This window comes from Halanaerobium saccharolyticum, from assembly GCF_003053565.1.
In the GTDB taxonomy this organism is placed as follows: Bacteria; Bacillota; Halanaerobiia; order Halanaerobiales; family Halanaerobiaceae; genus Halanaerobium; species Halanaerobium saccharolyticum_B.
Genome location: NZ_QAXS01000024.1, coordinates 1 through 52554 on the forward strand (window position 1 = coordinate 1; position 52554 = coordinate 52554).

Consider the following 52554-nt stretch of genomic DNA (forward strand, 5'->3'; position numbering starts at 1 on the left):
TTTATCCTAACAGGAAATATATGTTAAATAATCTTACTGTTGTAGATCATGTCCTAAAATATATGATCTACTGCTGAATTTTATGTCTTGTAACAAAATTTGTCTATATCAATGGTTCCAGCAAGCGGAAACAAGAACAAGTTAAAATTCTAGATGCATTATAAAAAATGTAATTATATTTATTTAGCCCAATTTTCAAGAGAAAGATCTGTAATTCTTTTAAATTCTTTTGTATTATTTGTAACTAAAATCAAGTTTTCTGCTATAGCATGAGCACCTATCATTAAATCATAAGCTCCTATAATCCTGCCTTGATTTTCTAGATCTGCTCTAATACTTCCATATTTTATAGCTGCATTCTGTTCAAAAGGTAATATTTCAATTGGACCAAGAAAACTTGCTAAAGCTGTTTGGTTTTTGTCTTTATATTGACTTTTTTCAACACCATATTGTAATTCAGCAAATGTAATCATAGAAATACAAATATCACCAATATTACAAGTTTGAAATTTATCAAGAACTTTTTTTGGTTTTTCTTTAATTATATAAATACATATATTAGTGTCAAGCATATATTTCATAATTATAGTTCCTCTCGATTTTGTAGTTCGGGTTGATTTCTATTTTCTAAAAAATCATCAGAAAAACTATCTAAGCTCTTAGTAAGAGTTTCCCATTTGCTGTCTTTTGGAATCAACATAACAAAATCACCAATTTTATTAACAAAAACTTCAGATTCATCATTAAAACGATATTTTTTAGGAAGACGAACCGCCTGGCTTCTACCATTTTTAAATATTTTTGCAACATCCATGATAACCATCTCCTTCCAGTTTGGTATATATTTAAGTATATATCATTGTGAAGCTATTTGTCAAGAAGACAATTATATTCCCCTTTAGAGTTTCTAAGAATCATAATATGTTATTTATTAAGACAGCATTTTTTATATTTTTTACCACTGCCGCAGGGACAGGGATCATTGCGACCCACCTTATTTTTGCTAACAATCTGCCCTGATGCCAGCTCTTTGTAATCAGAGTCCCTATTTACTTTTTTCTGCTTTTTAAATAGAGAAAGCTGCCTGTTGTTAAGCTGTTCACGACAGTTAGCAGCAATTTTATCCCATTCATTTTTAAAAGTATCATACATTCTGGGATACTGCTTTTGCAACCTTTTTACTGCCTGTAAATTTGCTGAATGTTCTTCTTTAAAGTTCTGCATGGCATATTTGTCTGGAAAATCTACAAAAGTTTCCGGATCCAGCTCTTCATAGGCCCAGTTAAAAAATAACCTGGTTCCCGTATAGAAAATATAGGGAGATAACTTAGGATCTGCAGTCATTCTATCAACTTCATTTAAAATCTTTTCTGTCAGCTGTAATTTCTTATATTCAAGCTCTAGATTGGGATCATCTTCAAATAACATAAGCAGTTCTGTAAAATATAATTGACCCTTAATATCACCATGTTCTTCTGCTTCAAAGTAATTTTCATCAAGAACATAAATAATATAATCTCTTAATTCCTGATCTGCATTTATCTTTTCTATAAAAGACTCTGTTAAAGCAATCAGGCTGTCTTTTTTCTCCCCTTTTTCGTATTTATTTATCAGAGCAATTGCTGTTAAAAAATGTCGGATATTATCTTCATCAGGCTCCGAAAAAGTTTTTAATTCATTTGATAAAATATTCCAGATTTTATTAAACTTTCTCTGCTGATCATAAACACCGAGATAGACATCTGTCATTTCTGATTTTTTATCTGGAAATTTTTTCTCCATTTCTTTTAGAACTCTATGAGCATATTTGGTGTATTGTTCTGATTCCAGAAGCAGAACAATTTTATTCAACAGCAGTAAATACTCCTGCTTTTTAGGAAAAAGTTCTTCCAGCTGTTCAAAAATATCATTAAAAAGATTTATATCTCCTTTTATTACAGCAAGTTCTGCCTTGAATCTTAAAATATATAAATTATCAGCAGCAAGTTCCGCTGCTTTGTTTAAAAGAAATTCTGCCTCTTCAATCTTCCCCCACTCCATATAATCTAATGCTTCCTGCAAAAATTTTGAGGCCTTACCCTGATATTTAGTTTCTAAATCATAGCCACTTCTTTTAAAAGGATCTTTTAGAGTATCATAGGCCTCTCTAATCACTTTAAACTCTTCCGGATTTTCTTCTGGTGGAAATTCTCGAACCTTTTCCAGATATCTCTGCTTAATTAATTTCTCCCCCGCATTAGAATTTGTACCCAGAATACGGTAGAGATTTGAACTCTTAAATACACTATTTTTTAATTTCATAAAAGATTATTCCTCCATTTCTAAATCCAGAATTTCTTCGAAAACTTCTTCCAGAACCTGCCGCAATTTATCCTCATCTCCGCTCTCAAGAGTCTGATCAAGTCTTTTAATCATAGACTTAAATTCTGAGCGGCTGATATTCTCATTTTCTACAAATAATTCTCCGACCCGCTCTTTTAAATTTTCTGCTTCTAAAGCCAGTCCTTTAAAATCCTCACCCTCTGCTGCAAAATCATCAAGTTCTGACTCTTCAATATCTTCAGACAGATCCGGGTTATATTCAATTTTTTGCAGGTTGTTTTCGACATTCCCTGCCATCCCTGCAATCTCTTTCTGAAAGTTTTCCAACCGCTCCAGGCTTTCCTGATATGATTCTTCTGATTTTCGGTCAACTGCATCCTGGACAGTAAGCTGCATTTCTTTGTCTGTAGAAACTGATCTGGCAGTTACATCAAGGATTCCGTTAATATTATAATTTAAACTAACTGTAATTTTTTCTTCGCCGGCTCTTTTAGCAGGAATTCCAGCCAGAATAAATTCTCCCAGATAATGATTTTCTTCTACCCAGTCACCTTCACCCTGGTAAATTTTAATTTTAACCTGTTCCTGATTATCAAAAGTTGTAGTAAATACTTTTGTTTTACTGGTTGGAATCGTTGTATTTCTTTCAATAATACTTTCAAAACCGCCCGGTTTAAAGCCCAGAACACCCTGGTCTTTAAGCACCTCTATCCCCAGAGAATAGGGAGCAACATCTGTAACTATCATCCCACTATCAGAAAACAGACCTGCTTTTATACCTGCCTGAACAGCTGCTCCTTTTGCCACCGCCTGATCGGGATCTATCTCACTATGGGGTTCCTGATCAAAAAAGTCGTGCAAAAGTTCTCTGACCCTCGGAATTCGGGTTGAACCACCAACTAAAATCACCTGCTCAATCTCATCCGGAAGCAGTTCCGCATCTTCCAGTACATTCTTAACACTATTTAAAGTCTCCATAAGTAAATTATCAATTAAGTCGATAAATTCTTTTCTGCTTATTTCCATCTCAAAGGCAACCGGCTGGTTATTTTCTACCATCAGCGCCGGTATAGAAACTTGAACCTGTTTTTGGTCTGATAATTTTATTTTTGTTTTTTCCGCTTCTTCTTTTAGACGTGCACAGGCGCTGAGATCTTCTCTTGGATCCAGACCGCTTTCTTCTATAATTTTTTCAGCAAAATAATCCAGAAGCAGTCTGTCGAAATCGGAGCCACCCAGTTCTTTATTACCTGCCGAGGCTTTAACTTCCAGGATTCCGCCCATTAATTCCAGAACAGAGACATCAAAGGTCCCTCCCCCCAGATCATAGACCAGAAACTGGTGATCATCATCAAGTTTGTCGAGACCATAGGCCATAGCAGCTGCTGTTGGTTCATTAATTATTCTTTCAACTACAAAACCTGCAAGTTCACCAGCTTTTTTGGTAGCCTGACGCTGCTGGTCGGTAAAATAGGCAGGGACTGTAATCACTGCTTCTTTTTCTACTTCATCACCATAAATTTGATCAACATATTTTTTTAGTTCCTTTAATATTAAGGCTGATATCTCCTCCGGCAGCAGCTTTTGATCTGCCAGCTCAATCATAACCTCTTCGCCCATTCTTCTTTTTACCTCTGCTGCTGTGCGCTCCGGCAGGGCCACCAGAGCTGATTTAGCATCATTACCTACAATAACCTCACCCTTCTGATCAATATAAACCACCGAAGGAAGCAGCGGACTGCTTTCTTTCATCAGAGTTATAACACTTGCTTCACCTTCAATAACAGCTGCCAGTGAAGAGTTAGTCGTACCCAGATCAATCCCTACCACCGGTCTAAAACGATCTTTAGTCATTATTTGGCCTCCTTATAGACAACTACCTGTGATTTGCGTAATATATTATCTTCCTGATCCTGATAACCTCGTTTGATAACTTCAACAATCTGATTATTATTATAATTTGAATCCTGCTGCTGCGAATATTCTGTTAGAGTTTCCGAATTTACAGTGGTTAAGGCTTCCGCCCGGCGGGGATCAAATTCTTTATCTATTAATTTCAACTGATAGATATCATTTTGCTCTAAAATCTTAAGCAGTCTCTGACTCCAGTTTTTCAGTAAATTACTCCAGCTGTTTTCATCACTATCCAGACCTCTTTTAAGCAGATCAAACTCATCAATGAGCTCAATTATTTTTTTGCTGCTGTTTTCGATATTTAAGCTGTAACTATCAACTCTACTTTTTAATTCAGAGATTAATTCCTGATCAAGGCTCTGTTGATTAACCAGCTGTGAAAGCTCATCAACTTTTTTGAAAAGATCCTGATTCTGTTTATACTGCAGGCGGTTCATTTTTTTCTCTGACTTATCTAAATCATTAATTTTTTCTTCCATGGAATTTACTTTTTCAGTTAATTTCTCTATTTTCTCTAAAAGTTTTTTTTGGTCATCATTCTGCCAGAATTTCCAATTCATATCTCAGCCTCCAAGACTCATAATTATAGTTCCTCTCGATTTTGTATTTTATATTTTTCTTTGAGCTCTTTTGGAATGGTAAAAACGTAGTTGTCACCAACTTTTCTTAGTTTTACAGTTTTCATAGTCGATCATCTCATCTATATTATAGCATTTATATTTTTTGAAAGCCAGGTAAAAAAGCTTAAATTTTGTCGTTGATTACACTTACGTGTCATGATATAATTATATACGTGAAGAGGTGATATTAATGAAAAAGAAACTCACTTTAAGTATTAATGACGATCTTATAGATTTTGCTCATGATTTTTCAAAAGAAACCAATCAGTCTATTTCCCATATTGTAGAAGAATATTTAGCTGAATTAAAAAAGCAGCAGGAAAAAGGGACTAAAGAACAGAAATTAAATAAAAGAATAGAAAAACTATATGGCGCTTTTGAAAACGAACCTATTCCGGATAAAAAGGATTTGAGGAGAGCTTTTCATGAAAAAAATTACAATTGATATTAATGTTCTCCTGGATTTTTTAAACAAAAGAAATAAACATCAACAGGCTGCTCAAATAATTGAATTATGCAGTGCAAATAAGATTCAGGGATATTTATTTGCCCATGAAATTACGACATTAGCTTATTTTTTAATGAAATATCATAATGACTCTCAAAAGGTAAGATTAGTATTGAATGAGTTTTTGGATATGTTTAATATAATCCCGATAACTGAAACAATATTAAGAAAAGCTTTCAATTCAAAAATAAGTGATTTTGAAGATGCGGTCATAGAAGTTAGCTCATTTGAAAATGAAATTGACTATATTGTTACCAGAAATTTAAATGATTTTAAGAAAAGCAGTGTAAAATCATTAAGCCCGACTGAGTTTTTAGCTATTCTTTCAAAGGAAAACTAGGGATTTCAGATATCTAAGGAGGACCTTAATTATGTTTGATACTATTGATCAGAAAAAGAGAAAAATGGATGAAAAGAGCCCACTACCAAAAAACACTTTAAAAAGCTTAAGAGAAAAACTCCTTTTGGAATGGACATATAATTCAAATGCAATTGAAGGTAACACTTTAACCTTATCAGAAACAAAAGTAGTGCTGGAGGATGGTATAACTATAGGTGGAAAAACATTAAAAGAACATTTGGAAGTTGTAAATCATAAAGAAGCTATTAATTATATGGAAGATATAATCAATAAAGAAGAGAAACTTTCAGAAAGACAAATAAAAAATATACACTATTTAATACTTAAAGGAATAGATGATGAAAACGCAGGGAAATATAGAAGTGATAAAGTAGTAATAAGTGGCGCTGAACATATACCTCCTGCACCTGTTTTATTCATGATCAAATGGAAGAACTAATTAACTGGTATTATGATAAAGGCTCAACTCTTCATACTATAGAAAGAGCTGCCAGATTACACACTGATTTTGTTAAAATACATCCATTTATTGATGGAAACGGTAGAACAGCCAGGATATTATTGAATTTTGAGTTAATAAAAGCTGGTTATCCAATTATCATTATCAGAAACGAAGATAGAGTTAAATATTATGAAAGCTTAGATAAAGCACATACTACTGATAACTATAGTGACTTTATTGACTTAGTATCTGCATCTTTAAATAGGAGTTTAGACATCTATTTAGATATAATTAATTAAATAAAGATATTTACCGGCTCCAGGTGCTCCACCTTTAAATCCGGATCCCAGTGCAGAAGCAGACTCTCCTCTTTATTAATCCTGGCCAGCTCTTCTTCTGCAGTAAATACTTCAAAATCCACATTATTTTCCCTTAAGACTAAAGAAACCAGATCAAGGATCTCATCTTCCTGTTCATCACTGTAGAGATAAAGATCTTTATCCTCTTTTTCAGCCCGAGCTGCCAATTTAAGCACCTCAGCCTCAATTTCTTTAATTGCCTGATAAGATTTTTTAACATATGTAATAGTCTTTTTAGTTTTTTCTTTAATACCAGCCGGGGTTAAGATGTATTTAATATTCCGGGAATTAAGCCTTTCAATTTTAATCAGACCCTTTTTAGCACACTTTTTAAGCAGGGTATTAACCAGACCTAAAGAAATACCGGCCTCTTTTGCTATTTCCCGCTGGGAAGGACTATCTTTGCTGTTTAATATATTTAAAATGTCTGTTATTTTTTCTTCCATATTAACGACTCCTGATCTCTAATAACTTCTTTTTTGAAATCTTCTTTTTTTGCAAATTTTTTTAACCCACTATAAGTGACAATATCAACTGACAAACCCAGAGCTTCTTCAATATCCAATTTTACAGCGGTCAGTTCAAATAAATTATTTTGAGAAAGTTCTACGATTAAATCAAGATCACTTTTACCATTAACAGCTTCACCGCGAGCATAGGAACCAAATATTCCAGCTCTTTTAATATTGTGTTTATTTAATATGTCTTTGAGCTTTTCTTTCTCATCCTGTGAAAGATTCATAATTGACATCTCCTTATAGTGAAAAATTAAATCTGATTATATTATATCACCTAAGTTTAAGATTATAAATATAAAAATTGAATTTAAACAAACTTGACCAATAATTATCATCAATATATGATAAACATAAAGATGTCTTAGATACTTTGGCTAATCAATAACTGGAGGTAAACCAATGCAGGATTTAGTAACTAGTCAGGCTCATTTTAAATCAATTATAGAAAGCAATTCTCTATATATAGACAAAACAGAATTCGTCTACAAAATCGCAAGCAGTAAAGAAAAGTTTTTTCTACTCAACCGTCCCCGGCGTTTTGGTAAGTCCTTATTTGTTAACACTCTAAAAAGTTTTTATCAGGGAGAAAAGGAGCTTTTTGCCGGCTTAGATGTCTATAATCAGGACTGGCAGTGGAAAGAATATCCGGTTATTCACCTTGATTATTGTGCGGTTGTTGCTGAAAGCACAGAAAGCCTTGATAAATCAATGGGCTATGCCCTGGAAAGTGTAGCAAGAGAATATGATCTGCAACTTGAAACCGATACAGCTCCCAGGATGTTAAAAAATTTAATCCTAAAATTATATCAAAAATTTGATAAAAAAGTTGTGATTCTAATTGATGAATATGATAAGCCCGTATTTGCAAGCCTTATCGACTCTTACAGTTATAAGTTTGATTTTGAAAAATATGAGAGGTTTCAAAAAGCACTTAAGTCATTTTATCAGATTTTAGAAGAGCTTGCAGATCATCTGGAAAAAGTCTATCTGACAGGTATTATTAAATTTGGCAGTAGTTCAATTTTCCCGGAGTCAATTAACTTAGTTGAACTGGATCAGGATCCTGAATTTGCAGAGCTGCCCGGATTTACGAAAGCAGAATTAGATGAGTATTTAACTCCTTATTTTTCCAAACTCAAAGCCAAATATGAACTTACAACAAGAGAAGCAAAAAAAGCTTTTAAAGAGCATTACCTTGGTTACCGCTTTACGGAAAAAGATATTAAGGTTTATAATCCTTTTGCAGCAGCAAGAGTTTTAGATTTTGGTTCTTTTGACAACCACTGGTTTAACAGCGGCTCACCTAGATTATTGTTCCATCTTATTCAGCGAGAAGATTTTAATATTACAAAATTCGAAGATTTAAAAGTGGAAAAAAGCAAACTGAATCCGACCAGCATCAAAGAGTTAACACTTATTCCTTTTATGTATCAGACCGGATATTTAACGATTAAGGAAATTTCAGCTGAGGGGTTAGTTAAATTGGATTTTCCCAACTTTGAGGTGGAAAGCAATTTTTTAATTAATCTGCTGGATTTTATGACAGACGACAAAATTAATCGTGTAGATATCTACTATTTAAGAAACTCTCTAGTTAAAAATGATGAGCAGCAGTTTAGAAAATATCTCAATTCAATAATTGATGATCTAAAAAAAGTAGCAATTAATCAGTCAGAGTCAGTTAAAGAATTCTACCAGCAAATTTTCTATTTAATTGCAAAAGCTCTAAGCAGTCTTTATCTAAAAATATCTTCTGAAGTATTAAATACTAAAGAAACAGTAGAATTCAAAGTGAAAACTGAGGATAATCATTTTCTGCTTTCCTTTCACTATGGGCAGAAGGAGGAAATATTTGGGCAGCTTAAAGCAGAATCTGAAACTGAAAAAGACTCTACTTATATTTCAATGAGTTTTGATCTTCAAAAAAGAGAATTGGTTGAGGTTGAGATTAAAAATTAATTCTTTAATTTCTCCCAGAAGCCGACTACTTTGTAGCCAAAAAATTCAGGGTAGATTCTTTCCTCAATCACAGCATCATTAATCTTTTTAATATCCTGATAGTCGTCTGCTTCCAGCAGCTCTTTGACCTCCGCTCTATAGTTGGAGAAAATATAAGCAAGAGCTGCCGAAGAATAGTTGGCCTCTAAAAAATCTTTAGTTGCTTCAGCCAGCAAAATGATCACTTCATCAGAAATTGTTTCGACAGTTTCTGCTTTAAAATATCTGTTAACCCTTTGTTCAGCTAAATCTTTATCTGAATCTAAAAATAAATTAACCAGAAGGCAGTATTTTGTCAGGTCATGCAGAACTTTATAGATCTCAGGGTATTTTCTGAGGATAAATCTATTATCCAATATCACATCTCCAATGTTAATATAGACTTTCTCATACAATTTTGTCAGCTCATAGTTTTGAACCTCCTGATTGTCCTGAGCAATCATTTGAGCTGCTGGAATATTTTTCTCACCTATAATTTCTATTTCTTTGTTCATCTCTTTTTCTAATTCTCGGCGCTCAAGATCAAAATCATCCCTATTATCAAAACTTTTAAAAAAGGCTTCATTGTTCTGATATCCGTAAATACATGGTGGATCATAAATTGTATCGTAAAAATCCTTAATCTGAAGTTCATTTTCTCTAACAAAATTAGCAGCATTTTTAATTAAAGCTATAAAGAAAAACTCAATGGTTTCAATCTCAAACTCTGATAATTCTGCTGGATTATCTTTAGTTTGATCATTAAAAAAATTGAAATTTAGACCACCTTTAACGTCATAAATTGAAAGCAGAAATACCTCATTTTTATATTCATCCACTTCTTTAGGCTTGAGTTCAAAATCAAAAATAAAACTATTTTTGTGATCACTACTTTTTTTTGCTGCTCCAAAAAAATATTCTAAGAATACCCTCATATCTGGCAGATCAACCAATCCATTTATTCTAAAATATTTATCAAAATCATGCATAGCAGTCCACTGACCAGAAACAGAATTAAAAAATTCTATATAATTACCATGACTGTATTTTGAACCTGCTCCTTCTCTCAATAATCTAAACTCATAGTTTCCCTGCCCATTTTTAATCTGAAAATTATCCTGCTGCTTAATAAAATCCTCTACTTCTGATTTTCTTAAATCCAGCAGACTGGAAATCTTATCGACTAACATTCCTTCCATAAAATAAAGTTTTTGGGATAGTGTTTTCTTTTCCATTTTGCCCCCCTTTAAGGTCTAAATAAAGACTATAGGTATTATTTGTTGTATATAAGTATTATATCATTTAAAATGAGATTAATAAATAAAAAACCGCCCCGGGAAAAGGGCGGTAAAAACAAGGAGAAAAGTATCTAGTACTTTAAATCTATGTTATAGCTGCTCTCTACAGCAGCTTCAAAAAGGGGATAAACTGTATTTCTTTTAGCTTAATTATATAATAGCAGCTCTGGATTAAAAATACTTTAAAAGAATATTAGAAGCAAATTAGAAATAACTTTTCCATGATCTCACCGCCCTGAATTGAAGGCTTTAATTATATCTCTCATCAATATAATTATATAATTTAGAATTTATTCTTGACCATACTCTATATCCTCTCTCAAATCTTCCATCGAATAATGTCGTTCAATTTTTCTTTCTCCTAACAGTTGATGAAATTCCCACTTACTCAATCCTGCTAGTTCTCTTGCTTTTCCAAAAGAAAGAATCTCCTGTTCGTATAAGCTCAAAGCTAGTTCTTTTAATAAGACATTTTTCTTCTCTTTATCTGGAATTTTCATTGCCAGATAAATATCATCTGGTATAGTCAAATTAAGATTCATAATTATTGCCTCCTCTTTTCAAATTCCATAATTAGCTAAATATATTATATCATTAAATCATTATGGAATGAAAAATAATTATACAACCGGTCTACAATTCTAATCCATATATTCCTTATACCACCTGAAAATAGCTTTTAAGTCACTTAAATTTTCTTTAATGATTCTCAGTAAAACCTCAGGATCTATCTCTATAGTATCAACTACAACTGAATCTCTAAATTCAGCAAGCTCAATATAATCATCTTCATTCTCCTTTATAATATTATCTTCAACCAAAATTTTAATAATTTGACTGTTATCACCTGGATTCTCCAGCCGCTCGCTACCAATAATATAACAGCCGATATCCAGCATAGTATCTACAGCCAAATACAATGTTCTTGTTAAATATCTGAAAATCAATTTATCTTTCATTATTTTTTCAGAATCTATTTCTCTATACTCATCCAGATTATTAATATATTCTTCCAGGTTCTCAAGCTTACTGCTAAGCATATCTGTATTTTCAGACAGCATAATTCACACCCTCTTTATTTAAAGCTGATTATGATCTAAATTTAACTGCTGATGAAAATATTATTTAAAAAAGTACCATTTTCTGTTTTATAAACATTAAAATCAGAATCAATGGAAATAATGTCTTTAATATCTTCTTTTTCTGCTACTGATAACAGCAAAGCATCAGCAAAATCAACAGGTAAATTATTATATTTTTTAGTTAAATCTATTACCCGCTTTAAAATACTTTGATCAAAGTTCAAAACTCTTAACCCACCTCGGTCCAGCCAGTTTAAAAAATCTAGCTGTACTTCTGTTGAAAAATTGAGCATATAAAGAGTTTCTGTTATTACAGGCAAGGTTGTATATAAATGGCAATTATATGACTTTAAAAATTCTAAAATTTGCTGATGATAAATATCATCTTTATCAAAAAGAGCAATCAATGGGCCAGCATCAACGAGAGTATTTTTCATGAATTTTATCACTCACTCTCTTCCTGTAGGTTGTTGAAAGGTCACCTTTATTACTTCCATGTTTACCAAATAGGTCTTTGCCCAGTTGATAGGAATCCTTTTTTTCCTCTTTTTCAGCAATGTATTTATTTAAGGCCTCTTTAACCAGATAAGTCTTGGTGACATTTTCAGACTCTGCTAATTGATTTAATTTTTTTTCTAATTCTTCTGGAAGTCTTACACTAATCATCCGCCCCACCTCCGTAATACTATTGTATTACATATTTACCTTTTTTACAATAACCCCTAAATATTTTATTTAGCTCAGCCAGATGAAATCTTTATTCTTTAAATCTAAAGCGAAAACTTTTCGATCGACTCATCCATAATATCCTGGGTAATCCCTATATAATCTAAGGTAATACTGGGTGAAGAATGATTAAATAGTTTCTGCAGCAGGGCCACATCCTTATTCTTTTTGTAGTGGTGATAACCAAAGGTCTTCCGGGTTGAATGACAGGCGATACTTTCCAGCCCTGCTTTGCGTCCTGCCTCACTGAAAATCCTGTAGGCCTGAAATCGGGTTAAGGGCTTATTCTTCCCAATCCGGCTCTGAAATAGATGTTCCTCTGCTTCCATTCCTTTAATGTAATCTTTAAGCTCCTGGCGCAGGTTGGTATTGATCAAAAAGCGCTTGTTTTTCGATGTCTTCTGCTCCCTGAGGACAATATGAGTTTTCCCCCGCACATCTTTAACCTTAAGCTTCAGCATATCGCTGATCCTTAAACCCGTATTAATCCCCAGCACAAAAAGAATATAGTTGCGGTAACTCTGCTCTCTCAGGATATTTTTCAGCTCGGCAATTTTAGCTTTATCTCTGATCGGCTCCACCTTATTCATCTGCTGCTCCTCTCTAAGTTTGTCTTTACTCAATTTTAAGTTGGCTTCAATTTATTATAACACTTTTTGCTTGTAATTTTAAGCATTATTTACAAAATTATCTAATTTAACTAAAAAATATAGCCACCTTTTGCTATCAGGCAGCTTATTTTATCAATCAACAAACTTATAGCCGATCCCCCAGACAGTCTGAATATACTCTCCGACCTCTGCACCGAGCTTATTGCGGATCGATTTAATGTGAGTATCCACAGTTCTGATTCCACCATAGTAGTCAAATTCCCAGACCAGCTCTAAGAGTTTTTCCCGGCTGAAAACAGTCTTTGGGGAAGATGCCAGCTGCCAGAGTAAATCAAACTCCTTCGGCGCCAGAGAAACTTCTTCTCCCTTAACCTCGACCAGCCTCTGCTCCTGGTTGATAATTAAACCGGGAAATTCTAACTGCTCCTTATTTTCTTCACTCTTTGTTCTGCGGAGCAGATTTTTTGTCCTGAGCACAACTTCCCGGGGACTGAAAGGTTTGGTCACATAGTCGTCTGCCCCGAGCTCCAGACCCTTAATCCGGTCATTTTCTCTATTTTTAGCACTCAAAATAATAATCGGAATCTGGTTGTGGGGCTTTAACTCCCTGCAGATATCGAGACCATTTTTTTCGGGCAGCATCAGGTCTAAAATAATTACATCAGGCTCTAAGTTATTTATTTTTTCCAGACCCTCTCTGCCGTCATGGGCAACAAAAACCTCAAACTCCTCGTAGTTAAAGTAATCGCGGAGAATCTTACAGATCTGCTGATCATCATCTATAATCAAAATCTTATTTTTTGCCATTAACTCCACCACCTCAGTTACTAATTTATCAAATCTATGTGATGAAAATATGATGAAAGTGAAAAATCAATTAATTTAAGCCTCTGCTGCGGGGATTGTAAAGCTGAAGGTTGAACCTTCTCCCTCGCTGCTTTCTAAAAAAACCTCTCCCCGATGCTCATTTACAATCTGCTTGACGATCGCCAGTCCCAGGCCGCTGCTGCGGTCACCGGGAGTTCTTGCTTTATCCACCTTATAAAATCTTTCCCAGATATTCTTCTGCTCTGCCGCCGGGATTCCAATCCCATTATCTGCAACTGAAAATCTAACCTGGCCGGCCTCTTTTTCGGCCTTTAGTTTAATCCTGCCCGTTTCTGCTGAATACTTAACACTGTTACTTAAGAGGTTGACTAAAACCTGCCTCAATTTTTCGCGATTTGCCCGGACTTTCAGCTCGGGCTCCACCTCAATTTTAAGACTCTGCTCATCTTTTTTGATATTCTTAAAGAAGACCCTTAAGTTTTCGAAAAAGTCTTTGACCGAAATCTCTTCCTTATTTAACTCAACCCCACCGGCATCGATTTCAGCCAGGGTTAAAGTCTCATCGATCAGGTGAGAAAGGCTGCTGCTCTCCCTTAAAATCATCTTTAGATATTCTCGCTTTTCAGCCGGATCCTCGATTATCCCGTCGAGTAGAATTTCGACCGAGCCTCTAATGGAAGAGAGGGGACTTTTAAGCTCATGGGAGACATTGGCTACAAACTCCCGCTGCAGTTTTTCAAAGCGGTAGCGCTCACTGATATCATGGAAGATTGCTACCCCACCCCAGAAGTTCCCGTCCTCCAGGTGAATTGCTGTAAAGTGGACCAGATAATACTGATTTGTATCTTCCTTACTTATAATCAGCTGCTCCTGGGCAGCTTCCTCTCTGCTGATGATCTGCTCAAAAACTTCAGTCACCTCAGGATACAGTTGAAGCTCACTGATCTTTTTAGCCTGAAGTTCTTCCTCAAAACCAAATAAGCTGGCTGCCGACTGGTTGGTCAGAATAATTCTGCCCGAGCTATTGACGGCGATTATCCCTTCCTCCATCCCGGATAAAACATGTTTCAGCTTATTTTTCTCCTCAGCCAGGCTCTTAATCGTCTGCTCCAGTTTTTCGGACATCAAATTGATACTTTCTGAAAGCAGCTTGATCTCCTTACTGGCTCCCTTTTCTTTGATCTCTACCTTTTTACCGTATTCACCCTGACTGATCCTGGCAGCGACCAGCCCCATATTGTGCAGCGGGTTGGCCAGCGAGCGGGAAAAGTAGTAGGAGACAAAGAGAATAAAGATCAAGGCAGTCAGGGAAATATAGATCATAATCCCTACTATATGTTCAATAATTGAATTAATCTCATCAATTGGGGTAAAGACCAGCAGGCCGGCAATAACTTCATCCTGATATTTAACCGGCATCCCCACAAAAAGCATTGTCAGCTCAAAGTCTGCGGTGTCCACCTCCCGGGAAATTGTATTCCCCGCAAAAATGGTCTCATAACCGGAAAAAGTTCGCTCTTCATCAAAGGAATAAGGGTAGCTGAATTCCAGGGTCCCTTCCTCGTTGATCAACCAGGCATGGCCGTCATTTAACTCACCGATAATGCTCAACCAGTTGACAATTTCCTGTTTGTTATCTGCAGCCTTCGAATCAGCCAGATAGTCGATTACAGCCTTACTGTTTTTATTGATCTGAGCCTCTTTCTGCTCCACAAAAAAGGTTTTAAAATAGGTGATTACCGAAAAACCAAAGATCAAAATCACAATCATCGTAATCACCAGAAATCTAAAAATAAGTTTAGTAAAAAATGTGTTTTTCTCAAAATTTAATTTCATATTAAATTCACCTTAAACCGGGTATAATTAGATCCTGACCCTGATAGATTAAATTTCTATTTTCAATTCCGTTCGCCTTCATAATTCCTTCAACAGTAGTCGAAAACTTTTGGGCAATTGAGTAGAGATAATCTCCCTGCTCGACCCGATAGATTAAATTTCCTCCTATTCTCCGCAGGGGAATGATCCGACCCATCTCAACTTTATCTATAATCTCTTCCTGCTGCAGATAATCAATTAAAATCTCATCCAGCCGGCCAGCATTTTCAACCTCTTCTGCCTCTTTAAACTCTTCAAAACCGTCTCCTCCAGCAGCCAGCGAATCATTGGTGCCAATTAAATAGTATTCTTCACCTCGAATGAGCTTTGAATTCACTTCAGCCCTTACAATATCATTTTCAAAATTTGAATTCCAGCCAAAAATAATTCTGCCTCCGCTCAGCTGAGGAAAAAAGCCGGCTGTCTCAGGATACTTAGAAACTGCATGCTGCAGACTTTTAAGCAGGGCTGAGCCCTTAATTTTTTTAACAATTACTTCATCTTTGGCCGGAATACTTTCCTTAACATCCCTGACACTGATTAAACCTTTATCAATTGACCTGCTGATAGTCCTGCTGTTGATAAATGCCAGCTCGGCATTAACTTCAGCTAAAATTGCATCGGTAATTAAATTTCCGAGATTACTCTCACTACTTCTAATCTGATCTTCGCTGCCGTTTAAAAAAACTACAGTACTGCCGACTATCATATCTTTTTCTAATTCACTCTTTTTTTCAATTTCATTTTTAAGCTCCATTATCTGCTCATCATCTTCTAAATTTATTGACTTGCCGTTTAACTCGATACTCGGGTCATCTTCTGCCAGAAGCAGTGGTGACCAAAAAATTAAAAAAACTGCCAAAAACAATGTCGCTCTCCGCATAACTATCAGTCCCCTTTTTTCACTCATTTCAATTATAATACTATATTATTTGCCCTCTTTAGTCAATTTGATTGTGGGTGTTTGCTTCACAGTCTGAAGTTTCTATAAAATATCTTAAAGCTTAAATAATAATTCAAACTATGCTCATACTTTCATTAAAAACTACTGCTATCATATTAGTTGCAAGAGGTGATCGAAAGAAAAAAGTTCTCCCCTTGTCAAATCACTCATTTAAAAATTATTATCAAAAAAAGAAAGGATGATTAGCTATGAAAAACAGAAGCAAGATATTAACTTTTGGCCTAATAGTACTGATTATTTTTACAGGTGTGATCTATGCTCAAAATCAAAAGAGTGCTGAGGATCCCAATGACAAATTTGAGATTACTGAAAAGAAAGAGGAAAGTTCTGATTTAGAAAAGAGTGAGCAGCCCGAAGAAGAAGTTAAGACTGAAAGTGATGTCAGCACAGAGTTGACTGAAGAGAACACTGTTCAGGAAACCGAGGAACTTGACGGCAAAAGTCAAGACGCAGAGACTGAAGCAGAGACTGAATCTGCTGCCAAAGATACTGCTCCTGATAGTGCTGATCGAAATGCTGGAATGATTGAATTAAATAACTAAAATAAATTTTTCCATATAACTACTCCTATCCTATCTAATGACCCTGCCTTAAGTTTAAGGTGGGGTCTTTTTTTGCATTGAAAAAAGACAGCCACATAATGCAGCTGCCTTCTCCTTAATTAATGTTTAGCATTTAGCTCTAAAATTTATCTTAACTGAATAATTTCAGCAAAGTTTTTTTCTCGACCTGCTTAAATCTTACCGACAAGGTTTAGACCTGGCTTTAAGGTTTTGCTTCCTTCCTGCCATTTGGCCGGGCAGACTTCCTCGGGGTTATTGCGCACATACTGAGCAGCTTTAATTTTGCTCACAATTGCACTCGCATCACGGCCCAGGTTGCCGGCATTAATCTCTATTCCCTGCACAACTCCATCGGGGTCGATGATAAAGGTGGCGCGGTCTGCAAGTCCCTCTTCTTCGATTAAAACATTGAAGTTTTTAGATAGAGTGTGAGAAGGATCTCCGACCATCACAAATTCGATATCAGAAATTGTGGGGGAATTATCGTGCCAGGCTTTATGGGTATAGTGAGTATCTGTGGAAACAGAATAAACCTCAACTCCCAGCTCCTTTAAGTTATCATATTCACTCTGTAAATCACTTAATTCAGTCGGGCAGACAAAGGTAAAGTCAGCCGGATAAAAGACAACAACACTCCACTGGCCCTTTAAATCCTCATGGGTAACCTCCAGAAACTCTCCGTTCTGATAGGCATCTGCCTTAAATGGTAATACTTCTTTTCCTACTAATGACATAATATGTACCTCCTGTATAGTTTGATTCAATTCATCTGATTGATATTAATAATTGTTACTGATTAATATTATGCCATATCAGAGTGAATATGTCAAGTTATTTTTGTGACGTTGTTGGATTTTTTTTATTTCTGAAAAAATTAAAACCACCTGGTTAGAGGTGGTTTAATGATAAAAGATAATTATTTTGTCTCAGCTCTTCAAAATCAGAAATGCTTCTGCTCAACTTTTTCATCACTGTCACCACTTTTAACTTCTACTTCTTTACCGGAAAAGACAACAGCCAATTTTAAAATATCATTAATCCCCAGAGAATTAAGTTCAGCCTGGTAATTCTTTTCCTCAATCTGCTGCAGAGCCGAATCGAGTGCTTCTTTTTTTGATTCACTGCTAAATTGACTTATCTTTTTAAATTCAATAATGATACCCAGCTTATTTTTATCATCAGGAATAATCATTATATCATAGCGTCCATAACCACTTTCGCGATTGGATTTCACCTGATAATTATCTCTTAAGTTAAGTAATAGTCCCAGCACAAAGGCATGATAAACCTTTTCTGCTTCACTACCTGAGGTATCAAAATAGCTCAAACTGTTTATGGTAAATTCCCTAAATATTTGAGCAAAGCTTTCTACATCACCTTCTGTTAAAGCATTTAGCATTAATGAGAGCTTCTGACTACCAATATTTTCTTCCAACCAGTCCAAAAATATTTCTTCATAAATGTATTTTATTTCCTGATTGGGAATTTCAAGTTCAGCAAAAAGTCTTCCTCTTTCTCTCCTACTGCTAACTATACTGAGGTAACCACTAAATAGCAAAAAACTCCAGATTGAACTGCTTTTACTTTCGATTTCTGCAAAAACTATATTCTCATCAATCTTCTTTTCTATACTCTGGTTTTGAATTAAAAGTTCCAGGCTGCTTTTTAAATCTTCATTGCCCTTAAGCAGCAGTTCTCTAATTAATTCATTGCCGCTGCTGTTGACCCAGTAAGGTTTTATTTCTCCCTGGTAATAAAGGCAGTTGATAATTGACCAGGGATTATAGATAGTCTGGCCTCCATAATTATAGCCATTATACCAGTTTTTTATTTCTTTCAATTTATATTCCAGATCATATTCTTTAAAAACTGCTTCCACTTCCTGAGGCAGAAGTCCAAAAAACTGATTATATTTTTCTGTGAAAATATCATTAACTACCAGATTGTTTAGACCTGAGAAAATACTTTCTTTAGCAACTCTTAAAATTCCAGTTAGAACTGATTTATGGAGGCTTGCATTATCCTTAAGACCATTTTCTAAGAACAGACGCATAAAATTTACTACCTCAGGATAGTAATCATTGAGATAACCTGATTGAATTGGCTGATCATATTCATCAATTAAAACTATTACTTTTTGATCATGATAGCGCTCCAAATACTCAGTCAACCGGAGCAAAGCTTTTTGATAGTGAACTTTTTCAGCTTCTAGATTTATAATTTCCCGATAGACTTTCTCTTCTGCTTCAGTTAAAATGCCTTCTTTCAGCAGATAATCATGTCTTTGATACTCAGCTGCGATAATATCTTCTATATTTTTAAGTGAATCCTCCCATGTGAGATCCTTAAGGCCTTTAAATGTCAGATAAATGAGTGGATACTTTGCAAATTCCTGCAGGTATTTTTCGTTTTCCGCTGCTATTTTGAGATTTTGATATAATGACCAGTCTGCTTCTGAAATTGAGAAATAATAGCGGAGCATTGAAATATTTAAGGTTTTACCGAAACGACGCGGACGAGGCAGCAGTATTACCTGTGCATCCTCGTTAATTATTTCTTTGATAAACAATGATTTATCAATAAAATAATAGTCATTTTTCCTTATTTCTTTAAAATCACTGATTCCCAGCGGAAGTTTTTGCATTCAGGCCACCATCCTTTTTTCATTCTTTAGATTATTATATCACACTCATCTGAGTATATAAAAAAATCCCAGCATTTTAAATTAAATGCTGAGATTTAACTCTTTATTTAAAATCACACTTTTCTAGCTGGCAGATAAATCTAATTAAATAACTGTAACGATGAACATGTTCCTGTCAAGTAGACAGTAAAAATATTATAAAACTTTATAATTACTTTATCTAAAAACTTCACATCTCTTTACCTCAGTTTTAAGATAGTTAAAATACTCCTGCAGTTCTTTTTCCTCTTCAGCTGTTAATTCTTCATCGCTTATTTTTAGTGCTGCAGCTCTCATATTTCTCAGTTTCCACTCTACTTCAGTAAGTTTACTTTTTCTTCTCTTCACTTCAGATCTTTTATTTTCATCAATTTTAAGTTTAGACTTTACTTCTTCTTTTAATTTCTTTATTATCTTCACCAGCTCATGAACTTTTAGTTGCACTTTAATCATTCCTCGTATAATATACTTAGTGATATTGAAATATATCACCATTTAAATAAAACTTTGATTGTTTCCATTAATTTTAGATTTAGTCCCTGATATAATGATATTTAAAGATATCCAGGATAGATTTAAATCACTCCTGTAGCATGTATTTACATGACTACTTAAATAGTTTGATCCCCTGAGGCTGACATGAACTCCTAACCCGTATGTTGTGTCCCATCTGTTTTCTGCTGCTTTAGCAGGCAGCTGCCTCTGTACTCAAAACTTACTGGTGAACACTAATGGCGAGGCTGCCCATCTCTCAGTTTTTCAGGGACTAAATCTGGTTATCTTTTTTAGACTCCCAAACCAAAGGAGGTGATTCATATTAATAAAATGATTGTCGGTATTGATGTTGCCAAAGACTCTCTTGTAGCTTGTGCAATGGATGATCAGGGAGAAGATGTTTTCTACTCCTATTCAGTTGAAAACAACAGACCAGGTTGTTTAAAACTAATTAATCTAATTGCTGATAATGCCAACCTGCTCCAACCAGATATTATTAAAGTTGGCATGGAAGCTACCAATGTTTACTGGGAACACTGCTACCGACTCATTAAAAACCATGAAAAGTTAAATTCCAATTTCAAACTCCAATTATACACAGTCAATCCTAAAGTAGTTAGCAATTTCAAAAAATCATATACAGATTTACCTAAAAATGATAGTGTTGATGCCTGGGTAATAGCTGATAGAATACGCTTTGGAAGAGTTGAAAGTTCATCCTCTCCTGAAGCACTCTACAGGGCTTTAAGACAGATTACCCGTCACAAATTCAAGCTTGCTCAGCAAATTAAAGCTGAAAAAACTAGAGCTTTAAATCTGGTCTTCCTTAAGTTTTCAGATTTCACGCAAAAGTCTCCATTTGGTACTTTTACTAAAGCCTCTATGGCTTTACTGGAAAACTATACACTTAGGGAAATAGTTAATACTGATGTCCATGAGTTGGCTGAATTTCTCCATCAAAACAGCAATAACAGATTAGGTGGCTCTACTCCAATTGAAAAAATAACCACTGCACTCAAAAAAGCTACTCGAAATTCATACCGTTTAAAACCCGAAATAGATCAGGCAATCACCCAGACACTTTCTATGACATTTGATAACATTAGATTTTATCAGAGTCAAAATAAAAGACTTAAAAGAGTTCTATAAAAGACAGCTAAAAACAATACCCCAGACTTTAATTACAGTAAATGGAATTGGTCCAGTTCTAACTGCTGGAATAATCTCTGAAATTGGTGATATCCATCGTTTTGATAAAGAAACTAATCTCGCCTCATATGCCGGTCTTACCTGGACCGAGCATCAATCCGGCTCTTTTACTGCTGAAGAAACTCATTTAACTAAAAAGGGTAATAAGTATCTTAGATATTACCTGGTAGAAGCTGCTAATTCATTGAGAGTACACAATGATAGGTACAAAAGCTACTACTACAAAAAGTATAATGAAGTTCCAAAGCACAAGCACAAAAGAGCCCTCGTGCTTACAGCACGTAAATTTGTCCGCCTCGTTTTTGCTCTGCTAAGCAAAGGCGAAATATATCAACCACGGAGGTAGATAATTATTGCAAATTAGTCTGTTTACTTTATTTTCTATCAGATCTATTATTTAGTCATGGGCTGAATTGGTAAAAATTACTATTCAGGCTAGGCAGATAAATCTATGCCTAATTTAACTATTTTCAACCAAATAAATTAAATTATTTTCTTTTTTCTTCTTGACATCTTACCGTATTACTAATTACTATACTTTAACTTTTAATCTATCTAAACCTGCTCATCTAAAATATGCTCTTCTTTCTTATCTTCAGCATAGATAAAGCGATCTGAACCGGAGGCAGTCATCTTAAGGCTAACCTTACCGATCCCGAATTCTTCGTTAACCTGCTGCTGAATAGCAGCCTGAATCTCTGTTAGATTATATTCTCCCGGATCTATCTTTACAGCTTTATTGCGGTCATTGTGATTAATAAAAAAGATATTATTGCTGTTATTGATCTTGATCGGTCTTTTAACCGCATCATTAGCTGCAAAGTCTTCTAAATCATAAGTGATTTTTTCTGGCTGCTGTGATTTGGTAAATCTGTCACCTTTTTTTGGTTGAGTTTCAGTTTTTTCTGACTGGTTAAGTTTCTGGACAAGGAGATTTTTAATTTGGGTTAGGACAGAGTTGGTTTTTTCTACAGCAGACATTTTTGGTCACTCCTTTGATTTGATTTATAATAGTTCAAATAAATATTGACCACCTATTTAAATTAATTTTTGCTCATATACCATTTAACCGTCTTGCTGATTCCTTCCTGAAGTTTAATAGTAGGTTCCCAACCTATTTCATTTTTTATTTTGCTGGGATCAATAGCATATCTTTTATCATGACCCGGTCTATCTTTAACAAAAGTAATTAAATCTTCATTTATATTATCAAAATCAGTATTGAAAGCTTTTTTATACTCATCATTTTCTTTTAATAAATTTCTTATTTCTTTAATTAATGTTTTTACAATCATAATATTAGTTTCTTCATTATGTCCACCAATATTATAAACTTCTCCAGGTTTCCCTTTTTCTAAAACCATATCTATAGCTTTACAGTGATCTTTTACATATAACCAATCTCTAACATTTAGACCATCACCATAAACAGGTAATTCTTCTCCATTTAGAATCTTATTGATCATTAAAGGAATAAGTTTTTCTGGAAATTGATAGGGTCCATAATTATTAGAACATCTTGTGATTAAAGTAGGTAAATTATGAGTTTCATTATAAGAACGGACTAACATATCCGCACTGGCTTTAGAAGCTGAATAAGGGCTATTAGGTTGAATATTAGTTTCTTCAGTAAAATATCCTTCTTTACCTAAAGAACCATAAACTTCATCAGTTGAAACCTGCAGAAATTTGACATTATCTTTATATTTCCTTTCTCCAAGTTCCCATTTATCTTTAGCTATATTTAATAAATTCTGAACTCCTAAAACATTGGTCTTTAAAAAAATTTCAGCATCTTCTATTGAACGATCAACATGAGATTCTGCAGCAAAATTTACTATATAATTAATATCCCACTGATCAAAAATATATTCTACGAGCTCAGTGTTAGTTATATCGCCTTTTATAAAGAAAAGCTTATCAAGATTGTTATTAATATCTTCTTCTAAATTTTCCCAATTACCGGCATAAGTCAATTTATCAAGACATATAATTTTAACATCTTGATATTCTTCTAATAGATATTTAATAAAATTGCTACCAATAAAGCCGGCACCACCGGTCACTAAATATGTTTTCATGTTTATCACCTCTTTATTTTATTTTTCTAATAGTTCCTGGTGACAACCTTGTAATTTATCTAGATATTCAATAATTTCAACTTCTAGCAAATCAGCAAAATCATTATATTCTTCTTGATTTAAAGAAATCATTGCTCTATTTAAAGCCATATTAAATTTATTTAGTAATTTATTTACCTCATCAACGTCATTATTTTTTTCTTTTAAATCAACAATGCTGTTTAAAATATTTAAATACCATTCTAATCCATCAACTGCCAGGTTAAATAACTGTGATGCCTCATCATAATCTTTTTTTCTAAATAGCTGAGCACTTTCTTTTAGAGCTGTCTTTAATTTAGGTAAATAATTTTCTGCTTCTTTGACAGTTTCATTAATTAACTTATTTATTTTTTGAGTTTCAAAATAAATTTCTTCAAATCTTTCTAAATCAAGTTCAGCTTCTCGAAAATATTTTAAAGAAAATTCTACATCATCAAGATAAATAGTTTTAATAATCTCATTATCTAGTTTAGACTCAATTGTATTTAAAATATCATCTTTATTACTACTATCCAGTTCAATTTTTACATTATTAAAGTATATAAGCATATAATACTCCTTTGTGAGACTTAAAATTATAATTCTTTTATTATATTACAAATTTTAATAACATCATTTTTGTTTAAATCACCATGAAACGGTAAAGCTAAAACTTCTTTAACTATTTTATTTGCTACAGGCAATTTTTCTTTTTGAGAAGATGATAGGTCATTATACATTTCATAATTACTGCATAAAGGATAAAAGTATTTTCTAGAAAAGACATTATACTCTTTTAATTTTTCATAAACTTCATCTCGAGATAATCCAAATACTTCTTCGTTTATTCTAATAACTAAATATTGCTGGCTACTTTTAACATCTTTACTCTCAGGGATAAAAGATATCCCATCAATATCTTCTAACTCTTGATGATAAACTCCTTTAATTTCTTTGCGTCTTCTTCTTTCTTCTTCTACTTTTTTTAAAACTTCTAGTCCCATCGCAGCCTGAAATTCATTCATTTTTCCATTCGTACCAATTGAAACTACTTCTTCTTCGTTTTTTATTCCAAAGTTCCGTAATAAATTAATTTTTTCTTTCAAATTTTCATTACTACAGGCCAATGCTCCCCCTTCAATTGTGTTAAATAATTTAGTCGCATGAAAACTATACATTGTTATATCTCCATAATTACCAATAGCAGTTCCATTAATTTCAGTACCAAAGGCATGTGCTCCATCATAAATAATTTTCAGATCATACTTCCTTGCAATTTCATCTATTTTTTCTACATTACAAGGAGTACCAAAAACATGAACAGCTAAAATAGCTGAAGTTTCTTCTGTTACTAATCCCTCTATTTTATCAGTATCAATATTTAAAGTTTCAGGAACAATATCACAAAAGACTGGTTTTAAACTATTCCAACTAATAGCATGAGGAGTGGCTGCAAAAGTAAAAGGAGTTGTAATAACCTCTCCTGTTAAATTTAAAGCTTTTAGTGCTATTTGTAAAGCTATAGTCCCATTATTAATTAAAGATAGATTATCCGCTTTAAGATAACCTTTTAATTCTTCTTCTAACTTTTGATGTTGCTGCCCATTATTAGTTATCCATTTGGATTCCCATATATCTTCAATTCTATCTATATAATTATCAATTGAAGGTAATAATGGCCTTGTTACATATATTGGCTTTTTAAATGGTTGCATATTTTACCCTCTTAAAAATTTATTTTAGATCTGATTCCATTTTTTTTTGTAACTCTAACAAATCTTTTTTTCTATCTTTAATTTTTTTTACTGGTACACCAGAATATATCCCCCAGGAAGATAGATCTTTTTTCACAAGACTTAATGCACCTACTGCTACACCTGTTTCAATATTGACCCCTGGCAAAATAACACTTCCTGACCCAATAATAAAATGTTTTTCTATTATTACTTTCCCGGTTTCTAAATTTTTATATTTTCCTGGAATCATCGGATTAACTAAGCTTTCTCCAGAATAATCATCAGAATTGCTATAAATCATCACCTTAGAAGATGTAGTACTATAATCACCTATTTCAATACCAAATCTACCAAAAAGTCCGCAAAATGGGGCGATATGAACATAATTACCAATAGAGATGTTTCCACTCAGAATACAAAAATCATCAATTCTAACATTATTACCTAAAGTTATTTTTTCTGGAGAATAGATGCTTGCTTTTTTACTAATAAGTACATTTTCACCATAAGAATTTAAACCTAGTTTTTTTAATTCTCTTTTTGTATAATAATTGCTCATATTAAAAACTCTCTTTCACTAGAAATTAGTTATTAGCCAAATTTAATAAGTAATGACCATAGTCAGTTTTAATCAAATAATCAGCTAAATTCAACAATTCTTCTTTATCAATCCAACCATTTCTATATGCAATCTCTTCAACACAGGCTATATAAAGACCCTGTCTTTTCTGAATAGCTTCAACAAAATTTGCTGCGTTTAATAAACCATCATGAGTTCCTGTATCTAACCATGCTAAACCTCTACCTAAAAGTTCTACATTTAAATTATCATCTTCCATATATAATTTATTTAAATCAGTTATTTCTAACTCTCCCCGATCAGACGGTTCAAGATTCTTAGCTTTTTTAACAACAGAATTATCATAAAAATATAATCCTGGAACGACATAATTTGACTTAGGATTAACTGGTTTTTCTTTTAAAGAAATAACTTTTTGCTCTTCATCAAATTCAACTACTCCAAAAGATTCAGGATTATTAACATAATACCCAAAAATCACAGCACCGTTATCAAGCTTAGCGCTTCTTTTTAGTACATTACTGAACCCCTGACCAAAAAAGACATTATCACCTAAGATTAAAGAAACATTATCATCACCAATAAAATCTTCACCAATAATAAATGCTTCTGCCAGACCATTTGGTTCATACTGAACTTCGTATGATATTTCTAAACCCAAATGACTGCCATCACCAAGCAGTTCTTCAAACAATGGTAAATCTTTTGCAGTAGAAATAATTAATATTTCTCTTATTCCAGCTAACATTAAAACAGATAGCGGGTAATAAATCATTGGCTTATCATAGATAGGTAAAATTTGTTTTGAGATTGATTTTGTAGCTGGATATAATCTTGTTCCCTTACCACCAGCTAAAATAATACCTTTCAATTTTAACTCACTCCAATTGCTAAATATTTACTTTAATCAATATTATTTTTTTCTCCATAAAATTCGTATTCTAAATTAAACATTTCTTCTTTACAAATACTTTCAACTTTATTGATTATTTGTTTACTAAATAATTCATTAATATTTTTTTCTCTATTTGAACCTTTGGGTTGAAATTGCAAATTAATTATATTGCTTATATCTGCTTTTTCAGAAATTCCTATTTTAGAACCTAGATTTTTGATTGTTTTGATTTTATCATTATTAAAATCTTCATATTTAACAAGATAAAAATTTTGCTTATTTTCTAAATATGTTTTAACCGCTCTACGCCATCTATGGACTAAATTCTCAGTTAAAGTATTATACTCATTAATGTTTAACGAATCTAAACATATGTCTTTCCATGCATCTTTAATATTTGAATTTTTAACATATTCCGTAGATAAAGGCAATTTATCAGGTGCAATATTTACTCTATCTAAAATACTTCTTATATTATCTAGAGGATGTCTTACTATAAAAATATAATTAGCTATTGGATATTTTTTTAATAGATCTTCATAAAAAAATGTCAATGTAGGTTCTTTAATCAAAGTATTAGAGAAATATTTGCTTTCTAATATTCCATCCTTCAACTTATTATTATTTAATAAATTTGGAATATCAATAGTTTTATTTAACTGTCCATATTCCGCTAATAAATGAGCTATAGCAGATGTTCCAGATTTTTGATTTCCTAAAACAATAATTTTGAATTCATTCCTTTTATTAAATATCTTCTCAGCAATTTTATTCCGCTGATTTATATTAAAATTAACTTTAACATTTGTCCTATTTTTAGAACTTATTTCAGAATCTATTTCAACTAATTCTTTAATTGAATTACTATTTTTTAATTCATTTATTTTATAAACTTTTAATCCTTGAGAAGTCAAGAAATTGTATGAAGAAATATTTTTTTTAATATAAACTTTTTTACCTAAATATAATAAGGCAATTATATTTGCTAAAGCTTGTTGACGATTATGATTAAATATAGCCACATCAACTTGTTTTAAAATATTAGAATAAACATCATGAGGTAAATATTCAGTAATTGGAATAAATTTATCACCAAACATTTCTTTACCTTTCTTAATTAATTGATTAATATATCTGTCATGACCTGAATATGACAAAGGCATTATTATACAGGTGTTTTTAAGATTATATCTTTTCAATTCATATAAGATATCTATGTGGTTATTTAGGGAATTAGCCGAATTACCTACCAATAAAACTTTCTCATATTTATTTTCAAAATTATATTTTTCATTAATTTTAATCTTTTCTTCATCTAAAAGATCAAAATCAACTGGCAAAGGATGTAAAAAATCAAATCTTGTTGTATTACTAATAAAATTATTTTTGAAAATCTCATAATCGCCTTTTTTACTTGTTAAAACAAAATTCAATTCTCTTATTAATGATTTTCGATAAACTTTATTCAAATTTGATTTGTTAGATTTAAATTCAAATCCTATTTTAGTCATAAATTCTTTTGTTTTGTTAGAATGTAATTCTTTATCAATATGATTATATAAATCTCCACCATATAAAACCCAAAATAATTCTTTTTTAATTCCTAACTTTATTAAAGTTCTACAAATATGACCAAATAAATAATGGATAAATATTTTATTTGTATTATTAAAATAATAGTTTAGCTTGTTAATATCATTTTTTAAATTAATTATTTTAGCATTTTTTGCACCATTTGGATTAACGTAGTTAAAATTATGTCCTTCAGGAACAATAAATAAATACAAATGCTCTTTTTCATTAAAATGTTCATTAGTAAAATGCATAAATTTATTACAGTAAAAATTATCATACATTAAATGCACATATTTATATTTTGGATTTTCAATATATTCTATACCACTTTCATCTCTATTTTCTAATTGACTTTGAATACTCTCTTTATAGTTTTCTTCAAAATCATTAATATACTTAATCATTTCATTTCTTTCAGCACAATCATCCATTTGAAATATCATTTTTTCATAAGATTCTAGAGCTTTAAGATATTTACCCTTTTGCTCATATACATATCCCAAATTATATAATAAATCAATATTAGTGTTGTCATCAATTAAACCTTTTTCAAAATTCAATTCCGCTTGATTAATATCACCATTATTTAAAGCAATTACACCTAACATTGAATAAATATCAGCATCCATTTCAAAATTATTTTTATATTCTACAATTAATTTTTTAGATTCTTCTAGTCGGCCCTTATTAATTAAGGTTTCAATACTTCTTTTAAATTCATTTTTCTTTCTTTCTATCTTTTCATTTATCTTATTCTGTTCTTCTTTTATTTCTGAAATCAAAGTTTCAACAACTTTTTTCATTGGTGGGTATATATCAATAGCTTTCCTCAAATATTTGATATAAGACTTTAGTTCAGATTCTTTAACCGCAAATCCTTTCAGAATGTAAAGCAAAAAAGCTTCTTCTTCATTTTTTAATTCAAATATCAATTCATTTCTAATAATTTCTTTAGTATATACTTTTTGTATATATTTTGTACCAGCATTTAAATAATTATCAATAATATCTTTATTAGTCTTCTCAACTTCATTATCTAGAGCAAGTAAGTATCTCAAAAAAGATTTATTAACTCTTAATTCTGAAACTCCTTCAACCTGATTATTAATAAAATTTATTATCTTTTCTGCTAAATCATCATGATTACTATTTAAATATTTAATAAACCTATTCAAACTTTCTTCCCGAATATTTTTTAAAATTTCATAATAATAAAGATCACTTTGATTAAAAATAAAATATAAAATATCCCCATAAAAATTAGGTAATTCCTCGTATTTCAACTTAGATAATTCTTCTTTATAATTATTTCTAGTCTTATTATTAATTTGACTTCTTATTCTATTTAGCAAACCATAGCTATCCTTTAATTCGCTTAATTTATTGATGAAGTTATTTAGTTCTTCACTTTTTTTTCTATTAATTAGCTTTTCAAAATCTAAAACTATTATTGATTTTTCATCTTCTTCTAAATTACAATAATAATCAATTAAATCATTTATTTGATTATTATTGTAATAAGCTTTAACAATTAAAAATCCAACTTTCTTTAAATACTTTGCGTTAGCTAATTTGTCACTGTAATTGATGATTTTATTGTGTTTCTCATATTTATTATATAAAATTATTAAATTGGTATAAACACCTTCTATATTACTTAGTGTATTATCTGAAACTGAAATGTCTTTTTTGCAAACTGAATCATCATAATTATTATATATATCCAAATATTTTTCATAGCTTTCTATTGCTTCTTCCTCTAAACCAACATTTCTCTGTGCCCAGGCTAAATAATAATATAAATCTATATATCCATCCCTAACTCGTAGAGCTTCTTCACAAATTTCTTTTGTTTCAAGTGGTTTTTGAAAGATCATTTTCACCTGCGCCAACTGAATATAAATATACATTCTATTTTTAAGTTCTACTTTATTTTTTTTGGCCAAATTATAAGCTTTTTCAATAGCTTTTAGAGCCTCTTTCTCATCATCATGCATTAAATAACTTTTAGATAATTGATACCAATAATATATATTTTTAGGATCTCTTTTTAATTCCTGCTTTAAAATTGTTGATGTCCTATTGAACTTTTTTTCCATTAATTTTTTGTCAGAAGATATATACCCATAATGATCTAGTATAGTATTCAATTGAAATAAAGGCTTTTTAAACTTAGGTTGATTGTGTACTGCCCCTTCAAAATGAAAATCAGCATCATTTTTAAATAATCTTGGCACCAATATCTCAGAAAATCTTTCTCCTTTTAGATCTGTATTGTTTTTCTGAGTAACCAAACACGTATTATATTTTTTATGTTTTTCACTTTTAAAAAAGTTAATAATAGTTTTAGGATTTTCAACTATCTCATCACCATCAAGAGAAAAATACCAATCTCCTTTAGCATAACTAATCACAGTATTTCTCATTTCAGAGAAATTATCATTCCACTCATGAAAGTAAACATTATCTGTAAACTTTTTTGCAATATCTACTGTATTATCATCTGAACCGGTATCAACAACAATTAATTCTGTATCTAATTCCTCACGTATTGGACTTAAAGACTCCAAACATTCTTCTAAATGTTTAGCTTCATTCTTTACCATCATACCAATTGTTAATAACATAATATTCCTCCTGAAAATCTAAAAAAAGAGAAGCCACTAAGAACTTTTTAAAGCTTCTCTTTTAGAAAATAAAAATAATTCAAATTCTAAATTTACATCATACCTGTTACAGAAGATCCGCCCATACTAGAAAGTTGACTCATCATCCAGCTCTGCTGACTCTGCATTTCGGAAATAGCTTCTTCCATAGCTGAAAACTGTTCAACATATCTTTCTCTGGTCATATCTACTCTTCTTTGGATATTTTCTATATCTTCATTTAATGTATCAATTCGAGCATCAAAAAAATCCATCCTTCTAGGAATCAAACCAGTATTTGATTGAAGTATCTGGTCAAGCGAACTATCCATCTTAACAGCCATACCATCATAACCATTAACATCTGACTCAGCCTGAAATAAGTTTGTAACTTCTTCTGGAGTGTTTTCTAACGCTTCAGTCAATTTTGTGCTATCTAGACTCATAACACCATCACGATCAATTTCTATACCAATTGAATTTAAAGTCTGATAATCTCCAGTATCCTTTATTTTTGAATTAACAACTTCTCTTAATCTCATCTGTAATCTCATAGCTGTCCCATCACCTTGAAGAATTCCACTTTCTTTTGTTCCAGAATCATAACTATTTTTAGTGTCAATAAAACTCATTACGCTATTGTACTGATCAACAAAAGCTTGCACTGCTTTCGTAGCTTTATCGGTATCTTTAACAACTGAAATAGTAGCATTACTATCTACAACTGCTTCGGGATCAATATTGAAAGTTAAACCTTCTACCGAATCAGAAAATTCATTGTTAGAACTTATAATACCTGAAATTCCATTAATCTCAATCTCTGCATCTGAAGCCTGTTGTGGCTCATTAACTATTTCTCCACTAGCATTAAGAACACCTAGGTCTTCCAAAATACCATTATTATCTGATATTGTCGGTCCACCAGTATCTGTAGTATCTTTTAATGCATTATCAACTCCAGTTTTTGAAGCTTCTAAGACAAGCCTATTATCCACTATTGAAGCTTTAACACCTGCTTCAGAATCATTAATTTTATTACTGATATCATTTAATGTATCAGATGAACTTATAGCAATATTAGTACCGTTGATAGTAATCGTATCATCAACTGAAGCAGTATAATTATCTGCTAATTTACTACCAAAAATTCTTTGTGCTTTAGCTGTGCTTCTAACAGTTATATCATAATTAGCCTCTATAGATGAGTTGCTTGCAGTTGCTACAACTACATCTTCATTGCTGCTATTAGCATTTTTAGAGTTATAGGTTGCAGAAAGTTTTAAATCGGTAGTTTTATTTTCTAATTTATCAAGCCGACTATTTATATCTCTCCAAGCATCCTTGGTTTTCTCTAGTTCAGATATTTCCTGCTGATAATTATAAATTGGACGCTGTTCTAGTTGCACTAATTGATTAATTATTGACTGAGTATCCATACCCGTAGCCAAACCACCAAGACTTAAATCACTCATTTATAACACCTTCTTCCTAAACCGTCTCATCTATCAAAATCCCTACCATCTCATGAATTCTAGCTTGTAGATCCAACATCTCTTCTGGCGGTAGTTCTTTAATTACTTCATCTGTATTTAAGTCAACTACCTTAACCATGATCTTTTCTGTATCTTCATGAATCTGAAAGGAAAGTCCTTCTTTAACTTTATCTACTATTTCGTTTATATCTTTAACTGATTCTCTGACTTCATCTTCAAGTTCTTGCTCGGAATATTCTTCTTTTTCTCGAAGAGATTCAGGCTTACGATTGCTATTATCATTTCTATTAACTCTAGTTCTGTGATTATTGCTGTTATTATTAATAATCTGACGGTTAGAAAGAGATTCCACACTATCTACTTTCATAATAGCTTCCACCCTTTCTTAAAAAATAAGCCAGCCGGAAAACCGGCCGGCTTTATTGTTATTGTATATTTAGTTCTCTTCAAGAAATTAGCCGAGTAACTGGAGTACTCCTTGTGGTAACTGATTAGCTTGAGCCATCATAGCTGTACCAGCCTGACTTAAGATCTGATTCTTAGTGAAGCTCATCATCTCTTTAGCCATATCAACATCAGAGATTCTAGATTCTGCAGCTGTTAAGTTTTCTTCAGCTGTATTCAAGTTATTTATAGTGTGATCTAATCTATTCTGTAAAGCACCTAATTTAGACCTTTCAGTAGATACATCATCAATCGCACTCTGGAAAGTATCAATAGCAGCTTCAGCATCTACTTGACTTATAACACTTATTGAGTGACCTGTGGCAGTCTGCATAGTACCAGTATCATCAGTATATTGCAAAGAAATTTCATTTACTGTAACACCAGTAGCTCCATCAATTGTGGCAGTTACAGCACCACCTATCTCACCAATTGCTAAGCCTTTAGCTGCATCAACTGTTCCACCAGTTGATACTTCTACAGCTCTCATATCAGAAACATCAACATCTAGAGTCTGATCTTTATTTGCACCAATATGAATTTTCTTTCCAGTAAAACTACTATCTAATAATTGTTGAGTATTAAACTCAGTAGTTACACCAATTCTTTGAACTTCTTCTGTTAATTGATTAATTTCTTTTTGTATCTCATTTCTATCTTCTGTTGTAAGAGTATCATTAGAAGATTGTACTGCTAACTCTCTCATTCTCTGTAGAATAGAGTGAGTTTCTTTAAGAGCACCCTCAGCAGTCTGGATCATTGATATGCCATCCTGAGCATTTCTTTGAGCCTGAGCTAAACCTCTAGTCTGAGCATTCATTTTCTCACTAATAGCTAGACCGGCAGCGTCATCAGCAGCACCATTAATTCTCTTACCTGAAGACAGCCTTGATAAAGACTTACTTAAGTTATTCTGTGTGTTTTTTAGCTGGTTGTATGAATTCAACGCAGCAACGTTTGTATTAATTCTCATTATTTATTCCTCCTTGAAATTTTGTGTTGTTACTGGCATCCTTGCCAGTTAAATCTAATTTGTTTTGGTTATATGAGCACCTCCGCAGCAACACTTCGGCCGATAGTGTTGCCAGCAACGGTGTTTTAGTAACCATTACAACTATGGTGTTCTTTAAACCATAGTTATAAAAGCCACTAAAATTTATGTTCTACCTAATAAAATCTACTAAAGACTGCTGCATAATTCTGGAGCCAGAGGCTAAAGAAGCTCTGTAAACTGTTTCTTCCATTTTAAGTTCTGTTATTACCTCAGCTAAATCAGCATCTTCATTTTTGGATTTTAAACTTCTAAGGTGAACTTCATTTGCTTCCAGTCTACTAATGATATTTCCTGTCCGCTGCAGCTTTCCACCAACTTCAGATCTAAGTTCAGCAAATTTATTGATTGAATCATCCATTTCTGATAGGTTACTACCAATATCCTCACCTGAAACACTGGCATCTTCCAACTGATTATAGATTTTATTAATATTTTCAATTTCAGCTTTAAAAACTTCTTTTCCCGTTAAACTGATATCCATCTCTACATTTTCGTTTAACCTTCTACTTACACTATTGGTGTCACCATTATACTTAACATGATTATCTGGACCACCATCAACTACTTCAAAAGGCTTTGCCTCTGTATTCTGCCCAGAGAAAATATAGCTGTCACCAAGTTTAGCATTGGAGATATCTACTAACTCATCTCTCAGCTCTTTCATCTCTTTAGCCACCATTTTCCGATCATCAGGAGTCATCGAATCATTGGCTGCATAGATTGTTAACTCTCTTGCTCTCTGAATAACTTCAGTTCCGCTTTTAAGAGAACTTTCTGTTGTATTTAACCAGTTTTCAGCCTGATTAAGATTTCGCTGAAACTGAGAATTTCTATTTAACTGTGATTTATAATTCATACTATCTGAAACCTTAATTGGAGCATCAGAAGGTCTCTGGAATAACTTACCTGAACTTAGCTGCTCATTTAAGTCATTTAAATCTCCCATATTATTTTTAAGATGATCCAACATATTTCTAACCATCATTGAGTTTGTAACTCGCATTGCTGTCAACTCCTATAATTTAAACTATTGTCATTAGTGAATCGAGTAGTTCTTCAGTTTTTGTTATATATTTAGCTGCTGCATTGTATGACTGCTGGTATTTAATTAATTTAGCCATCTCTTCATCAAGTGAAACCCCGGATACACTTCTATCTAGAGTATCAAGCTGTTTTAAAACAGCATCCTGGTTGTTTTTCATCTTCTGAGCTCTTGATGATTCAGCTCCCACAGAAGTTACAATTGTTCTAAAATAACCTTCTAGAGAGGTTCCTTCGATTACCGAATCACTGTTGAAGATGTTTCCAAGAGCATTTGCATTTTCACCATTACCAATACTCTTATTTAAACTAATATTTTTCTTGCCTGTGTCAGTAAATGTTAAAGTGAAATCTCCAGGATCATCAGTGTCAGGATCAGTATCTATTGATATATTACCATTATCTACATTTAAGTTAACTGGATCTCCAGCATTAACTGTTACTGAATCACCAGCTGTTGCAGGATAAACCTGATTACCATCTGAATCACTAATCTTTAATTCAAACTCATCAGCTGTTGCCCCTTCTGTAACTTCCACCTGATAATTTCCACTCAAATCATTACCGAGAGTGTCAATCTCTACAAAAGAATCAATATTTTTATTTCCGGCTGCTATCTTATCCAGACCGGTGTCCAGATCTTTGATAGCCGCTGTCAGATCAAGCTGAGAAATAACACTTTCTGTACTATTTTCAGAAACCGGCTGAAAAAAGTTTTCTCCATCAACACCACTGGCATCATAGCCTTTTTTATGCTGAGTGTTAAACTCTTCCACCATTGTAGCTGCCATCTTATTTAGCCTGCCTGAGTAAAAATCAAGTTTCTCATCTCTCATCTCCTGCCAGGCTGCAACCTTACCATTTGTCGGTTTAATTTCTGTTCCGGTTCGGCTGTGAATAATCTGATCGTTAAATTTGCCGGGCTCTCCGGGCTCAATTTCTAGATTGTAAGCATCTGAGCCGTTAACCAGCTGCATACCATTTGTTGAAACAATTAAATTACCCTGAGCATCTTCTCTTGCCTGAACATTTAACATCTGATTCATTTCCTTAAAAAGAGCATCTCTCTGATCTAAAAGATCATTTGGATTCTGGCCACTACCCTTAACTGAAACAATCTGTTTATTTAAATCAGCAATTTTAGTTGAAAGCTGATTAATATCTGTAACTGCATTTGCTAAATTATCATTGATGCTTTCCTTATAACCTTTGAGCTGATTTTCTACACTCTGAAAAGAATCAATTAAATTATAGGCATTTTCGCGCACCATATTCCGGGCTGCATTATCACTTGGGTTATTGCTTAAATCCTGGAGTGAGTTCCAGAACTGGTTGGTTGCTGTATCGATTCCGGAATCAGAAGGCTCATTCATAATGTATTCTACCTTCTCCAAACCCCGCTCCATTTCATCCCAGTAGGCAGAGCTCTGGTTTTCCTTAAAAATTTGAGAGTTAATAAATTGATCTTTAACCCGCTCAACCTGTTCAATTTCAACTCCGGTTCCAAACTGTCCGGCTCCTCCGTGGTTGGAAAGCCCGGGGGCTGTATATGGATAAGAAGCTTTATGTATTGCTCGCTGTTTATTATAATCTTCATTATTTGCATTTGCTATATTGTGTCCGGTCACATCGAGAGATTTCCTCTGAGTTTCTAAGGCTCTCAGCCCGACATGAAGACCGCTAAATATGTTATTCATCTTATTCTCACCCTAGCCTTTTTTATTTATAATTCGCGGCTGTTCTTTCTTTACTTTTGCATCTTTAGAATAAGTAGTATCTTCTTTTTTAATGTTTTCCATTATTGTTTCAAAAGAAAGCTGATTTAACTCCAGTGCCTGGGTTAAAAGCAGCTGATTCTGCTCATTTAAATTGTGAAACTCATCAGTCAGCTCGATTAATTCCTCTCGAATCGGGTTTAAAGTTTCTCCCCACTCTGCAGGCAGTTTTTTAATTAAATTGCTGTAGGAGTCTTTTTCTAATTCTATTTCAAATTCAGCTTTGATCTCCTGAATCTTATCATTTCTCTGCTGATCCTTAGCTTCGATCTCGGAAATTACTTCTCTATCATTTTCCACTGTTTCCACTAATTTATCTGTATCATTATTTACCAAAGCTTCATTTTTTGCTTCAGCAATCTCAAAAAGTTTTTGATAGAGTTCTTTTTCTTCTTTTAAAATATTTAAAAGCTCTTTTTTTAGCTTATCTGACATTATTTACACCTGCTCAACATTATTTAAAATTTTTGCAGCCAGCTTTTTGCTGTCAACCTGGTAATTACTGGACTGAACTTTTTCCTTTAAGGCTGCAACCTTCTCTTCTCTAACCTGAGGCATTTTTTTGAGCTCAGCTCTGGCAGTCATGATTTCTTTGGCTTTAGCAGAAATTTGAGTACTGTCATTTTGTGTCTTACTCTTTTCTGTCTGCTTCTGCTGCAGCTGTTTATAATACTGATTGATCTTGCCTGCTTGAATGTTGTTAATTTTCATGGCTGCTCCCTCCTAAAAATTGATTCATTTTTATCTTCTGCTTATATTATCGTCAGAGTGGTGGAATTATTAAATTTGATTTATGGTGATTTGAGGTGGTTGAAGGTGATTAAAGTTGTTTATCTGCTATTTACTCTGTTTTTTAGCTTGATTTGGCTTTATTGTTTTATTATTTTTAAATACAATTTGAAATCTTCTTTTTGGAAATTTTTTCATTCTCACAGTTGTTTTTAACAAACAGATGTATTATAATTAAAGTAGCAATCTAAGAGAGGGGAGATAGATATGAGTTATTATAAATCCAGAGAAGAATTGTTCAGTTATTTTAATAAGCATTCTGCCGAAAAAAAGGATGAATTAGACCGTCATAAAACTAGATCTCCTCTTCTTAAATCATATATTATAGAAACTTCCAGTGTTAATCATAAGAAAAATTTTTTCGACGAAATCAATAATCATTATAACTTATCTGAATTAAAAGGGGAGATTATAGAGATTGATGATGATCAGGAAGATGGTAAGCCAGCAGCCTGGATTGAAAGTTATAATAATAGATATTTTATTTTTTATTCAACAAGAACTACAGAGATTATTGAAAATAAATTAATGAAAGTCATTCAGAATTCACCACTTCTTGATACTTTGTGGCTGGCAGACTCATTCTACTATAATTTTTATAATTACATCAAAAACAATTTTAATGATTATCGTTATGTCAAATTAAAAATGAAATATGATAGTGAATTAAAAACGAACATAAACAAAAATTTTATTAGTGAAGATAAACCAAAAGAACTAATTGAGGATTTAAAAAACATTGAAACTCATAAAGATTTCAATTTAAGTGAAAGCATAAATAATGTAAATAAAATATTACCCGAATTAAGAAAAATGAAATATTGGCCAGCAGCAAATTCAATATCTATGCTCAGAATCCCAGCCAAAAGTGGTGGTGGCATCGACCTCTATAATAATGGAAAGATTACTAACCGCAGCAGAAGCTTTATCGATTTACACCATAATATCAAATTTCTTCTTGATAATTACAGTTATTTAAATAAATTGCTCGAAGAAAAAACATGGTTAAAGCAGGAAAAACACAACTTTCAAAGCAGTGGTTATACAATAAAAGGTAGTCCAGTAATTATTGAATTTGAAGAAAGTCTGGATTTAACTGTCTTTAAAAATTTTATTTATAAAATCTTCCAGCAAAGAAATAAAAATTTCAGACTCTGGGGGGAACCTCTAAAAATTTCTGAGAAAAAATATCATATTTATGGTTTAGATCTCCACCTCTGGAAAGAAGTTTTTCTGGAAATTACTCCTGATTTGTTTGTTTTGATTTTACCGGAAGGAGTCTGTGGAAATACAATAAATAGATTTATTACAAATATCCAAACCTTTTTAGAGCCTAACTTTAAAGTATATATTGGAGATGAATCTTATGATAAATTTCTCGAAAAGAGCTTTCTTGAAGGAGGGTTAAAGTCATGATTGATATTTCTTTAGAAAAAAACCCCTTGATGCAGTTAAATTTATTACTCTGGATGTCTTTAAAAGGGAGAGAAAGCTGGATAAACCCTTATTTTAAAAATAAAGGATATGAAATACTTGTTATTGAACCAGAAATGACTTTACCCCTCGTCATGTAAATGTTTTAAATCAAAATAATATTCAATTTATAGATAATCCAAAACCTGAAGTTATACTTATCAATAATGAGAAGAAAAACTTTCTTACTATCGAATGTAAAAATCAGTGTTTTAATCTTGATGATAAAAATACCCGATCTACAAAACAGGCCAATTCCTTTTTGGTATACAACGCAGATTTGATTTCAGAGAGTTTTGGTGTTGAGGCTAAAAATTTTTGTGGCCTCTTAAATTATAATTTTGTTAAAAGTGATTATCTTGCTAAATTTACTGAGACAATAATAGAAATGGGCAGAAATTTAGGCTTATTGGTTAATGAAAAAACAAATCTACCTTCAACATCATATTTTTCGGAAAAAGATAATAATCTTTTCCTGAATTTTATGGATCCTAATAATTCACTATCTGATATTGATTTTAAAAATCAAGTTAAAGTAATGAACTTAGAAAAAGATACAATTATTGCCCCACTTTATTTAATACCTCTTGATAGTTCCGGTGAAACTGATGAATATGGGGAAATTGTCTTTTATAAAAGACTAAAAAGTAATTTTGGTGTTTTCCTGGGACAACTTGATTATTCAGATAATAATGAAGAAATAATTTTAGATATAGAAACAGATATTCTTGAAAATGTGATTAAAATTTGGAACACCTGGAGTAATTCTGAAACTAAAAGATTTATTCGTAATAAAGCTAGGAATTATCTTAATAAAATCATATCTATATTAGCTCAAAATATTGAAGATTTTAATTATGAAAGTATTAATGATGGATACAGCTTAAACATAGAAGACAAAAGGACTATAACAGAACTTAGAAAAGAATTTTTAAAAGTAAAAATAAAAAGAGAAGATGAAGCAATTAAAAAACATCAATTAAGTTTAAATCTTAATGAACAGTAAAACCTTCATCTTTATCAACTTTTTAATTTTAAATACTGAAAAGTATCAGGAAACTTAAGATGATTAAGAATCCTGATACTTTTATTTTTTTCTTATTTAACTTTAAACTTCTTAATTAATGCTGAAAGATTCTTTGCCAGCTCAGTTAAATCCTCTGAGCTCCCATTGACCCGAAAACTTTGAATCGATAATCTCATGGCCAGTTCTAAATCTAAAACTGCTTTGACAACTGCCGCCTGGTTTGCCTCACTGGAAGCAACTCCCTGAATTCTAAAAATTATTCCACCTGTTAAAAATCAAGAAACCGGCTGAGTTTTAACCCGGCCGGTTTTCATTAGTCTATGCAGCTTTCAATTAATGCTTCAAAAAATCTATTATTTCTTCTTTAGAATCTGCAGTTATTATTTTTTCGCTTAAGTCTTCAATTTTACTCAACTCAGCTTTATTAATTAAATCAATGATCTCATTATCGGAGTCACCAAATTTTGCTTTTATTTGTCTGAGTATGAGCATTCTTGCTTCTTCCTGTTTTCCTTCGTCTTTTCCTTTTTTCTTACCCTGCTCTTCAACATATTTAAAAAATTTAACCATTTTGCGATCCCTCCATAATTCTATCATATTTTCACTGCTTAAAAATTTATCACATAACACAATAGTTAGAGCAGCCAAATTATTCTTAAATTTTTGATCAGCATCCAGCTTATCTTCCAGTTCAATAGTCTCTTTAACCCGTTTAACCATATCCTGATCACTATTCATCAGCGGAAGAAATATTAATTCAAGATAATTAATTTCTTTCCCTTTCTCTATTTTCTCTCTTAATTCTTTCATCTTTTCTTTACCATCTTTATCAGACATATTAACAACAGTTGTGTTGTAACCCAGGCTCCCAGCATTAAAAGCTGCCTCTGAAGCTGGATAACCCTTAATACATAAAATTATAGTCCGAATCCTATCTCTATATCTATTATACAACTTTAGGTCATAGGAAGCAAAACGAATCAGATCGTCAACAGAAACCTCTATCTCTTCTTCTAAATGCAAAATTGAACCATCTTCTAATTTAAAATTTAAATCCATCCTTTCCGCACTTGTTTCAATCTCAGCAAATTCAGTCTCCAGATAAGAATCAATTCCAGGCAGCTCCACCTTTAAGAAATCGCCAATATCATTTTTAAAGAGACTGAAAGAATCTTTAAAAACAAAGTTATAATTATGAGCCGTCACATCAAACTGCTGCATTAAATTTCCTCCTTTTCTAATATTTATACTATTAAAAGTATATCGTAGGATAATTTGGAAATAAAGTAAAATAATTATTTTATGAGCAAAAAAATATCCGCAAATAAAAGCTATAAAATTAAATGACTTAAAAAATTTAGCTAAAATAACTTAATGAGAAAAATGCTTATCATTACCCAAAATAAAAGAATAAGAAATAGAGTGACTTAATATTTTTTGTTAAAATAACTTGATAAAGATAAAAGCTAAATTGAGCTGAAGGACACGAAGCGAAGGCTTTTGATCGTCCATCAAATAAAAGCTATAAAATTGAGTGACTTATTATATTTTGCTAAAGCAACTTGATAAAGAAAAGACTTAAATTAAGCTGAAGGACACGATGTCCTGAACTGCCGCCGGGACAGGAGGTCCCGATAAGGCAGGTAGCTTAATTTAAGTCTTTGATGAATCTTAGTTGCTTCTAAATAGAATTCGGAGCTCAATTTTATAGCTTTTATTAATAATCAGATATCGGCTTCCTCACCTTAACCAGCTGATCAATAACCCCAACCATTTTATCAAGCTCCGGTTTGGTTATCTGAGCATCTGCTCCAACTTCCTTACCCTTATGTAAGAGATCCTCACTAATCAAAGACGAGAAAATAACCGTCGGCAATTTTCTTAAATAGCGGTCTTCGTGAATTTTTCTAATTAAAGTATGGCCGTCCATATTCGGCATTTCAATATCAGTAATAATTCCCTGAACATGATCCAAAATACTGTCTTCAGGATTGTTTTCTTTAATCTCCATTAAATGTTCATAGAGCTTTTGGCCATCACTGTAAATTTTAAAATCTTCATAACCTGCTTCCACTAAGGTATCCTTAATCATATTTCTGGTTGTTGGTGAATCATCAGCCAGAGCCAGAGTTTTATTTTTTCTCTTTGCTCTTACATCAGCCGGCGCTTCGGGCTGAACATCAATTTCACTGCCAATTTCAGGCTGCAGATCTTCTAAAATCTTTTCGAAATTTAAAAAGTTAATTAAATCTTTGTTTTCCTCTGACTTAATAACCCCATTGACAAGCTCCCCCATCATCCGATCTGGTGGCTGAATATCATCCCAGCCGATACGGTCAATACCAACCACATTATCAACTGCAAATAATATCTTGGTATTATTAAACTCCGCCAGAATTGACATGATAACCCCATCATTTTCAATCAGTTCAGAATTAAGATAGGAACTTAAATTAACGATCATTATAACATCTCCGCGGATGTTGGTCATTCCTAAAATAACATCTGACTTCTCGGGCAGCTTTTTAATATCTTCTTTTTTAACCCGCAAAATCTCTCTTACCTTTAATACATTTATCGCATATGAGCTGTCATCTACTATAAACTTAAGTATTTCCAGTTCTCCGGTCCCACTCTCCAGTAATATATCCTGTTTTTTCGCCATGATATGCCCCCTAAACTCTCTCTTTTTAGTTATTGTTACTAATTATATAATATTTTAACTGATTTTAACAGGCATCCTAAAAAATAATTTAATCAATATCTTCTTCTAAAAAATTTAGAAAATCCTGAATTTCTTTTTTTACCTTGCTATATTCGTTGGAAAAGTTATCTAACAAAATAGATATTTTTTTATCTGAATATTTGTTGGCATAAACATTTCTAACAATATGTCTAAAAGCCCTGTATTCATCCAGAATATCTCTACTCTCCTTAGAAATCAGAGCTGGCCTTAAGTTTTTGATTTTTAAAGCCATTTGATCCAGCAGTTCTTTATGCCAGGAGGAACCCTCTGGTATATTTTCATCTATTTCTTTTGCCACTTCCAAAAATATTTTCTCAAAGCCTGAATAGAGTCCGTGAAGATTTAGAGCAACACTATCCAGATAAAATTCATCTCCATTAATTTTATATTTTCCCCAGACTGTTTGAATTCTATCTTTAAGCTGATCTAATTCAGTCAGTTCATCTTCAATTTTAGCGATAAAAGTTAAAATTCCTCTTTCAGTCATAATTCTACACCTCGCTCTTTAATTTCTTTTTTGAAAGATTCACGGCATTCCTTATAATCAAGGAGATCAACTTCAAATCCACTTAAAATGTTCATCACTTCTGCATAAGCCTTATAAAAGAATTCATCTTTAAGCCCAAAAACAGCCAGATCTACATCTGAACGCAGGTAAAACCTGTCTTGATCCAAAACAGAACCAAATAATACCACTTTTTCAGCTTTATATTTATCTTTTAGTATTTTTGCTGCCTTTTTTGCTTTAATCAGAGCTTCCTGCCGCCGTTTTTCCTTTTCTTCCTTTTTGCTGTCTTTAAACAAAAGTGGATATTTTTTGCTCATGATCTCACCTGCTTTCTTAAATTTATCTTCCACAGCACTTTTTATACTTTTTTCCACTACCACAGGGACAGGGATCATTGCGTCCTACTTTTTTCTCTGTTCTGATAATTGTCCCCTCATTATTACGAGAATATTCTTCATCCTCATCTACTGTATTAAAATCTCCGCCTGGAGCCTGACTAAAAAGATCAAAAAAATCATTATTCTTTCTGGCATCTTTTTGTTCTTTTAAATTATCCTGATAAAGTTTAAGCCGTTTCTTTTCTTCACCATGAATAATTCCTAGAATAATTAGAGTTTCTAATATATATTCAGGTGCATTTTGAATATTTGCCTCTGCCAGATAATCATAACCGACTTTACTCCCTATTTCCCGCAGAGTTAAAACAAACATTTCATGAAAATCAAGTATACCCTGCTCCCAATATTCAATCGTTTTTTCCGCTGCCTGATCGGTTGCAAATTGCTCCAGGGCACTGCTGACAAATATATGAGTAGTTGAATCACCGGCTTCCATTCCCTGAGTCACCGTCTCCAGCTGATAACCATCAATTTTTTCTAAAGCTTTGACAGCTTCCTCGCAGATAATATCTCCCTGTTTCTCATTAACCAGCTCAATAATTGTAGGCACTGATTTAACTGAATTAATTTTAACCAGATAGTCAAGCATTCTGCTGATTGAAGAAGCATATCTATTATTTTGTAAATATGCAATTACTCTGTCTTCAAAAATATCTCCACTATTTAAAAAAAGATCAACTAACTCTTCCGGCAGCTTTTCTCGATCTAAAGTCATCTGCTGCCAGAGGTATTCCTGCCCTTCTTTTGCTTTTTCGAGCATTGTCTGATAATCATTATCTTCCAGAACTACTAAAAGCATTACTACCAGTTCCAAACTAAAAAATCTGACTGAGAATTTCTGTTGTATTTCTTTTTTATTATCCAGGATAAAGTTTAAAAGATAAAGCAGCCAGTAATCCTCTTCTCTCATTTTTCCTTTTTCTTTATTTAAAAATTCTAAATTAAAATTATCCAGTTCTAGTGTTTTAGTAAAACTATAGCGCTGATTTAACTCTGATATAATCTTTTCTGAAAGTTGATAAATAAACTCAAAATATTGATTGTTATGATGGAGTTTATAAAGTTCTTCTCCTAAAAATAAATCGAGCTGATTTACTCCTTTGTTATTTGGATAATAATCTTTTAAAGTTTCAATTGACTCTTCCAACGGCTGCTGTTGAAAGAAATTACGGAACAAATAACTAAACTCTTCTGCCTTAAATAAAGTATTGAATTTAGCAATAACATCTTCCTGATCAAATTTTTCTGATTTTTTTATAAGAGTTTCTAAAATAAGTTTGATATCTTTTTCATCTTTATAGGAAATCAGTGCTCCCATATAAGTTTCCATGTAAGGAAATGGAGAACTGAAATCATTGTCAAAATATCTCAGCATCGCATATGCTTCGTCTGTCTGCAAAATCTCCAGAGCTTCTATTACTACTAAAAAAGTACTTACATTAGTTTGCCGTCCATCTATCTGTAAAAGAAGATTAACAATTCTATTTTTGTCAACTCCTTTTTGTGCCAATGCTTTGAGAATATGTGCCTGCATCTCAAAACTAATCTCAGTTTTTCCTTCTACGAGTCCAAATAAAAAATCAGAATCAATTAGCTGCCAGTTTTCTCTTAAATATGTCATAAGAGTATACTGCAACCGCTCTATTTTTTTAATCATTTTCGGCTTAATAAAACTTTTGGTGTATTTGTATGTAAGCTGAGAATCTGGATAAAGTTTAATTAACTGTTTATAGGCCCAGTGCTGAACAAGAGGTACTTTGCTTTCACAAAATCTGCCGTAATCTTTTTTATTAAATAAAAATTCTGCCATCATTAACCCATCCTTTTATGTATTATTTTCAAGCTTAAATTTATTATATCATATAGCTAGCAAAAAACCACTACCCGCGGTGGATAGTGGTTTGGTAAATCTTATCCAACTTTAAAATCTGGACTATCTGTTTCGATTACTATTTTATGTCTGTGATGATAAAATTCTTCTTCTAATTTATTTTGCCTTTTTTCAGTACCCTCAAGGTTAGCCATTTTCAAATCAAGCTGATCCAACTTGGCTCCATGTGTCTCAGTCCTAGCAAGTAAAGTTCTAATCATATCAGTATTTTCTTTAAGTTGCGGCTTCATTTCAGCTACATCAGTCTTTAATATTGATACATCAGTCTTTAGTAAAGAGACATCATCTTTCAAACCTGATACATCATTCTTTAGTGAAGAAACATCACTTTTTAATGAAGAAACATCACCTTTAAGTGATGACACATCATCCTTAACCCCAGATATTTCTTCTCGAACTATCTGCCTGATACCATCTAAAAGCTCCTGATCCAAAGTTAACACCACCTATCTCTTAATCATTTCCATGAGCGGCATCTATTTTTTTAATAAATTACTCTTATCATTCGACTTCACTTAATTTCTATTATTACCCTACTTTAGCCGAGAAAGCCTCGCTCATGTTAATGGGCGGGGAGGATGTCAATACTTAAATTATACCACAAGAGGTGGTGTAAATAAAGAAAATATAACTTTGTGAATCATTACTCTTTAACCTGGTTCAAAACCGCAGTTTTGAACCAGGTACAAATCTACTTCTCGCGCTGCTTTCCGGCCCTCATCAATGGCGTTAACCACCAGACTCTGGCCGCGGCGCATATCACCGGCAGCAAATACTCCGTTAAGGTTAGTTTTAAAGTCTCCATAGTCTGCTTTAACATTGGAGCGATTGTCCTGCTCCAGTCCTGAGGACTCAATCAGAGTTTCCTCCGGGCCTAAAAAACCCATTGCAATCAGAATTAAATCTGCAGACCAGACTTTTTCGGTGCCTGCTTTTTCGACTGGAGTAAAGCGTCCGTTTTCATCTTTTTCCCAGCTAATTTTAACAGTTCTGACTCCAGTGACAGCTTTTTGACCGGAATCATTTTCGGCAGTCAGGATATCTTTGGTCATAATTAGAAATTCTCTTGGATCAGAACCAAAAAGTTCGATTGCCTCTTCCTGGCCGTAGTCCACCTTCAGCGTTTTTGGCCACTCCGGCCAGGGATTATCTGCCTGCCGCTCATCTGGTGATTTGGGCATAATCTCAAACTGATTGACAGTTTTAGCTCCCTGCCTGATTGCAGTTGCCACACAGTCAGTCCCGGTATCTCCACCACCAATTACAATTACATCCTTAGCTTCTGCTGAAATATAGTCTTCATTTTGGTCACCTAAGATTCTCTTAGTATTGGCTTTTAGATAGTCAACAGCAAAGTGAACTCCCTCTGCCGCGCGACCTGGAACCTCAAGGTCGCGGGGTTTGGTAGCCCCTCCGGTGAGGACCACCGCGTCGAACCCACGTTGGAGTTCTTCTAAACTCAGATCACTGCCGATTTCTGTGCCAGTTATAAACTCTACTCCTTCGGCCTCCATGAGCTTCAGGCGGCGCTTGAGTACCTTTTCTTTATCTAGTTTCATATTGGGAATACCGTAAACCAAAAGGCCGCCGATTCTATCCTGGCGCTCATAAACAGTCACTTTGTGTCCCAGCTTATTTAGCTGATCAGCCGCTGCCAGTCCGGCCGGGCCAGAACCAACCACTGCTGCTGATTTTCCTGTTCTTTTTTCTGGCGGCTCCGGCTGAATCCAGCCCTCAGCAAAAGCCTTTTCTATAATCTGATATTCATTGGCCTTGATGGTCACTGCCGGGTCATTTAAACCCACTGTACAGGAGCCCTCACAGGGCGCGGGGCAGACTCGTCCCGTAAATTCGGGAAAATTATTGGTCTTTAAAAGCCTTCTAACCGCTTCCTCCCATTTGTTTTTATAGATTAAATCATTCCACTCCGGAATCAGGTTATTAACCGGACAACCGGAAACCATACCACCAATCTCCAGGCCGCTGTGACAGAAGGGGATACCACATTCCATGCAGCGGGCTCCCTGAATTTTAGCAGCTTCTTCGCTAAACTTATTCTTAAATTCCTGCCAGTCTTTTATTCTCTCTTTTGGGGAGCGCTCTTTCGGTACTTCCCGCTTATATTCCATAAATCCTGTTGCTTTACCCATTTTATCTCCTCCTCTGTCCTAATTTCCGCTGACTCGAGCTTTGTCATGAGCATTTTCCTCAAAAGCCTTCATCAGAGCAGCATCTTTTTTAAGTCCCTGGGCCTCAAATTCAGCAATCGCATTAATCATCCGCTGATAGTCGCGGGGCATAACCCGAATGAATTTCTCCTTGTAGTCGAGCCAGTTATTTAAAATTTCAGCTGCCCGGTCACTGCCGGTATATTTTAAATGCTCTTCAACCATTTCTTTAACAACTGCTTCGTCTTCAGTTTCAGTTAAATAATCAAGTTCAACCATCTCTCCATTTACTTTATCTTTAAAGTCAGCTTCCTGGTCAAAGACATAGGCGGTTCCCCCGGTCATGCCGGCAGCAAAATTGCGGCCCACCTGACCGAGGACAACAACCCTGCCTCCTGTCATGTATTCACAGCCGTGGTCTCCCAGGCCTTCAACAACAGCATTGACTCCACTGTTGCGGACACAGAAACGCTCACCAGCCTTTCCTTCGATATAGGCTTCACCGGAGGTTGCTCCAAAAAAGGCCACATTACCGATGATAATATTTTCTTCAGCCTTAAATTTAGAGCTCTCTGATTTCTCAACAATTACCTTAGCTCCGGAGAGTCCCTTGCCCAGATAATCGTTGCTGTCTCCTTTAAGCCTAAAAGTTACACCCTGAGGCAGAAAGGCAGCAAAGCTCTGACCGGCTGAGCCTGTGAAGTTGAGTTGAATTGTATCTTCTTTCAGTCCCTCAGCTCCGTAGCGCTTTGTGATCTCACTACCCAGGATTGTTCCGACAACCCGGTCTGTATTTTTTATCTTGAGATCTTTTTCTAAGCGGAAGCCATTTTCTACTGACTCTTTTGTCAGCTCCAGCAGCTCTCTTAAGTCCAGACTTTTTTCCAGGCCGTGGTCCTGCTTCTGCTGGCAGTAAACTGCCTTTTCTTTAGCCTGTTCTGGTTGATATAAAATGGAAGCATAATCAAGTCCTTTAGCTTTCCAGTGTTCTCTGCTTTTATCCTGCTTTAACTTATCAACTCTTCCGACCAGTTCATTAACCGAGCGGAAACCTAAAGCTGCCAGCTCCCGGCGAAAATCTTCTGCCATAAAGCGCATAAAGTTAACCACATGCTCCGGCTTACCCTGAAACTTCTTCCTGAGTTCCGGGTCCTGAGTTGCAACTCCCACCGGACAGGTATTTTTACTGCAGACCCGCATCATCACACAGCCTAAAGCAACCAGGGGAGTTGTCGCAAAACCATATTCTTCTGCTCCCAGCATTGCTGCCACTGCCAGATCCTTTCCGGTCATTATCTTCCCATCTGTCTCTAAAGTAACTCGATCTCTTAAGTCATTTAAAACCAGTGTCTGGTGGGTCTCAGCCAGGCCAAGCTCCCAGGGCAGTCCGGCGTGGCGGATACTGGTTCTTGGTGAAGCTCCTGTACCACCATCATAACCGCTGATTAAAATCACATCTGCCTTACCTTTGGCTACTCCGGCTGCAACTGTTCCCACTCCAACCTCAGATACCAGCTTAACATTGATCCGGGCCTCCCGATTGGCATTTTTTAAATCGTGTATCAGCTGAGCCAGATCTTCAATCGAATAGATATCATGGTGAGGAGGTGGTGAAATAAGTCCTACTCCGGGAGTTGTACCTCTGGTTTCTGCAATCCAGGGATAAGCCTTTTTACCCGGCAGCTGTCCACCTTCACCGGGTTTTGCTCCCTGGGCCATCTTAATCTGAATCTCCTGTGCATTGACAAGGTAGTGAGAATTAACGCCAAAGCGGCCGGAGGCAACCTGTTTAATAGCACTGCTCCTTAAATCTCCATTTTGATCAACGGTAAAGCGCTCCGGATTTTCTCCACCTTCTCCGGTGTTACTCTTGCCGCCAATTCTATTCATCGCAATTGCCAGGGCCTCGTGGGCTTCCTGACTGATCGAGCCGTAGGACATGGCTCCCGTTTTAAAGCGCTTCATAATCTCTGCTGCCGGCTCAACTTCCTCTAGAGGAATCGGCTCCGGCTGGTATTCAGGTTCTAAAAGTCCCCTTAAGGTCAGCATTTTAGTACTCTGATTATTTATCTTGGCTCTGTATTCTTTAAATAGCTGATAATTATCTTCTCTCACTGCCCGCTGCAGCAGGTAAATAGTCTCCGGATCATAGAGGTGTTCTTCTCCATCCTTCCGCCAGCTAAAATTACCGCCGGGCTCAAGGGTTTCCTTTTCAACTTTAATTCCCTTAAAGGCACTGTCGTGGCGCATGATGCTTTCTTTTTCAATCTCTTCGATGCCGATTCCACCAATCCGGGAAGCTGTGCGGCAGAAGTATTTATCGATAACTTGCTCAGAAATTCCAATTGCCTCAAAAATCTGGGCTCCGCGGTAGCTCTGGACTGTAGAAATTCCCATCTTGGCCATTACTTTTACAACACCCTTGACAGCGGCTTTAATATATTTCTGCTTAGCCTCTTCTTTAGTTATTTCTAAATGACCCTTTTCAACCAGCTCCTCCAGACTTGCAAAGGCAAGATAGGGGTTGACGGCATCCAGGCCATAACCAATTAAGACTGAAAAATGATGAACTTCTTTCGGCTCACCTGATTCTAAAACCAGACTGAGCTCTGTCCTCAGACCCTTTTCAATTAAATAATGGTGGAGGCCGCTGACTGCCAGCAGGGCTGGCACAGCTACTTTGCTGCCATTTACTCCCCGGTCAGATAAAATTAAAATATTTACTCCTTCAGCAATCAATTCCTCAGCCTCTTTAAATAGCTCTTCCATTCTCATTTCGAGGCTCTCTTTTTCTTTATCAAAGACTATCTCCAGAGTTGCTGTTTTAAAACCGGGCTGGTCCATTTCTTTGATCAGCTCCAGCTCCTCATTGCTCAGCAGAGGGTGCTCCAACTCCAGCTGGCGGCAGCTTTTAGCATCAGGCCCTAATAAATTGCCTTCTGAACCTAAAAAGGTATTGGTAGCAGTAATCAGCTTTTCTCTAATCGAATCAATGGGAGGGTTTGTTACCTGAGCAAAGCGCTGCTTAAAGTAATTGTATAAAAGCTGCGGCTGGTCAGATAAAACTGCCAGGGAAGCATCATTTCCCATCGAGCCAATTGGATCGACTCCATCCCGGGCCATCGGAATTAAAATCTTCTGCAGGTCCTCATAACTGTAGCCGAAACTCTTCTGCAGTTTGACCAGGCCACTGGATTTTGAATCCGTCGCGTTTATTGCTGTCTCTTTTTTAGCAGGCGACTGATTTTTTGAAGCTTCTATTTTTAAATCTTTCAATTCTATCAGCTCTTCTTTTAGCCATTTTCCGTAGGGCTCTGCTGCTGCAATCTCTGCTTTCAGTTCCTGGTCATTAATTATTCTTCCTTTTTCCGTATCTAAAAGCAGCATTTTACCTGGCTCCAGGCGCTGTTTGCTGACAACTTTCTCCTCCGGCAGCTCAAGTACACCGACCTCTGATGATAAAATTAAGAGATCATCATCTGTCAGATAATAGCGGGAAGGACGAAGACCATTGCGGTCCAGCACAGCTCCCACCTGGGTACCGTCAGTAAAGGCCATTGCGGCCGGGCCATCCCAGGCTTCCATAATCGTACTGTGGTAATGATAAAAGTCGCGCTTCTTTTTTTCCATCTCTTCGTTGTGCTCCCAGGGCTCTGGAATCATCATCATCACCGAATGAGCCAGTGAGCGACCGTTTAAAGCTAAAAACTCCAAAACATTATCAAAACGCGCTGAATCACTGCCTTCAGGAGCAATAACCGGCAGCAGCTCTTTTAAATCATCGCTGAAAATATCACTGGCAAAGATTCCTTCCCGGGCCCGCATCCAGTTTTGATTACCCAGCATGGTATTGATCTCACCATTGTGGATTAGATAGCGATTGGGATGAGCCCTTTCCCAGGAGGGAAAGGTATTGGTGCTAAAGCGTGAATGCACTAAGGCAATCGCAGTTTTAAGCTCCGGCTGACTTAAATCCGGGAAAAATCCTTCCAGCTGCCCGGGAGTTAACATTCCCTTATAGACTAAGGTGCGGCTGGAGAGAGAGGCAAAATAGAGCTCTCCTTTATACTCCGAGTTACGAATCTTATTTTCAATTTTTTTGCGGATCAAATATAATTTGCGTTCAAAATCTATTCCCTGCTCTACTTCTTTAGACTTCTCAATAAAAATTTGATAAAAATCTGGCATAACTTCTAAGGCTGATTTTCCTATTTCTGCTGTCTGAACGGGAACTTTCCGCCAGCCAATAAGTTTTTGTCCTGTTTCTTCTACAACTTCTTTAACAATTGCCTGAACTTTTTCTCGCTTCTCTTCTTCTCGGGGCAGAAAAACCATTCCTGCTCCATATTCTCCTTTTTCTGGGAGAGATACTCCCTCAGTCTCCATCTGCTGCCTCAAAAAGCTGTCAGGAAGCTGAATTAGGATACCGGCACCATCACCAGTATTCTCTTCACTACCACTTGCTCCCCGGTGGCTTAAATTGACCAGGACTTCTAAGGCCTGCTCAACTATCTGATGCGACTTTCTACCTTTAATATGGCTTACAAATCCCATACCACAGGCATCATGTTCAAATTCTGGACTGTACAATCCCTGCTTCTCAGGCATCTTTGTAAAAGTCATATAAATCATTCCTTCTCTCTTAAATTAGTTTGTGCTTAATTTCTCTTAAACCAGGTCCAAATATATAAAATATCACTAGCATTGCATAAAAATATTTAAGAAAAGTCAAGTTCGATTTTTAGCGAAAATACTTGCTTAAATTAGAAAAACTCCTTATAATTGGGATTAGGATAGTCTTTGTCCAAATCCCAAAAAATAAGGAGCATATACTATGGACAAAGATATCACAGAAACCA

The 52554-nt window shown here is 34.2% G+C and carries 49 protein-coding genes and 2 pseudogenes; 10 read left to right on the plus strand and 41 right to left on the minus strand.

Annotated elements, in window-relative coordinates; translation table 11 throughout:
* Positions 1-179: 179 nt before the first annotated feature.
* The 5 genes from vapC to C8C76_RS09765 form a co-directional block, all read right to left on the minus strand.
* Positions 180-581, minus strand: coding sequence for a type II toxin-antitoxin system tRNA(fMet)-specific endonuclease VapC (vapC, locus tag C8C76_RS09745; RefSeq protein WP_108141141.1), 402 nt, complete (start codon positions 579-581; stop codon positions 180-182).
* 2 nt (positions 582-583) lie between these two features.
* Positions 584-814 carry a type II toxin-antitoxin system antitoxin VapB gene (vapB, locus tag C8C76_RS09750; protein ID WP_073161052.1) on the minus strand — a complete coding sequence of 77 codons (231 nt, stop codon included), beginning with the start codon at positions 812-814 and terminating at the stop codon, positions 584-586.
* Positions 815-924: 110 nt separating this feature from the next.
* Entirely contained in the window at positions 925-2301 is a 1377-nt protein-coding gene (locus C8C76_RS09755; RefSeq protein WP_108141143.1) for a J domain-containing protein, read from the minus strand.
* Positions 2302-2307: 6 nt separating this feature from the next.
* Positions 2308-4176, minus strand: coding sequence for an Hsp70 family protein (locus C8C76_RS09760; RefSeq protein WP_108141145.1), 1869 nt, complete (start codon positions 4174-4176; stop codon positions 2308-2310).
* A complete protein-coding gene (locus C8C76_RS09765; RefSeq protein WP_108141148.1) occupies positions 4176-4796 on the minus strand; it encodes a nucleotide exchange factor GrpE in 621 nt (206 codons plus the stop codon). The genes C8C76_RS09760 and C8C76_RS09765 overlap by 1 nt, the downstream gene beginning before the upstream one ends.
* Before the next feature lie 250 nt (positions 4797-5046).
* Here C8C76_RS09765 and C8C76_RS09775 point away from each other — a divergent pair, with 250 nt between their 5' ends.
* The 3 genes and pseudogenes from C8C76_RS09775 to C8C76_RS15510 all read left to right on the plus strand — a co-directional run bounded on the left by C8C76_RS09775 (position 5047) and on the right by C8C76_RS15510 (position 6466).
* Positions 5047-5301 (plus strand): DUF6364 family protein, encoded by a 255-nt coding sequence (locus C8C76_RS09775; RefSeq protein WP_108141150.1) that lies wholly within the window; start codon positions 5047-5049, stop codon positions 5299-5301.
* Complete coding sequence (locus C8C76_RS09780) at positions 5282-5704, plus strand: type II toxin-antitoxin system VapC family toxin (RefSeq protein WP_108141152.1); 423 nt, start codon at positions 5282-5284, stop codon at positions 5702-5704. The genes C8C76_RS09775 and C8C76_RS09780 overlap by 20 nt, the downstream gene beginning before the upstream one ends.
* A 31-nt stretch (positions 5705-5735) precedes the next feature.
* Positions 5736-6466, plus strand: a pseudogene (locus C8C76_RS15510) (Fic family protein).
* On the opposite strand, the gene C8C76_RS09790 reads toward C8C76_RS15510, so the two are convergent.
* Complete coding sequence (locus tag C8C76_RS09790) at positions 6463-6972, minus strand: winged helix-turn-helix transcriptional regulator (protein ID WP_108141154.1); 510 nt, start codon at positions 6970-6972, stop codon at positions 6463-6465. The pseudogene C8C76_RS15510 and the gene C8C76_RS09790 sit on opposite strands and share 4 nt — an antisense overlap.
* Positions 6957-7268 (minus strand): nucleotidyltransferase family protein, encoded by a 312-nt coding sequence (locus C8C76_RS09795; protein ID WP_166637168.1) that lies wholly within the window; start codon positions 7266-7268, stop codon positions 6957-6959. The genes C8C76_RS09790 and C8C76_RS09795 overlap by 16 nt, the downstream gene beginning before the upstream one ends.
* Positions 7269-7443: 175 nt before the next feature.
* Here C8C76_RS09795 and C8C76_RS09800 point away from each other — a divergent pair, with 175 nt between their 5' ends.
* The gene (locus C8C76_RS09800) at positions 7444-9003 is read left to right on the plus strand and encodes an AAA family ATPase (protein WP_108141158.1); all 1560 of its coding nucleotides are present in this window, start codon (positions 7444-7446) and stop codon (positions 9001-9003) included.
* Here the strand turns inward: C8C76_RS09800 and C8C76_RS09805 are convergent.
* The 9 genes from C8C76_RS09805 to C8C76_RS09845 all read right to left on the minus strand — a co-directional run bounded on the left by C8C76_RS09805 (position 9000) and on the right by C8C76_RS09845 (position 16324).
* Positions 9000-10256, minus strand: coding sequence for a hypothetical protein (locus C8C76_RS09805; protein ID WP_108141160.1), 1257 nt, complete (start codon positions 10254-10256; stop codon positions 9000-9002). The two genes, C8C76_RS09800 and C8C76_RS09805, sit on opposite strands and share 4 nt — an antisense overlap.
* 353 nt (positions 10257-10609) lie before the next feature.
* Complete coding sequence (locus tag C8C76_RS09810) at positions 10610-10861, minus strand: UPF0175 family protein (RefSeq protein WP_108141162.1); 252 nt, start codon at positions 10859-10861, stop codon at positions 10610-10612.
* Positions 10862-10960: 99 nt separating this feature from the next.
* Positions 10961-11380, minus strand: coding sequence for a type VII toxin-antitoxin system HepT family RNase toxin (gene hepT, locus C8C76_RS09815; protein WP_108141164.1), 420 nt, complete (start codon positions 11378-11380; stop codon positions 10961-10963).
* A gap of 41 nt (positions 11381-11421) precedes the next feature.
* Entirely contained in the window at positions 11422-11850 is a 429-nt protein-coding gene (locus C8C76_RS09820) for a type II toxin-antitoxin system VapC family toxin (protein ID WP_258222472.1), read from the minus strand.
* On the minus strand, positions 11819-12067 hold the full coding sequence (locus C8C76_RS09825) for a ribbon-helix-helix protein, CopG family (protein ID WP_108141168.1): 249 nt from the start codon (positions 12065-12067) through the stop codon (positions 11819-11821). Before C8C76_RS09825 ends, C8C76_RS09820 begins: the two co-directional genes overlap by 32 nt.
* Before the next feature lie 104 nt (positions 12068-12171).
* Positions 12172-12717 carry a site-specific integrase gene (locus C8C76_RS09830; RefSeq protein WP_108141170.1) on the minus strand — a complete coding sequence of 182 codons (546 nt, stop codon included), beginning with the start codon at positions 12715-12717 and terminating at the stop codon, positions 12172-12174.
* Between the two features lie 153 nt (positions 12718-12870).
* Positions 12871-13545 carry a response regulator transcription factor gene (locus C8C76_RS09835; protein ID WP_108141172.1) on the minus strand — a complete coding sequence of 225 codons (675 nt, stop codon included), beginning with the start codon at positions 13543-13545 and terminating at the stop codon, positions 12871-12873.
* 75 nt (positions 13546-13620) lie between these two features.
* A complete protein-coding gene (locus tag C8C76_RS09840; RefSeq protein ID WP_108141173.1) occupies positions 13621-15402 on the minus strand; it encodes a sensor histidine kinase in 1782 nt (593 codons plus the stop codon).
* Between the two features lie 7 nt (positions 15403-15409).
* On the minus strand, positions 15410-16324 hold the full coding sequence (locus C8C76_RS09845) for a 5'-nucleotidase C-terminal domain-containing protein (protein ID WP_181248189.1): 915 nt from the start codon (positions 16322-16324) through the stop codon (positions 15410-15412).
* A 269-nt stretch (positions 16325-16593) separates the two neighbouring features.
* Here C8C76_RS09845 and C8C76_RS09850 point away from each other — a divergent pair, with 269 nt between their 5' ends.
* The gene (locus C8C76_RS09850) at positions 16594-16947 is read left to right on the plus strand and encodes a hypothetical protein (RefSeq protein ID WP_108141177.1); all 354 of its coding nucleotides are present in this window, start codon (positions 16594-16596) and stop codon (positions 16945-16947) included.
* A 191-nt stretch (positions 16948-17138) separates the two neighbouring features.
* On the opposite strand, the gene ahpC is transcribed toward C8C76_RS09850, so the two are convergent.
* The 3 genes from ahpC to C8C76_RS09865 form a co-directional block, all read right to left on the minus strand.
* Positions 17139-17702 carry an alkyl hydroperoxide reductase subunit C gene (ahpC, locus tag C8C76_RS09855; RefSeq protein ID WP_108141179.1) on the minus strand — a complete coding sequence of 188 codons (564 nt, stop codon included), beginning with the start codon at positions 17700-17702 and terminating at the stop codon, positions 17139-17141.
* Between the two features lie 206 nt (positions 17703-17908).
* Positions 17909-19612 carry an AAA family ATPase gene (locus C8C76_RS09860; protein ID WP_108141181.1) on the minus strand — a complete coding sequence of 568 codons (1704 nt, stop codon included), beginning with the start codon at positions 19610-19612 and terminating at the stop codon, positions 17909-17911.
* A 216-nt stretch (positions 19613-19828) separates the two neighbouring features.
* Positions 19829-20104, minus strand: coding sequence for a hypothetical protein (locus C8C76_RS09865; protein ID WP_146161857.1), 276 nt, complete (start codon positions 20102-20104; stop codon positions 19829-19831).
* A gap of 354 nt (positions 20105-20458) precedes the next feature.
* Between C8C76_RS09865 and C8C76_RS09870 the strand changes: the two genes are divergently transcribed.
* Together C8C76_RS09870 and C8C76_RS09875 are read left to right on the plus strand one after the other, a co-directional pair.
* Positions 20459-21295, plus strand: coding sequence for an IS110 family transposase (locus C8C76_RS09870; RefSeq protein ID WP_146161858.1), 837 nt, complete (start codon positions 20459-20461; stop codon positions 21293-21295).
* On the plus strand, positions 21240-21701 hold the full coding sequence (locus C8C76_RS09875) for a transposase (RefSeq protein ID WP_108141187.1): 462 nt from the start codon (positions 21240-21242) through the stop codon (positions 21699-21701). The genes C8C76_RS09870 and C8C76_RS09875 overlap by 56 nt, the downstream gene beginning before the upstream one ends.
* Positions 21702-21910: 209 nt before the next feature.
* Here C8C76_RS09875 and C8C76_RS09880 read toward each other — a convergent pair whose 3' ends face one another.
* The 14 genes from C8C76_RS09880 to flgM all read right to left on the minus strand — a co-directional run bounded on the left by C8C76_RS09880 (position 21911) and on the right by flgM (position 37406).
* Complete coding sequence (locus C8C76_RS09880) at positions 21911-22336, minus strand: hypothetical protein (protein ID WP_108141189.1); 426 nt, start codon at positions 22334-22336, stop codon at positions 21911-21913.
* A 62-nt stretch (positions 22337-22398) separates the two neighbouring features.
* A complete protein-coding gene (gene rfbB, locus C8C76_RS09885) occupies positions 22399-23436 on the minus strand; it encodes a dTDP-glucose 4,6-dehydratase (RefSeq protein WP_108141191.1) in 1038 nt (345 codons plus the stop codon).
* Between the two features lie 18 nt (positions 23437-23454).
* Positions 23455-24027, minus strand: coding sequence for a hypothetical protein (locus tag C8C76_RS09890; protein ID WP_108141193.1), 573 nt, complete (start codon positions 24025-24027; stop codon positions 23455-23457).
* A gap of 26 nt (positions 24028-24053) precedes the next feature.
* Positions 24054-25172 carry a DegT/DnrJ/EryC1/StrS family aminotransferase gene (locus C8C76_RS09895; protein WP_108141195.1) on the minus strand — a complete coding sequence of 373 codons (1119 nt, stop codon included), beginning with the start codon at positions 25170-25172 and terminating at the stop codon, positions 24054-24056.
* 19 nt (positions 25173-25191) lie between these two features.
* A complete protein-coding gene (locus tag C8C76_RS09900) occupies positions 25192-25752 on the minus strand; it encodes an acyltransferase (protein ID WP_108141197.1) in 561 nt (186 codons plus the stop codon).
* 25 nt (positions 25753-25777) lie between these two features.
* A complete protein-coding gene (gene rfbA, locus C8C76_RS09905) occupies positions 25778-26644 on the minus strand; it encodes a glucose-1-phosphate thymidylyltransferase RfbA (RefSeq protein WP_108141199.1) in 867 nt (288 codons plus the stop codon).
* Between the two features lie 32 nt (positions 26645-26676).
* The gene (locus tag C8C76_RS09910) at positions 26677-30870 is read right to left on the minus strand and encodes a TDP-N-acetylfucosamine:lipid II N-acetylfucosaminyltransferase (protein WP_108141201.1); all 4194 of its coding nucleotides are present in this window, start codon (positions 30868-30870) and stop codon (positions 26677-26679) included.
* A 92-nt stretch (positions 30871-30962) separates the two neighbouring features.
* Positions 30963-32360, minus strand: a complete 1398-nt coding sequence (fliD, locus tag C8C76_RS09915) for a flagellar filament capping protein FliD (RefSeq protein WP_108141203.1) — start codon at positions 32358-32360, stop codon at positions 30963-30965.
* Positions 32361-32376: 16 nt separating this feature from the next.
* Entirely contained in the window at positions 32377-32748 is a 372-nt protein-coding gene (locus C8C76_RS09920; RefSeq protein ID WP_108141205.1) for a flagellar protein FlaG, read from the minus strand.
* Between the two features lie 87 nt (positions 32749-32835).
* Positions 32836-33798, minus strand: a complete 963-nt coding sequence (locus tag C8C76_RS09925; RefSeq protein ID WP_108141207.1) for a flagellin N-terminal helical domain-containing protein — start codon at positions 33796-33798, stop codon at positions 32836-32838.
* A 190-nt stretch (positions 33799-33988) separates the two neighbouring features.
* Positions 33989-34882, minus strand: coding sequence for a flagellar hook-associated protein FlgL (gene flgL, locus C8C76_RS09930; RefSeq protein WP_108141209.1), 894 nt, complete (start codon positions 34880-34882; stop codon positions 33989-33991).
* Positions 34883-34901: 19 nt separating this feature from the next.
* Positions 34902-36617 (minus strand): flagellar hook-associated protein FlgK, encoded by a 1716-nt coding sequence (gene flgK, locus C8C76_RS09935; RefSeq protein WP_108141211.1) that lies wholly within the window; start codon positions 36615-36617, stop codon positions 34902-34904.
* A gap of 12 nt (positions 36618-36629) precedes the next feature.
* A complete protein-coding gene (locus C8C76_RS09940) occupies positions 36630-37130 on the minus strand; it encodes a flagellar protein FlgN (RefSeq protein WP_108141213.1) in 501 nt (166 codons plus the stop codon).
* A gap of 3 nt (positions 37131-37133) precedes the next feature.
* Complete coding sequence (flgM, locus tag C8C76_RS09945; protein WP_108141214.1) at positions 37134-37406, minus strand: flagellar biosynthesis anti-sigma factor FlgM; 273 nt, start codon at positions 37404-37406, stop codon at positions 37134-37136.
* Between the two features lie 285 nt (positions 37407-37691).
* Here flgM and C8C76_RS09950 point away from each other — a divergent pair, with 285 nt between their 5' ends.
* The 3 genes from C8C76_RS09950 (at position 37692) to C8C76_RS09955 (ending at position 39963) form a co-directional block, all read left to right on the plus strand.
* The gene (locus C8C76_RS09950) at positions 37692-38900 is read left to right on the plus strand and encodes a hypothetical protein (RefSeq protein ID WP_108141216.1); all 1209 of its coding nucleotides are present in this window, start codon (positions 37692-37694) and stop codon (positions 38898-38900) included.
* Entirely contained in the window at positions 38897-39058 is a 162-nt protein-coding gene (locus tag C8C76_RS15150) for a hypothetical protein (protein ID WP_181248190.1), read from the plus strand. Before C8C76_RS09950 ends, C8C76_RS15150 begins: the two co-directional genes overlap by 4 nt.
* Before the next feature lie 161 nt (positions 39059-39219).
* The gene (locus C8C76_RS09955; protein WP_108141218.1) at positions 39220-39963 is read left to right on the plus strand and encodes a hypothetical protein; all 744 of its coding nucleotides are present in this window, start codon (positions 39220-39222) and stop codon (positions 39961-39963) included.
* Between the two features lie 354 nt (positions 39964-40317).
* On the opposite strand, the gene C8C76_RS09960 is transcribed toward C8C76_RS09955, so the two are convergent.
* From C8C76_RS09960 to gltB, 8 genes and pseudogenes are all read right to left on the minus strand, one after another.
* On the minus strand, positions 40318-41205 hold the full coding sequence (locus tag C8C76_RS09960; RefSeq protein WP_108141220.1) for a DUF4351 domain-containing protein: 888 nt from the start codon (positions 41203-41205) through the stop codon (positions 40318-40320).
* A gap of 496 nt (positions 41206-41701) precedes the next feature.
* Entirely contained in the window at positions 41702-42649 is a 948-nt protein-coding gene (locus C8C76_RS09965; RefSeq protein ID WP_108141222.1) for a chemotaxis protein, read from the minus strand.
* 88 nt (positions 42650-42737) lie between these two features.
* Positions 42738-43217 carry a hypothetical protein gene (locus C8C76_RS09970; protein ID WP_181248191.1) on the minus strand — a complete coding sequence of 160 codons (480 nt, stop codon included), beginning with the start codon at positions 43215-43217 and terminating at the stop codon, positions 42738-42740.
* Entirely contained in the window at positions 43214-43555 is a 342-nt protein-coding gene (locus tag C8C76_RS09975; RefSeq protein ID WP_181248192.1) for a nucleotidyltransferase family protein, read from the minus strand. Before C8C76_RS09975 ends, C8C76_RS09970 begins: the two co-directional genes overlap by 4 nt.
* Positions 43556-43577: 22 nt before the next feature.
* A pseudogene (locus C8C76_RS15515) lies at positions 43578-43673 on the minus strand (SEC-C metal-binding domain-containing protein); the annotation flags it as partial.
* Between the two features lie 1874 nt (positions 43674-45547).
* Positions 45548-45961: a hypothetical protein gene (locus C8C76_RS09985; RefSeq protein WP_108141226.1), complete on the minus strand. Its 414-nt coding sequence runs from the start codon at positions 45959-45961 to the stop codon at positions 45548-45550.
* Positions 45962-46177: 216 nt separating this feature from the next.
* Entirely contained in the window at positions 46178-47677 is a 1500-nt protein-coding gene (locus C8C76_RS09990; protein ID WP_108141228.1) for a glutamate synthase subunit beta, read from the minus strand.
* A gap of 18 nt (positions 47678-47695) precedes the next feature.
* Positions 47696-52318 carry a glutamate synthase large subunit gene (gene gltB, locus C8C76_RS09995; RefSeq protein ID WP_108141230.1) on the minus strand — a complete coding sequence of 1541 codons (4623 nt, stop codon included), beginning with the start codon at positions 52316-52318 and terminating at the stop codon, positions 47696-47698.
* Positions 52319-52554 lie beyond the last annotated feature (236 nt).

What these genes read in the sequence shown, in the direction of transcription:
- vapC (WP_108141141.1), bottom strand. Translation starts at nt 581, where the DNA reads ATGAAATATATGCTTGACACTAATATATGTATTTATATAATTAAAGAA.
- vapB (WP_073161052.1), bottom strand. Translation starts at nt 814, where the DNA reads ATGGATGTTGCAAAAATATTTAAAAATGGTAGAAGCCAGGCGGTTCGT.
- C8C76_RS09755 (WP_108141143.1), bottom strand. Translation starts at nt 2,301, where the DNA reads ATGAAATTAAAAAATAGTGTATTTAAGAGTTCAAATCTCTACCGTATT.
- C8C76_RS09760 (WP_108141145.1), bottom strand. Translation starts at nt 4,176, where the DNA reads ATGACTAAAGATCGTTTTAGACCGGTGGTAGGGATTGATCTGGGTACG.
- C8C76_RS09765 (WP_108141148.1), bottom strand. Translation starts at nt 4,796, where the DNA reads ATGAATTGGAAATTCTGGCAGAATGATGACCAAAAAAAACTTTTAGAG.
- C8C76_RS09775 (WP_108141150.1), top strand. Translation starts at nt 5,047, where the DNA reads ATGAAAAAGAAACTCACTTTAAGTATTAATGACGATCTTATAGATTTT.
- C8C76_RS09780 (WP_108141152.1), top strand. Translation starts at nt 5,282, where the DNA reads ATGAAAAAAATTACAATTGATATTAATGTTCTCCTGGATTTTTTAAAC.
- C8C76_RS09790 (WP_108141154.1), bottom strand. Translation starts at nt 6,972, where the DNA reads ATGGAAGAAAAAATAACAGACATTTTAAATATATTAAACAGCAAAGAT.
- C8C76_RS09795 (WP_166637168.1), bottom strand. Translation starts at nt 7,268, where the DNA reads ATGAATCTTTCACAGGATGAGAAAGAAAAGCTCAAAGACATATTAAAT.
- C8C76_RS09800 (WP_108141158.1), top strand. Translation starts at nt 7,444, where the DNA reads ATGCAGGATTTAGTAACTAGTCAGGCTCATTTTAAATCAATTATAGAA.
- C8C76_RS09805 (WP_108141160.1), bottom strand. Translation starts at nt 10,256, where the DNA reads ATGGAAAAGAAAACACTATCCCAAAAACTTTATTTTATGGAAGGAATG.
- C8C76_RS09810 (WP_108141162.1), bottom strand. Translation starts at nt 10,861, where the DNA reads ATGAATCTTAATTTGACTATACCAGATGATATTTATCTGGCAATGAAA.
- hepT (WP_108141164.1), bottom strand. Translation starts at nt 11,380, where the DNA reads ATGCTGTCTGAAAATACAGATATGCTTAGCAGTAAGCTTGAGAACCTG.
- C8C76_RS09825 (WP_108141168.1), bottom strand. Translation starts at nt 12,067, where the DNA reads ATGATTAGTGTAAGACTTCCAGAAGAATTAGAAAAAAAATTAAATCAA.
- C8C76_RS09830 (WP_108141170.1), bottom strand. Translation starts at nt 12,717, where the DNA reads ATGAATAAGGTGGAGCCGATCAGAGATAAAGCTAAAATTGCCGAGCTG.
- C8C76_RS09835 (WP_108141172.1), bottom strand. Translation starts at nt 13,545, where the DNA reads ATGGCAAAAAATAAGATTTTGATTATAGATGATGATCAGCAGATCTGT.
- C8C76_RS09840 (WP_108141173.1), bottom strand. Translation starts at nt 15,402, where the DNA reads ATGAAATTAAATTTTGAGAAAAACACATTTTTTACTAAACTTATTTTT.
- C8C76_RS09845 (WP_181248189.1), bottom strand. Translation starts at nt 16,324, where the DNA reads ATGCGGAGAGCGACATTGTTTTTGGCAGTTTTTTTAATTTTTTGGTCA.
- C8C76_RS09850 (WP_108141177.1), top strand. Translation starts at nt 16,594, where the DNA reads ATGAAAAACAGAAGCAAGATATTAACTTTTGGCCTAATAGTACTGATT.
- ahpC (WP_108141179.1), bottom strand. Translation starts at nt 17,702, where the DNA reads ATGTCATTAGTAGGAAAAGAAGTATTACCATTTAAGGCAGATGCCTAT.
- C8C76_RS09860 (WP_108141181.1), bottom strand. Translation starts at nt 19,612, where the DNA reads ATGCAAAAACTTCCGCTGGGAATCAGTGATTTTAAAGAAATAAGGAAA.
- C8C76_RS09865 (WP_146161857.1), bottom strand. Translation starts at nt 20,104, where the DNA reads ATGATTAAAGTGCAACTAAAAGTTCATGAGCTGGTGAAGATAATAAAG.
- C8C76_RS09880 (WP_108141189.1), bottom strand. Translation starts at nt 22,336, where the DNA reads ATGTCTGCTGTAGAAAAAACCAACTCTGTCCTAACCCAAATTAAAAAT.
- rfbB (WP_108141191.1), bottom strand. Translation starts at nt 23,436, where the DNA reads ATGAAAACATATTTAGTGACCGGTGGTGCCGGCTTTATTGGTAGCAAT.
- C8C76_RS09890 (WP_108141193.1), bottom strand. Translation starts at nt 24,027, where the DNA reads ATGCTTATATACTTTAATAATGTAAAAATTGAACTGGATAGTAGTAAT.
- C8C76_RS09895 (WP_108141195.1), bottom strand. Translation starts at nt 25,172, where the DNA reads ATGCAACCATTTAAAAAGCCAATATATGTAACAAGGCCATTATTACCT.
- C8C76_RS09900 (WP_108141197.1), bottom strand. Translation starts at nt 25,752, where the DNA reads ATGAGCAATTATTATACAAAAAGAGAATTAAAAAAACTAGGTTTAAAT.
- C8C76_RS09910 (WP_108141201.1), bottom strand. Translation starts at nt 30,870, where the DNA reads ATGTTATTAACAATTGGTATGATGGTAAAGAATGAAGCTAAACATTTA.
- fliD (WP_108141203.1), bottom strand. Translation starts at nt 32,360, where the DNA reads ATGAGTGATTTAAGTCTTGGTGGTTTGGCTACGGGTATGGATACTCAG.
- C8C76_RS09920 (WP_108141205.1), bottom strand. Translation starts at nt 32,748, where the DNA reads ATGAAAGTAGATAGTGTGGAATCTCTTTCTAACCGTCAGATTATTAAT.
- C8C76_RS09925 (WP_108141207.1), bottom strand. Translation starts at nt 33,798, where the DNA reads ATGAGAATTAATACAAACGTTGCTGCGTTGAATTCATACAACCAGCTA.
- flgL (WP_108141209.1), bottom strand. Translation starts at nt 34,882, where the DNA reads ATGCGAGTTACAAACTCAATGATGGTTAGAAATATGTTGGATCATCTT.
- flgK (WP_108141211.1), bottom strand. Translation starts at nt 36,617, where the DNA reads ATGAATAACATATTTAGCGGTCTTCATGTCGGGCTGAGAGCCTTAGAA.
- C8C76_RS09940 (WP_108141213.1), bottom strand. Translation starts at nt 37,130, where the DNA reads ATGTCAGATAAGCTAAAAAAAGAGCTTTTAAATATTTTAAAAGAAGAA.
- flgM (WP_108141214.1), bottom strand. Translation starts at nt 37,406, where the DNA reads ATGAAAATTAACAACATTCAAGCAGGCAAGATCAATCAGTATTATAAA.
- C8C76_RS09950 (WP_108141216.1), top strand. Translation starts at nt 37,692, where the DNA reads ATGAGTTATTATAAATCCAGAGAAGAATTGTTCAGTTATTTTAATAAG.
- C8C76_RS15150 (WP_181248190.1), top strand. Translation starts at nt 38,897, where the DNA reads ATGATTGATATTTCTTTAGAAAAAAACCCCTTGATGCAGTTAAATTTA.
- C8C76_RS09960 (WP_108141220.1), bottom strand. Translation starts at nt 41,205, where the DNA reads ATGCAGCAGTTTGATGTGACGGCTCATAATTATAACTTTGTTTTTAAA.
- C8C76_RS09965 (WP_108141222.1), bottom strand. Translation starts at nt 42,649, where the DNA reads ATGGCGAAAAAACAGGATATATTACTGGAGAGTGGGACCGGAGAACTG.
- C8C76_RS09970 (WP_181248191.1), bottom strand. Translation starts at nt 43,217, where the DNA reads ATGACTGAAAGAGGAATTTTAACTTTTATCGCTAAAATTGAAGATGAA.
- C8C76_RS09975 (WP_181248192.1), bottom strand. Translation starts at nt 43,555, where the DNA reads ATGAGCAAAAAATATCCACTTTTGTTTAAAGACAGCAAAAAGGAAGAA.
- C8C76_RS09990 (WP_108141228.1), bottom strand. Translation starts at nt 47,677, where the DNA reads ATGGGTAAAGCAACAGGATTTATGGAATATAAGCGGGAAGTACCGAAA.
- gltB (WP_108141230.1), bottom strand. Translation starts at nt 52,318, where the DNA reads ATGACTTTTACAAAGATGCCTGAGAAGCAGGGATTGTACAGTCCAGAA.